Below are 54,666 nucleotides of genomic sequence, written 5' to 3'. Positions count from 1 at the left end.
CGAGGTCGGCCTGTCCTTCTCGGGCGTGCCGGAGCGCCTGCTGGTGCCGTTCGACGCCCTGTCGGGCTTCTTCGACCCCTCGGTCCAGTTCGGCCTGAAGTTCGACCTCAGCGAGGCCGGCGAGACCCCCGAGGAGGCGAACGCCGCCCCGGCCAAGCCCGGTCCCCGCGGCGCCGGCTCGGAACCCGGCGAGGTGCGGCCCAAGAGCGCCGGGCTCGCCACGATCGGCGCGAGCGCGCCGAAGGGGCTTCCCGCGCCCGCCGCCCAGGGCGAGAAGGCCGCCGGCAAGGCCGACGACAAGGCCCCCCGCCCCGCCGCCAAGAAGGAGGGCGAGGAGGGCAGTGCCGAGGTCGTGAGCCTGGACGCGTTCCGCAAGAAGAGCTGAGACCGCCCCTGGCCGACTCGACGGCCGGGGCGTTCGGGCGGTGGACGACACGGTCGCGCAGCCGACACTGTCGGCGCGCGCGCGGAAACCATCGCGCCGAGCGCTTCGACGCGGGCGAGACGCTCACCGCGTCGTTCTTCACCGCCACGGCGAGTCCGACACGCGGGACGGCCTGCATCGCGCCGCTGGTTCAGCACCCGACGGATGTGCTGACGAGCAGCGGATGAGCTTGCCCGCTGTCAGCCCCCTCCTCCTCCTGATCGGCCAGATCGCGCTTCGTCAGTTCCTGCGGGCGGAGGACACGCGACATGCCACGGCCTCCGCTCTCCAGATCCCGGCCATGGCGGTGGCCATGTTGGCGCCGGGCCTCGGAAGCTCGCTCGTCGCCGCGCGGATCTACGACCGTAGCGCGCAGGCTCGAAGCGCGCAGGCTCGAAGCGCGCCGGGCCCTAGCCCCGCGCCGTCGCCTCCATGAGCAGGCCGTGCTCCGGCCGGAGCGTCACCCGGTGGAGCGGCGTGACCGGCGGGTGATCGGCCGGCAGCCGGAAGCGCACCGCCCGGACCACGTGCGCCAGCAGGATCACCGCCTCCTGGATCGAGAAGCTCTGGCCGATGCAGACCCGCGGCCCCGCCCCGAACGGCAGGTAGGCGAAGCGCGGGATCGCGTCCCGATTCCCCGGCAGGAACCGCTCCGGCACGAAGGCCTCCGGGTCCTCCCAGAGCAGCCGGTGGCGGTGGAGCACCCAGGGCGCCACCATCACCAGCGAGCCCCGCGGCACCTTGATCCGGCCGAGCCGGTCGTCCCGGATCGCCTGCCGGCTGAGGAACGGGACCGGCGGGAACAGCCGCATCGCCTCCTCCATCACCGCCCGGGTGAAGGGCAGGCGCTCGACGGCGAAGTCCCCCGGGCCGGCGGCGTCGATTTCGGCCTCGACCCGCGCCTGCGCGGCGGGATCCTGCGACAGGCAGTAGAGCGCCCAGGTCAGGGAATTGGCCGTGGTCTCGTGGCCGGCGGCGATGAAGGTGACGATGTTGGCCTTCACGGCGAGGTCCGTGAGCCCGTTGCCGGTCTCGGGATCCTGCGCGGCGAGCAGCAGCGTCAGCAGGTCCCGGGGCGCCTCGCCCCGCGCCATCAGCGCCTTGCGCCGGGCGATGAGTTCGTCGACCACCTCGGCGAAGAAGCGGCCCGCCGGGCGCGCCCGCAGGCGGCCGATCCGCGGCACGAAGTCGGGCACGCCGAACACGTCGAGGGGGTCGATCGGCCCGACGGCCTCGAGGAAGCGCGTGATGGCGCGGCCCAGCGCGTCGGGATCGCTCGGCAGCCCCTGCGTGAAGATCGTCCGCTCCAGCACGTCGAGGGTGACCCGGGTCATCTCCAGGGCGACGTCGACCGGCTTGCCGTCGCGGCGGACGAGGCGGCGGCCGAGCCGCGCCCCGGCGGCGTTCATCGCGTCGGAGAAGCCCTGGACCGTGCGGGCGTTGAAGATCGGCGCGAGCGTCCGGCGCTGGAGCCGCCACTCGTCGCCCTCGGCGCTCAGCAGGCCGTTGCCGAGCCCCGGGGCCAGGACCCGGCGCTGCAGGTCGTCCTTGCGGTAGCCGTCGGCGTTCTCGATCAGCAGGTGGCGGATCAGCGCCGGGTCGCTCACCAGGGTGATCCGGCCCATCGCGCCCTCGGCCGCCACGACCGGCAGCTTGAAATGCGCGTCCATCCAGGTGGTGATCGGATTCTTCCGCGCCGCCCGCAGGAATTCGAACAGGCCGAGCGGCTCCTTCAGCGGAGGCGGCACGGCCGGGCGGAACCGGGTGGCGGGCTCGGGCAGGTCGATCGTGGCGCTCATCGGCTCCCAGTTCGGCTTCACGTCGGGCGGGAACAGAGCCCCGCCCTTGTTGGCGCGCCGGGAAAACCGGCATCGCGATTCACCCGCACCTCATTTAAGTAGGCACCGCACTGCACCAGACGTAGAGGCCACGATGTCGCCCACCGAGACCGCCACCCGCACCGAGTCCGACACCTTCGGTCCGATCGAGGTCCCGGCGCATCGCTACTGGGGCGCGCAGACGCAGCGCTCGATCCAGAACTTCAAGATCGGCACCGACCGGATGCCGGCGCCGCTCGTCCACGCCCTCGGTGTGGTGAAGCAGGCCGCCGCCCTGGTGAACAAGGATCTCGGCGCCCTCGACCCGAAGCTCGCCGACGCCATCGCGGCCTCGGCCGCCGAGGTCGTGGAGGGCCGCTACGACGACGAGTTCCCGCTCGTCATCTATCAGACCGGCTCGGGCACCCAGTCGAACATGAACGCCAACGAGGTGATCGCGAGCCTCGCCAACGAGCGGCTCGGCGGCCAGCGCGGCGGCAAGTCGCCGGTCCACCCGAACGACCATTGCAACCGCGGCCAGTCCTCGAACGACACCTTCCCCACCGCCATGCACATCGCGGTGGCCCGCGAGATCCAGGGGCGCCTGCTGCCGGCGCTCTCCCACCTGCACGGGGCGCTCGACGCCAAGGCCAAGGAATTCGAGTCGATCGTCAAGATCGGCCGCACCCATCTGCAGGATGCGACCCCGGTCTCCCTCGGCCAGGAATTCTCCGGCTACGTCGCGCAGGTCGCGCTCGGCGGCTCGCGGGTCGCCGCGACCCTGCCGGGCGTGCTGGCCCTCGCCCAAGGCGGGACCGCGGTCGGCACCGGCCTCAACGCCCACCCGGAATTCGCCGAGCGCTTCGCCGCCAAGGTCGCCGAGCTGACCGGCCTGCCCTTCACCTCGGCCGAGAACAAGTTCGAGGCGCTCGCCACCCACGACGCCCTCGTCTTCACGCAGGGCGCCCTGTCGGCGCTCGCCGCCGGCCTGTTCAAGATCGCCCAGGACATCCGCTTCCTCGGCTCGGGGCCGCGCTCCGGCCTCGGCGAGCTGTCGCTGCCCGAGAACGAGCCCGGCTCCTCGATCATGCCCGGCAAGGTCAACCCGACCCAGTGCGAGGCCCTGACGATGGTCTGCGCCCAGGTGATCGGCAACGGCACCACGGTGAGCTTCGCCGGCTCCCAGGGCAATTTCGAGCTCAACGTGTTCAAGCCGGTGATCGCCAACGCGGTGCTGCAGTCGGTGCGGCTGCTCGCCGACGCGGCGGTGAGCTTCACCGACAATTGCGTCGTCGGCATCAAGGCCAACGAGGACAAGATCGCCGACCTGATGAGCCGCTCGCTCATGCTGGTGACCGCCCTCGCGCCCTCGATCGGCTACGACAAGGCCGCCGAGATCGCCAAGACCGCGCACAAGAACGGCACCACCCTCAAGGAGGAGGCCCTGCGCCTCGGCTACGTCACCGAGGAGGAGTTCGCGCGCGTGGTCCGGCCGGAGACCATGCTGGCGCCGAGCGCCGACTGATTCTTCCGAGACTCGCCGGCGCGGTCCGCCCGCGCCGGCCGCGGGACACCGGGAGGCGGTCCATGGCCGAGATCATCAACCTGCGTCAGGTCCGCAAGGCGAAGGCCCGGGCCGAGGCCGACACGAAGGCCGAGTCCAACCGGATCGCCTTCGGGCAGCCCAAGAAGGCGAAGACGCTCCAGCAGCGCCGCAAGGCCCTGGAGACCGAGCGCCACGAGGGCCACCGCCTCGAGCGGGGCGCCTCCGAGCCCGATACCGCGGAATGATCCTGTCGCTCCCCGGCCGGCGTCGTCGCGCGCGGGGCGGAGCGATCCCGTCTCGCGGGGCTGAGAGGCGTCGCGCCGTCCTGGACCGCCTCGTTCCGCGCGCGGGGACGGGACGCGCGGCCGATCCCGCATGAGCGCCGGCATCACCAAGCGCTCCGTGATGATCGCCGGCCACCGCACCAGCGTGTCGCTGGAGGACCCGTTCTGGGCGGCCCTGCGGGCGATCGCGGAGGCGCGGGGCCAGTCGGTCCAGGCCCTCATCGGGCACATCGACGCCGGCCGCGACGGGCAGAACCTGTCCTCGGCGATCCGCGTGTTCGTGCTGGAGGCCGTCCGCGCGATGCCGGAAACGTGAGCGCCGCGCGCCCTGGCCGCTCCTCCGATCCTGGATAGGTTGTGACGAGCGCGTGGCAAATCCACGCAGGAAGGAGACCTCATGGCCAACCGAGAGCCGCTGCTCAAGCCCGTCCCGATCGCGGAGCTGCGCCCGACGCAGATGACGGTGGGCTATCGGGAAGTGGCGGAGAAGCGGCGGCGCTGGCGGGAGTACGACGGCGAGAAGAAGAAGGAATTCCTCGGCGCCCACATGATCCCGACCCTGCTGGGTCCGAAGAAGCGCCACTACATCATCGACCACCACCACCTGTCCCGCGCCCTGCACGAGGAGGGCGTCGAGAGCGTGCTCGTCACCGTGGTGGCCGACCTGCACTACCTCGACAAGGATGCGTTCTGGACGGTCTGCGACCACAAGTCCTGGACCCATCCCTACGACGCCGACGGCGTGCGCCGGCACTTCGGCGACATCCCGAAATCGGTCGACGCCCTGGTGGACGACCCCTACCGCAGCCTCGCCGGCGAGCTGCGCCGGGCCGGCGGCTTCGCGAAGGACACGACGCCGTTCAGCGAGTTCCTCTGGGCCGACTTCCTGCGGCGGAACATCAAGGAGAAGCGGATCGAGAACGACTTCTCCTCCGCCCTGGAGCGGGCGATGTCGCTCGCCAAATCCAAGGACGCCGACTACCTGCCCGGCTGGTGCGGGCCGGTGACCCGCCATGTCCGCTGAGTTCCGCTCCGAGCAGGCGACGCCCGGCGTCGCCTAGATCCCCCAGTAGGGCGCCGCGTCGTAGTAGCGGTGGATCTGCTCCTCCCAGGCGCCGTCCGCGGCCGGATCGGTGCCCTCGGGGGTGCGGGCCGGGGCGGCGCGCAGCTGCTCCTCGGTGATGTCGACCACGTAGGCGTCCTGCTGCGGCTCGAACCGGAGCACCGACCAGGGCAGCGTGTAGAAATCCTCGCCGAGGCCCAGGAACCCGCCGAAGCTCATCACCGCGTAGGCGACCCGGCCGGAGACCTTGTCGAGCATCAGCCGCTCGATCCGGCCGACCCGGGTCCCGTCGGACCGGCGGACATCCGTCCCGATGACCCGATCGCTGGCGATCAGGCGGCGGGGTGCCCTGTCGGCGGGATTCGCCGTGCCGGGCTGACCGCTCGCCGTGCCCGTCCCCGTGCCCGTCCCCGTGCCCGTCCCCGTGACCGCCATCGTCGCCTCCCGACCGTTTCCGCGCGGCGCGCGCCGTCTGCCCGAAAAACGCCCCGCCCCTGGGCCACGTTCCGGCGGGCGCCCGCGCCCGCCCTCTCCAGCCGGACGAACAGCCCCCGCATGCCGATGCCGCGTTTCGCCCAGAGCCTCGCGCTCGCCGCCCTGCTCCTGCCCGCCGCCGCGCAGGCCCAGGATCGCGGCAGCATCAACCCGAAGCCGCTGCCGCCCCTGGAGCATCCGGACGCGCCCTCGACGCCCGCCAAGGCCCTGTTCGGGCGCGTCACCAGGCCGGCCGGAGGGCCGGCCCACATCTACGGCTTCTACGCCAAGGGCTGCTTCTCCGGCGGCGAGGCGCTGCCGATGGACGGGCCGAACTGGCAGGTCATGCGCCCGTCCCGCAACCGGATGTGGGGCACCCCCTACCTCATCGACTTCATCGAGCGGCTGTCGCAGAAGGCCGCCCGGGTCGGCTGGCCCGGCCTGCTCGTGGGCGACATGGCCCAGCCCCGGGGCGGCCCGATGATCACCGGCCACGCCTCGCACCAGATCGGCATCGACGCCGACGTCTGGCTGACGCCGATGCCCGACCACCGCATGAGCCGGGCGGAGCGCGAGGAGACCTCGGCGACCGACATGGTCCGCCGCGACCGCCTCGACATCGATCCCGAAGTCTGGACGCCGACGCACCTGCAGCTGATCAAGATCACCGCCGAGCAGCCGGAGGTGGAGCGCATCTTCGTCAACGCGGCGATCAAGAAGGCCCTCTGCCGCGACGCCGCGGGCAGCCGCTGGATGTCCAAGGTGCGCCCGATGTACGGGCACAATTACCACTACCATATCCGGCTCGCCTGCCCGGCCGGCCAGGAGGATTGCCAGCCGCAGGGCGCGCCGCCGCCGGGCGACGGCTGCGACGACCTCAGCTACTGGTTCTCGGACGCGGTGCTCCACCCGAAGCCCCCGAAGACGCCGCCGAAGCCCAAGCCCGCCATGACCATGGCGGCGCTGCCCGCCGCCTGCCGGGCGGTGCTGAAGGCGCCGTAGGCCGGCACTCCGGGGCGGTCGCCGCTCAGGGCGCGGCGGCCTCCGCGTAGGGCGTGCCGGCCAGCGCCGCCCGCAGGCCCGCCGTCCCCCGGTCGATGACTGCCAGGAAGGCGGCATTCGCCGCCTCCGTCCGCCGCGTCGCCCCGAACGTCCGGTGCGCCCGGAGGAAGGCCACGCTCCAGGTCGCCAGGAGCAGGCCAGCCGCCAGATCGGCGTCGGGATCCTCCGGCCCGCGCCCGACGGACTCGGCGAGCGCGACCCGCAGCACGGCCGCGAGTTCGTCCCGGATCGCCCGGGCCCGGGCCTTGAGCGTCTCGCTCTCCGCCGCCGTCGCCACGAAGGCGCCGCTGCGCGCGGAGAAGTCCACGACCGGGTTCCGGCCCGTCACCAGCCGGTGCGCCAGCTGGCGGAGCGTCTCGACCGGCGCGACCCGGGGATCGCGCTGCCGTAGGGTCTCGCGCAGGAGGTCGCGGCCCTCCTCGTCGCGGTCGTAGAACATGTCCTCCTTGCGGGGGAAATGGTTGAACACGGTCATCCGGCCGACATCGGCCGCCGCCGCGATCTCGTCCACCGTCACGGCGTCGAAGCCGCGCTCCAGGAACAGCCGCGTGGCGGCGTCCGAGATGGCCTGCCGCGTGGCGAGGCGCTTGCGGGACCGGCGGTCGGGGGACGTTGACATGCGCCGCCACATACCACATCGATTTATGGACTGAGTATATAAATGGATTGAGTCCATGGATCGGGCGATCGACGTCGTCGTGGCCGGAGCTGGGCCGGTCGGGCTCCTCACCGCCATCGAGCTGACCCTCGGGGGCGCGCGCGTCCGGGTGCTGGAGCGCCTCACCGCGCCGAGCACCACCCTCAAGGCGCTCGGGGTCGGCCCCCTGGGCGTCGAGGCGCTGCAGCGGCGGGGCATGGGCGCGGCGATCGAGGCCGCGGAGGCGCGGAGCCTGGCGGCGATGGACCGGGTGCCGGGGCAGGCCGGCGGCGGCCTGCGCGGCGCGAAGTTCAGCGGCCATTTCGGCTTCCTGTTCATCCGCCGCGACCCGCAGGCGGAGCCGGACCGGCGCATGCGCGCGGTCGATCAGCAGGGCCTCGAAGCCATGCTGATCGACCGCGCCGCGGCGCTCGGGGTCGACCTGCGCCGCGGCTGCACGCTCACGGGCTTCACGGAGGCGGCCGACGGTGTCGAGGTCACCTGGACCGCGCCCGCGGGCGACGGGCGGGTCCGCTGCGCCTATCTCGTCGGCTGCGACGGCGGCCGCAGCGCGGTCCGCAAGATGGCCGGCTTCGCGTTTCCCGGCACGCCGCCGACGCTCACCATGTACCAGGCGATCGCCGATCTCGACGATCCCGCCGGCGCGCTGCCGGTCGGCTGGCACCGCGGGCCGGGGGGCGTCTTCGGCCACGGGCCGTTCCCGCGCCGGCTGTTCATGCTGGATTTCAGCGGCCCGCCGGCCGACCGGCAGGCGCCCGTCACGCGCGACGAGATCGAGACCGTGCTGCGCCGGGTCAGCGGCACGGATATCCGCGTCGCGGGAGTCGAGGCCGCGAACCGGTGGGCCGACAACACGCGCCTCGTCGACACCTACCGCCGGGGCCGCGTGCTGCTGGCCGGCGACGCGGCGCATGTCCACGCGCCCTTCGGCGGCCAGGGCCTGAGCCTCGGCCTGGGCGACGCCGCCAATCTCGGCTGGAAGCTCGCCGCCGTGCTGCGCGGGGAGATGCCCGAGAGCCTGCTCGACACCTACACGGCCGAGCGGCGCCCGGTGGCCGAGGCCGTCACGGCCAACACCCGCGCCCAGGCGGCGATCCTGCGGCCCGATCCGCAATCGGGCGCGCTGCGCGACCTGATGGCGCGGCTCCTGGAGAGCGACGAGGTCAGCCGGATCCTCGGCAGCCTGATGCGCGGCCTGAGCGCCCGGTACGATCTCGGCTCGGCCGAGGACGCGGTCGGCCGGATGGCCGGCGACGGGCCGCTCGGCCCCGGCGGCGCGACGCTCTACGGGGCGATGCAGGACGGACGGGGCCTTCTCGTCGACGGCAGCGCCGACGGCGCGGCCTCCCGGATGGTCGCCGCGGCCACGGGGCGGGTGACCTGCGTCGCGGTCCCGGAGAGGCCCTCGATGCTGGTCCGTCCCGACGGCTGCATCGCCTGGACGGGCGCGGCGCACGCCCTCGACGGCCTGCGGGAGGCGGTGGGCCGCTGGTTCGGCCCGTCGCCGGGTGCGCCGCTCGGCGCGCCGGCCCCGATGTGCTAACGGCCCCGGATGCCCCGCTGGCTCTTCATCCTCCTCGCGACCGCCCTCGCGCTCTCGGTCCTCGGCAGCGTGCTGATCGTGCTGCGCAGCCCGAACAGCACGCCGCCCCTGCGGGGCAGCGCCGCCGGCGCCCCGGTGCCGGGCCCGCAGACGCGGCCCGACAGCCGGAGCCCGTGAGGTTCAGGCGGCGACGCCGGCTCCCACCGGGCAGCTGACGCCGGTGCCGCCCAGGCCGCAATAGCCGGCCGGGTTCTTCGCCAGGTACTGCTGGTGGTAGGCCTCCGCGAAGTAGAACTGCTCCAGCGGCCGGATCTCCGTGGTGACGTCGGGAAAGCCGCGCGCCCGGAGCGCCTCCGCGTAGGCGGCGCGCACGGACCGGGCCGCGGCGTCCTGGTCGGGGCCGACGGTGTAGATGCCCGAGCGGTACTGCGTGCCGACATCGTTGCCCTGGCGCATCCCCTGCGTCGGGTCGTGACTCTCGAAGAAGGTCCGCACCACCGCCTCCAGGGGCAGAACCGCCGGATCGAAGGCGACCAGCACCACCTCGTTGTGGCCGGTCCGGCCGGTGCAGACCTCCTCGTAGGTCGGGTTCGGGGTGTAGCCGCCGGCGTAGCCGACGGCCGTCACGAACACCCCCTCGGGCAGCTGCCAGAATCGACGCTCGGCGCCCCAGAAGCAGCCGAGCCCGAGCACGATCGTCCCGGTGCCCGGCGGATAGGGACCCTTGAGCGGGTTGCCGTTGACGACATGCGTCTCGGCGGTCGGGATCGGGGTCGGGCGTCCGGGCAGGGCGTCGGCCGGGGCCGGCATCGCGGGACGCTTGCGAAACAGGAACATCGGCTCGCCTTCCGGTCTCGGGCTCCGGCCCGATATGGAACGGCCGGGACCGCCGGGAAAGCGTTCGGCGCTCCGGCCGCCCTAAATCGAGCCGCGAGACTGGATCTCGCGGGCAAATTCCGGCTTGTTGCCCGGAGAGATACTGGTCGGATGGCCGCCCTGCGCGGCGTTATGAGGGGCTGATCCGGATGGAGACGGGCGGGACCGCCACGAGCCACGTGCCGGACGAGCTGAAGGCGGAGTCGCACCGGGGCGACCCCTTCGCGGCCGCCGTGCGGGCGACCCGGATGCCGATGATCATCACCGATCCGGCCCAGCACGACAATCCGATCGTCTTCGTGAACGACGCGTTCCTGAAGCTGACCGGCTACACCCGGATGGAGGTGGTCGGCCGCAACTGCCGCTTTCTGCAGGGGCCCGACACCGAGGCGGCGGCCGTGGACCGCCTCCGCGCGGCCATCCGGCGGGAGGAGGATATCCGGGTCGACCTCCTCAACTACCGCAAGGACGGCTCGACCTTCCAGAACGCCCTCTATGTCGGGCCGGTGCGGGACGAGGCGGGCCGGGTGGTCTACTTCTTCGCCTCGCAGCTCGACGTCAGCGAGCACTACGCGCTGACCGCCGAGATCGAGCGGCTGAAGGCCGCCCTGGCCGAGGCCGAGGCCAAGCTCGCGGCCCGCTAGGCCGCCCGGAGGATCAGGGCTTCGTCAGGAACCCGATCGGCTCGCGGCCCGGCTGGCCGAGCCAGAGCAGGACCGCGCCGAGCCCGAGGCCGATCAGGGAGGCCGGCGCCAGGGTGAGCGGCAGGCCCAGGATGTGCCAGAGCCAGGGCGCCGCCCCCTCCACGCTGCCCTGCAGGGCGCTGGCCTTGTCCTTGAACAGGATGGCGATCACGTCGGAGAGCGGCGTCACCCGCAGCCCGTTGTTGGCGATGGAGCGGGCGCCGTCGTAGACCAGCGCGACGAAGCCGCCGGCCATCAGCAGGAAGCCCAGGACGCGGGCCAGGAAGCGGAACATCGCGGGGCCTTCTGAGCCTTGCCTTACGGGCCGTGGGGGCCGGAGCGGCGCGCCCGCCCCGGGAGTATGGGGCCGCGCCGCAAGGTGCAAGCGCCCGGGGCGAGCGTCGATCCGCGCGGTTGCCGGGCCGTCGGGCCCGTGCCACAGGGTCGCCCGGCGGCGGCGGGCCGTGCGGGAACGGTCGACCTTGGACGCGCGCGCGACGAATCTCGGCCTCGTGATCTTCGATTGCGACGGCGTCCTGGTGGACAGCGAGCCGCTGAGCCTCGCCTGCCTGACGGCCGGGCTCAACCGGATCGGCGCGGACATCGACTTCGCCACCGTGCGGGCGCGCTTCACCGGCACCGCGATGCCCTCGATCATGGCGCACGTCGCCCGCGATTACGGCGTCACCGCCCCCGACGGCTTCGTCGAGGCGGTGAAGGCCGAGACCCTGGCGCTGTTCGACGCGGACCTGCGGGCGATGCGCGGCGTCGCCGAGGCGGTCGCCGCCGTGGGCCTGCCGGTCTGCGTCGCGTCGAGCAGCGACCCGGTTCGGCTGCGCCACTCCCTGACGCTGACCGGGCTCCTGCCCCTGTTCGGCGACCACGTCTTCTCCTCGGCGCAGGTGGCGCGGGGCAAGCCCTTCCCAGACCTGTTCCTGTTCGCCGCCGAGCGGATGGGCGTCGCCCCGGCGGCCTGCCTCGTGATCGAGGACAGCGTCCCCGGGGTCACGGCGGCCCGGAGTGCCGGCATGCGGGTCGCCGGCTTCACCGGCGGCGGCCACTGGGGACATGACCCGGCGGGCGCCGGGCTCGCGGAGGCCGGCGCGGCCCGGATCTTCTCCGACTTCTCCGACCTCGCCGCGGTGATCGCCGCGGCCTGAACGATCCGCCTCCCGGACGCGCGCCCGGAGCCGGCTTCCTGCCAGGCGGGCTCCGAAAATCGGAAGTCCGTTCCGTTGACGGTGCGCGGCGCCGCGCCCATTTTCAGGGGTGCCGGTCCGGCCGAGCCCCTTCGGGCGCTCGACGGGGCCGGCCGCGGTCATTTGAGAAGCGTAGCTTGCTCCGCGTGATCAAACGCTAAAGCACTGCGCCGGCCCCGCGCCGCGCGGTCCTTCAGTCTGGAGGACGTCCGATGGTCACTCGCACATCGTCCCTTCGATCCCTGCCCCCGATCGCCCCCTGCTGCTCCGCCGCCCGCCGGCGCTGTCGACGCTGAGCCCCGTCGAATCTCCGCAGCAGCCAACGCGATCCGGAACGGCGAGAAGCCGGCCCAGGGAGTTCCCAATCCGATGCACAGTCTCGCAGAGTACAAGCCCGAGAACCGTCCCGACCTCGCAGACCCGGTCCTCGGCCCGACCGAGCCCGCCCGGGTGATCGAGATCGGTGAGGTCACCGCCGGGATCGCCGTCCCGGAGGGGCGCGGCGTCCGGTTCTTCTCGTCCGCGCGCGATTTCGACGGGCTCGACGGCGCCGTGTTCCGCACGGCCGAGCAGGCGACACGCGCGGCCCGCGCGCGCATGAGCGCCCGGACGCGATCACCCGCCCGGGCGCACCGGCCCGCGCTGCGGCGGGCCTGACCCGCCCGCTACTTGCTGCACTCGTCGCGGGTGCGCTTCATGGCCTCCGCGAACCCGCCGAGCGCGTACTCGTCGCTCGTCGGGTTCCCGCGCAGCGAGGTGGTCTTGATGATCAGCTTCGGGTTGCGGGCGCTCATCTCGGAGACGACCCGCGCCTCCTCGGCGGGATTCTGCAGCCAGGCATTGCCGTCCTTCACCACGAGGCCGTAGCGGCTGGCGCCGAGGTTGAGGCTCGGGTCGGTCGGCGCGGCCGCGGAGCCGGGCTTGATCTGGGAGGCCGCGGGCTTCGACGGGAAGCCCAGCATCACCGCCACCTCGTTCTGGATGTTCTCGCCCCTGCGCACGCTCACGAACAGGTAGGCGGTGTCGCGCTTCAGGGTCTTGGGCGAGCGCGTCTGCGGCTGCGCGATCGCGTAGCAGAGCTTGTTGCGGCCGTCGCCGTTCACGAACACGTTCCAGTCGCCGAAGATCGCCACCGGCGTGGCCTGCTGCATCCCGGGCGGGGTCGCCGTCTTCTTCTCGGCGCGCTTGCTCCGCTCGCGGCCGTGCCGCCGCCCGCGCCGCGTCGGGGCCGCGTCGCCGCCCCCCGCGTCCTGGGCCGCCGCGTCCTGGGCGTGGGCCGCCGTCGCGACCAGGCAGGTCCCGCCGAGAACGCCCCCAACGAGGCCGGTAACCAGCCCGGAGGCGAGCAGGGCGAGAGCTCCGACCGGGAGCGAGCGGGGGACGCGGACCATCTTCACTTCCTGACGACGGGCGGCTCCGTCAGGAGCCGGACCGGGGTTCGGGATTAGTGAAGCTTGCGTAAAACGTCGGCAAGATGGCGAGGCGGGATCCGTCGACAATCAGACGGCGCGCGCTTCCGTCGCCCGGGCCGCGATGACGCCGGCCGGAACCGGCAGCGGCTCGGCCGCCGGGCCGGCGGGCACCGCGATCGCGTTCGGCTGGGCCGGCGCGGCGCGCTTGCGGGGCGGATCGTTGTAGGGGGTGTTGTAGCCCTTGCGCACGGCGGCCCAGTAGGCCTCGCGCGTCAGGCCCGAACCGGTCAGAGCGGCGTCGATCATCGCCGTGGCGTGCGCCGCGAAATCCGGCACATCCTCCGTGTTCAGCCAACTCTCGACAGGCATCCTGCGAACTCCGATCCAGACGGCGAAGCTTGTAGCTGAGCGGACTTAGCCAGACGGTGAACGCGCGGGCCGGTCGAGGGTTGCAATGCACAATTTTGAAGGGCCCTGTGGATGAGCGGGCGCCGCGATGCGGGCGGAGCGGCCCGCCTCACGCCCGGTGAACGACGCGGGTGAAGCCCTCCGCCGGGGCCGGCGGCACGAAGTAGCGGCTGAACAGGTCGAACTCCGCGTCCGTCACCGTGAAGGGATGGGCACCCGCGGGGTTCCGGAGGCGGAGGCGGGCCTGGCAGACCGCGTCGGGCACGTCGGGACGTGGAGCCGATGGGCGACGCCGGCCGCCTCGAACAGGGTCCGCATCCGGGCCCGGCTGGCGACGGTGTTGGCCGGGAAGTCCAGCACGACCGAGAGGCCGAGGCGCAGCAGCGCCACGAGCCGGGTTCCGAATTCGGCCGCGCCTCGCGGCCCCTGCGCCGTGAACCGGCAGGGTCATGGTCCCACCCTGCCATCCGCCGGGCGCCGCCGCCAAGGGCACCGGTCACCGAGGGCGCCGGTCGCCGAGGGCGCGGCTCAGCCCAGCCGCTCGATCCAGGCCTGCGCCTGGCGCCGGACGTTGTCGGGCGCGGTGCCGCCGTAGCTGGTGCGGCTCGCCACCGAGTTCTCGACCCCCAGCACCGCGTAGACCGCCTCGGTGATCCGCGGCTCCGCCTCCTGCATCTCGGGCAGCGACAGCGCCTCGAGCCCGACCCCCTTGGCCGAGGCGACGCCGACGAGGCGACCGGTGACGTGGTGCGCCTGCCGGAACGGCAGGCCGAGCTCGCGCACCAGCCAGTCGGCGAGGTCGGTGGCGGTGGCGTAGCCGGAGCCGGCGGCCCGGGCGAGCACCTCGGCGTTGGGCTCGAGGTCCTTCACCATGCCGGTCATGGCGGCGAGGCACAGGGACAGGGCCTGGAGGGCGTCGAACGTGCCCTCCTTGTCCTCCTGCATGTCCTTCGAATAGGCGAGCGGCAGGCCCTTCATGACGATGAGCAGGCCGGTGAGCGCGCCGATGATCCGGCCGCTCTTGGCCCGCACCAGCTCGGCGGCGTCGGGATTGCGCTTCTGCGGCATGATCGACGAGCCGGTGGTGAACCCGTCGGACAGCCGCACGAAGTTGAACTGGGCCGAGGTCCAGACCACCAGCTCCTCGGCGAAGCGCGACAGGTGCACGGCGCAGATCGAGGCCGCCGCCAGCGCCTCCAGGGCGAAGTCGCGGTCGGCGACCGAATCGAGCGAGTTGGCGGTCGGCCGGTCGAAGCCGAGGGCCGCTGCGGTGGCGTGCCGGTCGATCGGGAAGGAGGTGCCGGCCAGCGCCGCGGCGCCGAGCGGCGATTCGTTGAGCCGCGCCCGGGCGTCGCGGAACCGGCCGCGGTCGCGGGCCAGCATCTCGACATAGGCGAGGCAATGGTGGCCGAAGGTCACCGGCTGGGCCGATTGCAGATGGGTGAAGCCCGGCATCACCGTGTCGGCATGCTTCAGCGCCTTGTCGGCGAGTGCCCGCTGCAGGTCGGCGGCCTGCTGGTCGAGGGAATCGAGGGTGTCGCGCACCCAGAGCTTCATGTCGGTGGCGACCTGGTCGTTGCGCGAGCGCGCCGTGTGCAGGCGGCCGGCGGCCGGGCCGACGATCTCGGTCAGCCGGCTCTCCACCGACATGTGAATGTCCTCGAGCTCGCGCTTGAACGCGAAGGTCCCGGCCTCGATCTCGTCGCGCACGGACTTGAGCCCGGCCTCGATTGCGGCCACATCCTCCGCCGGCAGGATGCCGGCTTTGCCCAGCATCGCCACATGCGCCAGCGAGCCGCGGATGTCCTGGGGCGCGAGGCGCTTGTCGAATCCGATGGAGGCGTTGATCTCCTCCATGATCTCCGCCGGGCCGCTCGCGAAGCGGCCGCCCCACATCCGGTTGCTCATGTCGATCCTTCCGCGCCCTGAACGCCCCGGCAGGCAAAGCTGATGCCCGGCCGCACACCCATCCTGGCCGGCGCGGGCGTCGCCGCGCTCGCCGTCCTCGGGCTCGCCCTATACGGGAGCGGTCTCCTGCCCGGCAACACGGGCGGCGCCCTCCAGCCCTGCGCCGCCGCCAAGCCGGCTTTGGCCCGGGTCGATGCGGCGTCCAAGGGCGAGGTCGCCGCCATGCAGGCGCTGCCCCAGGCCCGGCCCGCCCCCGAAATCCGGTTCAAGGGCCCGGACGGCGCCGAGACCGGCCTCGCCGACCTCAAGGGCCGGCTGCTCCTCGTCAATCTCTGGGCGACGTGGTGCGCGCCCTGCAAGGCCGAGATGCCCGCCCTCGACCGGCTCCAGGCGCAGCTCGGCGGACCCGACTTCCAGGTCGTCGCCATCAACGTCGACACGCGCAACCTCGAGAAGCCGCCGGAATGGCTGAAGCAGGCGGGCATCCACGACCTCGCCTACTACGCCGATCCCGGCGGCCGCGTGCTGCCGATCCTCCAGCGCGACACGCAGTCGCCCGGCCTGCCGACCACGATGCTGGTCGACGCGCAGGGCTGCACGATCGGGGTGATGAAGGGGCCGGCCGCGTGGTCGAGCCCGGACGGGCTGGCGCTGATCCGCGCGGCCCTGGGGCGGACGTCGTAGGGCTTCGAGCGGGACTTCGGCCAGTCGCTTGCGCGTCCCCGCGATGCGCGGCAAGGCCTGCCGCGATGACGTCGCCCACCCCCGACAGCCCCCCGCCGCGGCGCGGCCCGCGCCCCCTCTCGATCATCCGCACGCTGCTCGCCGGCGAGGCGGCGGGCGGGCTGATCCTGATGGCGGCGGCGGCCCTGGCGCTGGTGGTCGCCAACGGCCCGCTGGCCGGGACCTACGCGCACGCCCTCCACGCCGAACTCGGCCCGTTGAGCGTCCAGCACTGGATCAACGACGGCCTGATGGCCGGCTTCTTCCTGCTGGTCGGGCTGGAGATCAAGCGCGAGGCGCTGGACGGGCGGCTGCGCACCTGGCCCGACCGGGTCCTGCCCGGCTTCGCGGCGCTCGGCGGCATGGCGGTTCCGGCCGCGTTCTACGCGCTCGCCAACCTCGGCGCCGGCACCCTGCGGGGCTGGGCTATTCCCGCGGCCACCGACATCGCCTTCGCGCTGGGCGTCCTGGCGCTCCTCGGGTCGCGGGTGCCGGTCTCCCTCAAGATCTTCCTCAGCGCGGTCGCCATCGTCGACGACCTCGGCGCCGTCGTGGTGATCGCGCTGTTCTACAGCTCCGGCCTCGACCTCGCCGCGCTGGGGCTCGCCGCCCTGGTGCTGGCCGGCCTCTACGGCCTCAACCGGGCGGGGATCGGGTGGCTTCCGGCCTACGGGCTCCTCGGCCTCGTGCTCTGGGTCCTCGTGCTGCGCTCCGGGATCCACGCGACGATCGCGGGCGTGCTGCTCGCGCTCACCGTCCCGATCCGGGTCAGCCCGGGCCGGCCGGAGGACGCGCACTCGCCCCTGCACCGGCTGGAGCACGCCCTCGCGCCCTGGATCACCTACGGGGTGGTGCCGGTCTTCGGCTTCGCCAATGCGGGCGTGGACCTCTCCGGCCTCACCCCCGAGGCCCTGCTCCAGCCGGTGACGCTCGGCATCGCGGCGGGCCTGTTCCTGGGCAAGCAGGCCGGCGTGTTCGCGAGCCTGCGGCTGGCGGTGGCGCTGGGATGGGCCAAGCGCCCGGCCGGGGCCGGCTGGGGCCAGGTCTACGGGGTCGCGGTGCTGTGCGGCATCGGCTTCACCATGAGCCTGTTCATCGGCGGCCTCGCCTTCCCGGACCCGCAGCACGAGACCGCCGTGAAGCTCGGCGTGCTCGCGGGCTCGGCCCTGTCGGGACTCGCCGGCGCGGCGATCCTTCTCGTCACGAAGCGCCGCGCCACCCCGCACTAGCGGGCGGCTGTCGGCACCTCTCACACGTGCCGGGCTCCGTCCGGCGCGAAAATGCGCTAGGCCGCGTCGACATGCGCTTCTATCTCGGCCTCGCCACCACCTTCCACGACCCGGCCGTCGCCCTGGTCGGGCCCGACGGCACCCTGCTCTTCGCCGAGGCGGCGGAGCGCGCCCTGCAGTACAAGCGCGCGCCGAACTGCGAGCCGGACCCCCCGGCCGTGATGGCGGCGCTGCTGAAGGCGCACGTCCCGCCGGGCTCCGAGCTCGTCGTCGCCTCCACCTGGGGCCCGCAATTCACCGACTTCCTGCGGGGCCAGGCCGGCGCCGGGGCCTTCGACCTCATGGCGCTCTCGGCCCACACCACGGCGCTCAACCGCTCCTACGTGCCCGAGCAGGCCGAGCGGGTGTTCATCGCCGACCTCCACGGCGCGCAGGAGCGGGCCGGCCACGGCACACTGCTGGCCCTGAACCAGGAGGCGCGGATCACCGGCGCGGCGCCCCGGGCGACCGTCGCCGGGCAGCGGCGCTACCCGCACCACCTGTGCCACGCCGCCTACGGCCTGTGGGGCAGCCCGTTCGAGACGGCCACCGCCCTGGTGGTCGACGGCATGGGCGAGACCGGCGCGGCGGCGATCTACCGCCTGGAGGGCGGCCGGATCACGGAGCTGCGCCGCCACCGCGGGCGCGGCTCGCTGGGCTTTCTGTACGGGCTGATCACCGACCTCGCCGGCTTCGACCAGGTGAAGGGCGAGGAGTGGAAGATCATGGGGCTCGCCCCCTACGGCCGTCCCGACCCGGACCTCGCCGCCCTGCTCGGCCGGCTCTGCACGGTCGAGGGCCACCGCCTGCGCTACGCCGACGCGGAGACGATCCGGGCGGTCGCCGCGGAGATCCGCGCCCGCCGCCCCGCGGATGCCCTGGAGGCGGGCTGGGCCGACCTCGCCCGCTGCGGCCAGGACCTGTTCGCGACGCTGATGGACGCGCTGGTGGCGGAGGCCCGCGCGCTGGCGCCGTCCGAGAACCTCGTGATCGCGGGCGGCTGCGGGCTCAACTCCTCCTACAACGGCCGGGTGCTCGGCCGGTCCGGCTTCACCCGGCTGCACGTGCCCTCGGCCCCGGCGGACGACGGCAACGCGGTCGGCGCGGCGTGGCTCGCCTACGCGGAGGACCATCCGGACTGGGCCGGGCCGCCGCCGGCGCAGCGCCCGCTCTCCCCCTATCTGGGCTCCCGGGTCCCGACCGGCGCGATGGAGCGGCTCGCCGAGCAGGAGCCGCGGGCCAAGCGCGTCGGCCACGCGGAGGCGACGCGCGCGGCGGCGCGGATCCTGGCCGAGGGCGGCCTCGTCGGCTGGGTGCAGGGCCGCGCGGAGTTCGGGCCCCGGGCGCTCGGCAACCGGTCGATCCTGGCCGATCCGCGGCCGGAGGGCGCCAAGGACGCGCTCAACGCCAAGGTGAAGTACCGGGAGGCGTTCCGGCCGTTCGCGCCGTCGATCCTGGCGGAGGCCGGGCCGGACTGGTTCGAGGATTACGCCGACAGCCCCTACATGGAGCGCACCCTGGTCTGGCGCGCGGCGGTCCGCGGCCGCGTCCCGGCGGTGGTCCACGCGGACGGCACCGGCCGGCTCCAGAGCGTCACGGCGGAGCGGAATCCGGCCTACGCGGCCCTGATCGGCGCCTTCGCGGAGATCACCGGCGTGCCGATCCTGCTCAACACGAGCTTCAACGTGATGGGCAAGCCGATCCTCCACGGCGCGGAGGACGCGATCCTGATGTTCTACACCACCGGCCTCGACGCCCTCGTGGTCGAGGATTGGCTGGTCGTGAAATGAGACGCGCCGCGCCCCCGGGGGACGCGGCGCCGATTCGATACCCGCGGTAGCGACTTACTCGCAGACCTCGACGCGGCGGTAGGTGAACTCGCCGTCGCCGAGCCACTCCTTGCGGCGCTCGTAGTGGCAGATCGGGCCGCGGCGCTCGCGCACCACGATGGTCTCGGGCTCCTCGACCACGACGCGGCGCGGGCGGTACTCCGGCGGCGGCGGCGGGGGCGGCGGGTTCGCGCCGTTGACGAGGGCGCTACCGACCATGCCGCCGACGACGCCGGCCGCGAGGCCGCCGACGATGGCACCGGTCTGGTCGCGGGCGGCGGCCGGGGCGACCGCCCCGAGCACCAGGGTCGCCGCGAGGGCTGCGGCCCCAGCGCGGATCGTCGTGAAGGAACCGTTCAAGGACACGCGAAACATCTCCCGTTCGTGTTGAGGATGATCCAACACCGGGAGGATTAAGAATCCGCGAAGTGGGCCAATTGAATTGTGTGCCGGATAAGGCGGCCCGCGGTCGCTCCAGCCTGAGGCGGGACGCTGCCGTGGCGACGTCCCGACGCCGGCCGCGTCTCGGATCGGGGACGCTCAGCGGACAGCCCGTCAGAGCAGCCCGTCGAGGGACCCGACCACGACCGTGGGCGCGAGGTCGGCATACTCGTCGGGCAGCCCCTTGCGGTTGACCCAGGCGGTCCGGAAGCCGAAGGCCCCTGCCCCCGCCACGTCCCAGCGGTTCGACGAGCAGAACAGCACGTCGCCCTGCCCCACCGCCAGCCGGGTCAGGGCGATCCGGTAGGCGTCGGGATGGGTCTTGAACACCTGCGCGTCGTCCACCGAGAGGACCGCGTCGAGGTGGTCGGCGAGCCCGGCCGAGGCGACCGCCCGGTCGACCATGGCGGCGTTGCCGTTGGTGAGGACGGCGGTGCGGATGCCGCGCTTGCGCAGGGCCGCCAGCACGCCCGGGACCTCCGGGTAGGCCTCGAGGTCGCGGTAGGCGTCGAGGAGCCGCTCGCGCAGGCCGGGATCGACGTTCGGGTGGATCGCCAGGGCATAGTCGAGGGCCCGCACGGTGAGGTCCCAGAAGGCGGCGTACTGGCCCATCAGCGACAGAGTCCAGCTGTACTCGAGCTGCTTGTTGCGCCAGACCTCGGAGAGGTGGGCGGCGTCCGGCCCCACCGCCTCGGCGTAGCGCTGGACCGCGGCATTCACGTCGAACAGCGTGCCGTAGGCGTCGAACACCGCGGCCTTCACGCCCGCGAGGGGTTTTGCTGCGTCGGTCATGGCGTTCCTCACTGGGTGCTCTCGCCCGATCTGGGGCCGGACCCGCGCGGCGGCGAGTCCGGCCGGGTCATTCAGGCCCGGCGCAGGCGCAGGCCGAACAGGTGCAGCAGGCCCGCCAGCAGGCCGCCGTAGACTAGGGCACCGGCGAGCCCCAGCACCGCCAGGACGACGAGGTCGCGCCCGTGCGGGAGGGCCGGCACCAGCGCCTGGACGAGCCCCTGGCCGTAGACGGCGACCGCCGCCAGCCCGAGGCAGGCCAGCGCCACCCCGGCGACGGTGAGGCCGAGCGCGCGCCCCGGCGCCGTCCAGTCCCGGCGCTTGGCCAGGACGAGCAACAGCAGCAGGTTCACCCACTGGGCGACCGCGGTGGCGAGCGCGAGGCCGGTCACGCCGTAGGGGCCGGTGAGCCACAGCTTCAGGGCGACGTTGACGCCGATCGCGGTCAGCGAGGCCCAGAGCGGCGTCTTGGTGTCCTGGCGGGCGTAGAAGCTCGCCACGGCGCTGCGCACCAGCACGACCGCCGGCAGGGCGAAGCCGTAGGCCGCCAGCACCGAGGCCGCCCGCGCCGTGTCCTCGGCGCTGAAGGCGCCGCGCTGGAACAGCGCCGCCATGATCAGGCCCGGGATGGTCAGGAACGCGACGGCGAACGGCGCCGAGAGGGCCAGGGAGAAGCCCGCGGCCCGGTTCTGCGCCGCGTGGGCGCCCGCCACGTCGCCGGCCGCGATCCGGCGGCTCATCTCCGGCAGCAGCACCGTGCCGGCCGCGATGGCGATGACCCCGAAGGGCAGCTGGTAGAGCCGGTCGGCGTAGTAGAGCGCCGAGACCGCCCCGGTCGGCAGCCAGCTCGCGATGATCGTGTCGGCGAAGGCCGCGATCTGGAAGCCGGCCGAGCCGACCACCGCCGGCCCGAGCACGACGAAGAAGCGCTTGAGCGCGGGATCGAGGCGCGGCACCGCGAGGTCCGGCATCACGCGGACCCGGCGGCAGCCCCACCACAGCAGGCCGAACTGGAGCACGCCCGAGACCGCGACGCCCCAGGCGGCGGCGTAGGCCGCGTTCGGGAACAGGAAACTCACGCTCAAGGCCGCCAGCATGGCGAGGTTGAGCAGGACCGGAGCGCCCGCCGCCACGGCGAAGTGCCGGTGGGCGTTCAGGATGCCCGACAGCAGCGTCACCAGCGTCATGAACAGCAGGTACGGGAAGGTGATGCGGGTCAGCGCCACGGCGAGCTGGAAGCGCTCGCCATCCTCCGCGAAGCCCGGCGCCAGGGCGTGGACCACCCAGGGCATGGCCGGCAGGGCGAGGTTGAGCAGCACGAGCTGCACGATCAGCATCAGGGTGAAGACCCGGTCGGCGAAGCGGTGCGCCGCCCCGGGCTCGCCGGCCTCCGCGAGCCCGGCATAGGCCGGCACGAAGGCGGTGTTGAACGCGCCCTCGCCGAAGATCGCGCGGAAATGGTTCGGGAGCCGGAAGGCGACCACGAAGGCGTCGGCCAGGGGCCCGGCGCCCATGACGGCGGCCATCACCACGTCGCGGGCGAAGCCGGTGACGCGCGAGACCAGGGTCCAGCCGCCGACGGACAGGATGGAGCGGATCATCGGGCGGGGCGCTCGCCCACCCCCTCGCCCCTCAGCGGGGGCGGGCGGGAGCACGGTCGAAGCGTCGCGCGTGTCGATCGAAAGGAAATGGCCGGACCCTTCCGCACCGGGTCATCCGGCGTCGGGCGCATCAAGAGCCGGTTTCGTGCGCCACCTCAAGGGTGCCGCGGACACAGGGACCGCGGCACCGGCGATACGCCTCAGCGGGTCGCCTCGGCGTACATCTTCTCCACGTGCTCCCAGTTCACGAGGTTCTCGATGAACGCCTTCAGGTAGTCGGGCCGGCGGTTGCGGTAGTCGATGTAGTAGGAGTGCTCCCACACGTCGACGCCGAGGATCGGCTGAGCGCCGTGGACCAGCGGGTTCTCGCCGTTCGGGGTCTTCATGATCGCGAGCTTGCCGTCCTTGACGGCGAGCCACGCCCAGCCCGAGCCGAACTGGCCGACGCCCGCCTGGATGAAGTCCGCCTTGAACTTCTCGGCGCCGCCGAGATCCTCGTCGATCTTCTTGGCGAGGGCGCCGGGGATCGCGCCGCCGCCGTTCGGCTTCATCCACTGCCAGAAGTGGATGTGGTTGTAGTGCTGGCCGGCGTTGTTGAAGAGCGGCTGATTCGTGTTGTAGGCGGCCTTGACGATCTCCTCGACGCTCTTGCCCTGGAGATCCGTGCCCTCAAGCAGCTTGTTGCCCGTGTCGACATAGGCCTTGTGGTGCTTGTCGTGGTGGAACTCGAGGGTCTCCTTCGACATGTACGGCCCCAGCGCGTCGTAGGCGTAGGGCAGTTCCGGCAGGGTGAAGGTCATCGCGTCTATCTCCGCTTAGCAGGGGGCGGCCTCGTCCCCGGCGGGGGCTCCCGAGTCGAGAGCCCGCTAGGTAAGTCGGTGGCCGCGGGACGGCAACGCCGTTCCGCCACGGCGGCGCGGGAAGTTCCGCCGACCCGCTGATCCGGGCGCGGATCCGCGGGTCGGCCGTCCCGGGCATAGCCGGCGCAGATCCGGACTATTCCGGTTTCCCGGACATCTCGGCCCCGAGTTTTGCAATATGACGGCTAGGCCTTACTGTGCGGCACGCCTTGAGCGCCGGCCGTCAGCCGGCCCGTGTCAGAGAGTAACATGATCGCTGCGCTGTTCGCGCTCGCCGCCGCCATGATCATCGGGGGCTGCGCCGCCGTGATCCAGGGCTTCCCGTACGTGCGTCTGGAGAGCGGACTCGCGATGGTGATCGCGGGCTCGGTCGCGGCCTCGTCGGGCGCGGTGCTGCTCGGCCTCGGCGTCGTGGCGCTCGGTTTCCGGCGGGTGGAGCGGGCGTTCGGGCGCGCCCCGGCGGCCGGCGAGCGGCCGGCCCCCGCCGCGGCGCCGGCCCCGGCCCCCGTCGACGAGGCCCGGACCCGGCTGCCGCCGGTCCTGCCGGCGGCGCCCGCCTTCATCGTGCCCTCGGTGGTCGAGCCGTCCTTCGATCCCGAGCGGCCCCGGATCGAGCCGAGCCTGGAACTCCGCCCGGACGAGGCCCGCGCCCCCTTCCCGGAACTCGGCGCGGTCGAGTCCCCGAAGCCGGCCCCGGCCGAGCCGGCGCCCGTGGCCCCGCCCGTCCGCGTTCCGGAGGCGGATCGCCGGCCCGAGCCGGACGCGCCGACCGAGCGCGCGATCGCGCCCGAGGACGACCTGTTCGCCGCCCCCGAGCCGCCTCCGCCCCCGCTGGAGGAGCCCGGGAAGGCCGCCGCGGAGGAGCCGCCGGCCCTGCGCCCGAGCCTCGACACGCCCCCCGAGCCCGAGCCGGCCCCGCAGGCCGCCCCGCGCACCGTGGTGGGGCGCTACGCCTCGGGCGGCAACACCTACGTGATGTTCGAGGACGGCTCGATCGAGGCGGAGACGCCGCAGGGCCGCTTCACCTTCGCGTCCCTCGACGAGCTGAAGGCCTTCGTGGACGGCGGCGGCGAGTCCGGGGCCCGCGGCGCGGCCTGAACCCGCCCTGAGGGCGGCCGCGGCCTCACACCAGCGGGTTGAGGCTGTCGTTGCGCGGCGGGATCGGGGCCCGCATGGTCAGGGAGAAGCCCCCGGGGGCGTAGTCGGTGGTCACCTCGGCCTGGACCTGGGTGATCAGGACGCGCTGCAGCAGGCGCGAGCCGAAGCCCTGGCGGCTCGGCGGCGCGACCGGAGGGCCGCCGGTCTCGCGCCATGAGAACCGCAGGATCCCGGCCGGCCCCCCGGGCTCCAGGGACCATTCCACCGCCACCCGGCCGGTGCGGTTCGACAGGGCCCCGTACTTCGCCGCGTTGGTGGTGAGTTCGTGGATCGCCATGCCGATCGGCACCGCGATCTCGGACGGCAGGTCGATCGCCGGCCCGTCGAGGCTGATGCGGCCCTCGGCGCCGCCGTCCGGCGCCACCTCCGCGTAGGGCTTCAGCTCGTTGCGCAGGAGGTTGGCCAGCGACGCCGTCTGCCACGTGTCCTCGGTGAGGACCGAGTGCGTGTGCGCCAGGGATTTGATGCGCCCGACGAACGCCTCGTAGAAGCTCTCGATGCTCGACGCCGTCCGCGCGGTGGAGCCCACGATGGCCTGGACCGTGGCCAGCGTGTTCTTCACCCGGTGGTGGAGCTCGCGGATCAGCAGGCTCTGGCGCTCCTCCGCGACCCGGCGGTCGGTCACGTCCGCGACGACGCCGATCAGGCGGCGGGGCAGGCGGCCGGGGGCGTCGCGCTCGAACCGGCCGGCCATGTCGATCGTGCGCCACACGCCGTCGGACTTGCGGCGGATCCGGCCGCTGATGTGCAGATCCCCGTCCTCCCGCAGCGCCTGGGAGATCGCCCGGCGGACGGCGGGGCGGTCGTCGGGGTGGAGGATGTCGTTGAGGAACTCGTTCTTGCCGATCGTGCCGTCCTCGGGCGCGTGCCCGAAGATCTCGTACATGTGCTCGTTCTCCCAGATCGCCTGGTCCTCGAGCATGTGCCACTCGAAGATGCCGAGCCGGGCGACCGTGGTGGCGACCCGCAGGCGCTGGTCGCGGGACAGGATCTCGTCCCGGGCCTCGACCCGCGTGGTGATGTCCTGGAGGATGCCGACCATACCGGCCGGCGTGCCGTCGGGGCCCGGCACGGCCTGCCCCCGGACCCGCAGGATCACGGTCCGTCCGGCCACCGTGGTGGCCGTGTCGAACTGATAGGGCTCGTCGGTCCCGTCCGCCTCGGCGATCAGCGCGCGCAGGCGCGCGAGTTCCGCCTGCGACAGGCCCGTCTTCAATTCCTCCCACGAGACGGACCGGCCCGGCGGCCGCCCGAGGATGCGGGCGGCGCGGCGCGACAGGGTGAGGAGGCCGGTCGCGCGGTCCCAGCGCCATTCCCCGAGCCCGGCGGCCGCCAGGGCCTCGCGGTTCGCCTCGGAATGGGCCGCCGCGTCCACGTCGACCGCCTCGACCACCAGGGTCCGGCCCGCGCGCCGGACCCGCACGTCGAGGGGTGCCCCGTCCGCCCGGCGCCAGACCTGGAGACCGTCCCGGAGGCCGTCGGGCCCCTCGTTCAGGAGTTCGGCGGCCGCCCGCCCGGACAGCGTGCCCGGCGGCCAGCCGACGAGATCGTGCAGGGCGCGGTTGGCGGCGACGATCCCCGCCCCGTCCGCCGACAGCACGGCGAGGCCGATCGCGGCCTCGTCGAAGCCGGCGCGAAACGGGTCCTCCGCCGCCGGGTCCTGCCCCACCCTCTCATTCACTCGGAAGAATCCTCGAACGTGCCGTGGCACGCTCCCGCCGGAGATGGCCCCCTCCCGCCACGATCCGGGACCGCGGCGAGCCCTGAGGATGGCGCCCGAGCGTGACCGTGGCAAGGCGTTCCGCTCCGCCTGCGGCGACCGGGCACCCGCGCGACCCGCCCGCGCGGGCCGTCACCGGGGGCGGCGGACGAATTCCAGGTAGGTCGGCCGGCGGCCCGCTTCCAGCGCCTTGGCCTCGTAGCGCGTGCCGGGCCAGCCCGGGAAAGGCCGCGTCCAGTCCCGCGCGTCCCGCGCCGTCCAGGCGAGGACCGGGCACCGCGCGGCCCGGACCAGCGTCCAGCCGGCATAGTCGTCGATGTCGCTGGCGAAGCGGAACAGGCCCCCGTCCTTCAGGACCCGGCCGATCTCGGCGAGGGAGGCGTCGGAGACGAACCGGCGCTTGCGCTGCCGCCGCTTGGGCCAGGGATCGGGATAGAGCAGGTAGACCCGGTCGAGGCAGGCATCCGGCAGGCGCGCCAGCAGGGCGGTCACGTCCTCGTCGCGGATGCGGACGTTGCGCAGCCCCTGCGCCTCGACGGCCGCCAGCAGCTTGACCACGCCGTTGACGAAGGGCTCGGCACCGATGATGCCGATATCCGGCCGCGCGGCCGCCTGGGCGGCGAGGTGCTCGCCGCCGCCGAAGCCGATCTCCAGCCAGAGCGCCTCGGGCGGCGCCGGCATGGCCGGGAACAGCGCGCGCGGATCGAGGATCGCCTCGCCCGGCGGCAGGTCGACCCGCAGGGCCGGCAGCAATTCGGCGAGCCGGCGCTCCTGCTGCCCGCGCAGGCGCTTGCCCTTGCGCCGCCCGAAGAAGGCGCGCTCCGGCTCCTCGGCCGGGTGCTCGGGGCGTCCAGGGGTGTCGGTGTCCACCGGCTCAGTCTACCTCGGAGATGCGACGCGGCCCGCGTCCCGGCGGGCCACGCGGAGCGTCGGCGGGACGCCAACCGGGACACCGCGCCCGACGTGCCGCGACCTGATGCGCACGCGCGGCACCCGCGCGCGGGCGCCATCGCGTCGGACGCGCCGCGGCGCCCAGCGCCGGATGCCGGATCGCGGGCGCCGCTGGTTTCCGGAACGGAACCGGGCGGCGCTCAGCGCACCGCCCGCCCCGCGTTCACGTCGCCCCGGCGCGCCGCCGATCTCCGGCCAGCGCGTCGGCCCGGGGCCGCGCGGAGGCCGCCCTCAGGCCAGCGCCGACTTCAGCTTGCCGGCGAGGTCGGTGCGCTCCCACGAGAAGCCGCCGTCGGCCTCGGGGGCGCGGCCGAAATGGCCGTAGGCCGAGGTGCGCGCGTAGATCGGCTTGTTCAGGCTGAGCGCCGTACGGATGCCGCGGGGCGACAGGTCCATGGCGTCCATCAGCACGGCCTCGAGCTTGGCCTCGTCGACCGTGCCGGTGCCGTGCAGGTCCACGTAGATCGAGAGTGGCTTCGAGACGCCGATCGCGTAGGCGAGCTGGATCGTGGCGCGGCTGGCGAGGCCCGCGGCCACCACGTTCTTGGCGAGGTAGCGCGCCGCGTAGGCCGCCGAGCGGTCGACCTTCGTCGGGTCCTTGCCGGAGAACGCGCCGCCGCCGTGCGGGGCCGCGCCGCCGTAGGTGTCGACGATGATCTTGCGGCCGGTGAGGCCGGCATCGCCGTCCGGGCCGCCGATCACGAACTTGCCGGTCGGGTTCACGTGCCAGACCGTGCCCTCGTTGACCCAGCCCTGCGGCAGCGCCTTCAGGATGTAGGGCTCGACGATGGCGCGCACGTCCGCGGAGTCGAGGGACTCGTCGAGGTGCTGGGTCGACAGCACGATCTGGGTGACCTCGACCGGGCGGCCGTTCTCGTAGCGGACCGTGACCTGGCTCTTGGCGTCGGGGCCGAGCTTGGCGGCGTCGCCCTGCCTCGCCTTGCGGGCGTCGGCGAGGTCCTTGAGGATCTTGTGGGCGTAGAAGATCGGCGCCGGCATCAGCTCGGGCGTCTCGTCGGCGGCGTAGCCGAACATGATGCCCTGGTCGCCCGCGCCCTCGTCCTTGTTGCCGGCCGCGTCCACGCCCTGGGCGATGTCGGCCGACTGGGCGTGCAGGTGGATCGCGACGTCGTTGTTCTTCCAGTGGAAGCCCGACTGCTCGTAGCCGATGTCCTTCACGGCCTCGCGGGTCAGGGCCTCGAGGTCCTTGAAGGTCACCGAATCGGGTCCGCGCACCTCGCCGGCGATGACGATGCGGTTGGTCGTGGCGAGCGTCTCGACGCCGAGCCGCGCCTCCGGCATCGCCGCGAGGTAGGCGTCGACCACGGTGTCCGAGATCCTGTCGCAGACCTTGTCGGGGTGTCCCTCGGACACGGACTCGCTGGTGAACAGGTAGTTGGAACGCGGCATCGGACGGCCTCGGCTGCAGAGGTACGCCGTCGCGATCGCGGCGTTTGACCCTTCATGGGGCCGGGGTTCTCGCACCCGACCGGGAGGCGGTCAAGATGGAGGAACGAACGGATCCGCTATAACGGACGAAGCGACCGGAAGAACGATCGAACCGGCCCGCGGGGATCGCCGCCGGCTCAGCCGCCGAGCTTGCTCTCGAGCGCCCGGATCGCGTCGGCCACGTCGCGGCGCGCCTCCTCGGAGAAGTTCTCGGTGATGTGGCGGCCCACGACTTCCGCCAACCCCTTCAACCCGGCTTCCGACAGGGTGGACTGCTCGCGCTCGCTGAAGCCCGGGGCGATGAAGTCATCGTTCCGGGGCATTCCTTTGAAGAAGTAATCCATCGGCACGCCGGTCATCCGCGAGAAGATATCGAGATGGACGGCGCTGATCCGGTTGGTACCCTTCTCGTATTTCTGGAGCTGAGCTGCAGACATACCGAAGCTCTGCGCGACGCGGCGCTGTGTGAGCGATGCCTTCCGGCGCTGCTCGGCGATGCGTTGCCCGACATAGACGTCGCGCTGATCGGTCTTCTGGCCCGCCATGAAGTGCTCGTCCACCCCCCGCCATGAATCCTGGCGGCAAAGCTTAGCGCGGCCCTCGGTACTTGTCACCGGCAGGCGCCCGACGTGGTGGACGATTTGCTCACGGCTCTGCAACCGCGAGATCTGCGAGATGAGACAACTTGGTGTCCCCGGCAGGGCTCGAACCTGCGACCCCAGGTTTCATACCACTTCGGCTTTCGCCGCCGCGTCCCGAAGGTCCGCGTTCGTGGCCTGGACTATCCCTTCACCGTGGGCCGGATTGCATCCGACCGTTAGGTGCCGCCCGTCTAGTCTCTACACCTTCCCGCAGAACGCCGGGGCGCCGCGCGGGCTTGGCTCGGGATCGGCAGAGCATCGGACGGCGGCGCGTCGATGCCGGAAGCTTTCCCCGACTTTGAGCGGATCCGCCGCGCGGTTTCCCGGCGCGACGCCCAATTGAAGCTTCTAGGAAACCTGTGCTCTGTCCAGCTGAGCTACGGAGACGACCGCGCGCTCCATAGCATTCTCGCCGGCCGAGGCCAACCGCGCCCGGTGGAGAGGCGCGGTGTCGGGGCCTGCGATCTCGGGGGAATCGATGCGCGGGAGCGCGGCGGTCATGCGGGCAGCCTCGCTGGCGGCCCTGATGGCGGCGTCGCTCGCCGCGGTGCCGATTCGTCCGGCACGCGCCGCGCCGGGGGCCGGCCCGTCCGACTGCGCGACCGGGCCGGCGCGCGACGAGGTCGTGGCCGGGATCGGGCCCCGGGGCGAGATCCGCCTGGTCTCGGGCCTCCGCGCGGTGTTGGACTCGCTGCGCTGGCCGGACGCGCCGGAGGCCGAAGCCGCGGCGCTGGCCTGGCTCGAGCCCCGGCGGGGCGCCCGCGTCACGGTGGTTCCCCGCGGGCAGCCCGACCGGTGGGATCGCGTGCGGGCCGATCTCCTGGCCGCGGAGGACGACGCGGACCTGGCGGGCGGCCTCATCGCGGCCGGGCTCGCCTACGCGGACGCGAACGAGGCCGATTCGCTCTGCCGGCCCGGCCTGCGCCTCGTGGAGGCGGCCGCCCGGGCGCGCGGGCTCGGTCTCTGGAGCGTCGCGCTCCCGGCGGCGCGGGACGGTCCGGCGCTCCGGGCGCGGGCCGGGCGCTTCGTCGTCGCGGAGGGCCGGATCCGCCACGTCGGCGAGCGCGGCGCGCGCACCTATCTCGATTTCGCGGCCCGCGGCACGGACGGCCTCACGGTGACGGTATCGAAACGCACTTGGCGAATGATGCGCGCCCGTGGTTTGAGTGCGGCCTCGCTCGAAGGCCGGCGCGTGCGGGTGCGCGGCCTCCTGGAGGTCCGGCGCGGCCCGACCCTGGAGGTCGCCCTCGACGGGCTCGAGACGCTCGGGGAGACGGACCGGCCGGAGGCCGATTCGGACGGGGAACGGGGATTGCGGCGCTGATCGCGATGGGCGGGATCACGGGGCACATCATCGCGGGGCGGACCCGCGCGGCGGGCCGGCGCGCCCTCGGCGCGGCGGCGCTGGGCGGCCTCGCCCTGCTGCTCGGCGCCTGCGTCGCCGACCAGACCGAGGCGACCGTGCGGCCGGCCGTGGTGCGGGTGCCCGCGGAGGCGCCGCGCACCACCGGCCGCGAGCGCGCCGCGGATGCCGACCACCTCAAGCTCGTGGCCTCCTTCGGGGGCGAGGCCCGGGCCCCCAACGTCACGCGGATGCTGACCGAGGTGACCGACCGCCTCGTGAAGGCGAGCGACCGGCCCGACCAGGCCTACACGGTGACGCTCCTCGACTCGCCGGTGGTCAACGCCTTCGCGCTGCCGAACGGGCGGCTCTACGTCACCCGCGGCCTCGTGGCCCTGGCGAGCGACACCTCCGAGGTGGCGGCCGTGCTGGCCCACGAGATGGCCCACGTGACCCTCAACCACGCCACCGCCCGCAGCGAGCTCGAGCTGCGCTCGGCGCTCGTCAGCCGCGTCGTGGCCGACGTGCTGAACGACCCCGATACCGGCGCGCAGCTGCAGAGCCAGTCGCGCTTCGCGCTCGCCCGGTTCTCCCGCGAGCAGGAGCTGGAGGCCGACGCCACCGGCGTGCGCACCCTCGCCAAGGCCGGCTACGATCCGTTCGCGGCCGGGCGCTTCCTCGCCGCGCTCAACCGCTCGACGGGGCTGAAGTCCGGCAGCGCCGGCGCGCCCGACATGCTGGCGACCCACCCGGGCACGGCCGAGCGCATCAATCAGGTCACCCGGGCGGCCCGCCGCATCGGCGCGCCGGGCATCGGCACCGACGACCGCGCCGCCTACCTCGCGGCGGTGGACGGGCTCGCCTACGGCGACAACCCGCGCGACGGCGCGGTGCGCGGGCACCGCTTCATCCATCCCGGCCTCGGCATCGCCTTCGAGGTGCCGGAGGGCTTCACCCTGGAGAACACCCGCTCGGCGGTGCTCGGGACCACCCAGGACGGCGGCCGGCGCCTGCTGTTCGATCAGATCGAGGCGAAGGACGGCCAGCCCCTCGAGGCGGTGCTTAAGGCGAGCTGGAACGACGCCTTCGACCCGGCCGGCTTCGAGACCCGGGACGTCGCCGGCCACCCGGCGGCCTTCGCGCTGTCGCGGGGGAAGGAGTGGACCTTCCGCCTCGCGGCCATCCGGATCGGGGACTCGACCTACCGGATGATCATGGCCGCCAAGGGCGCCACCGACCCCGACCCGGCCTTCCGCCGCTGGACCGCGACCCTGGTCGCGGTCGCGCCCGACGAGGCGGTCCTGCGCCCCCTGCGGCTGCAGGTGGTCCAGGCCGCCTCGACCAGCGCCGAGGACCTCGCCCGCCGCATGGCGGTGCCCGACCGGGCGCTCGACCGGTTCCTCGTCCTCAACGGGCTGGAGCGGGGCGCCGCGCTGGTGCCGGGACGCGGCTACAAGATCGTCGTGGAATAGCCGCCCTGCGCGCCCGCGCCTTGTGCCGGCGCGGGGCCCGGACATCCTGCCCGCGTCGTTCAGGGAGAGCGCGGTGATTCGATTCTTCTACAATCTCAGCCCCAACCCCATGAAGGTCGCCCTCTGCCTCGAGGAGATGGGGCTGCCCTACGAGCCGGTGCCGGTCGATACCCGCAAGGGCGAGCAGTTCGATCCGGCCTACACGGCCGTCAATCCGAACGGGAAGGTGCCGGCGATCGTCGACGGCGACGTGACCGTGTTCGATTCGAACGCGATCCTGATGTACCTGGCGGGCAAGACCGGCCGGTTCCTGCCGGAGGGCGAGCCCGTCCGCGGCGAGATGCTGTCCTGGCTGATGTTCGTGGCGACCGGCATCGGGCCGTTCTCCGGCCAGTGCGTGCATTTCCGCCACTTCGCGCAGGACGGGGGTGCCTACGCCACCGAGCGCTACACCTTCGAGGCGCGCCGGCACTGGGGCATCCTCGACCAGCGCCTCGCCGACCGCACCTACGTGCTGGGCGACACCTACACGATCGTCGACATGGCGGTCTGGGGCTGGGCCCGGATGGTGCCCTTCATCCTCGGCGAGGGCGCCTTCGGGGACCTGCCCAACGTCAAGCGCCACCTCGACGCGCTCAACGCGCGGCCGGCCGCCCAGGCCGCCGAGGCGCTGAAGGGCCGCCACGCCTTCAAGGCGGAGATGGACGCCGAGGCGCGGAGCTTCATGTTCCGCGCCGTGCAGGGCGCCGCCTGACACCGCCGCGGACCGGTCCCGCGCCTCAGGGCGCGGGGGCGGTCACCGTGAGCATCGGCAGGGTGACGGAGAGCGTTCCGGCCGGTGCATGTCCGGTGCCGAGCCCGGTGCCGAGTGTCAGGCAGGCGCCGAGCCCGAGACAGAGGGCGAGACCGAGAAGCGAGGTCTCGAAGCCGCGATAAACCCATTCCATGACGGTCCCCTTTCGCGAGGCAACCGCATGATGCGCGCATCGCGTTAAGGGATCGGTGCGCCAGCGCGCATGATCTCACAGTCCGGAGGCGACGAGGGCCGCGCCCGCCGCGATCAGCGCGACCCCGGCCCAGGCGGCGAGGCTGAGGGTCTCGCCGAGCAGGGTGGCGCCGAGGATCGCCACCAGCACGACGCTGAGCTTGTCGAGCGGCGCGACGCGGGCGGCGTCGCCCAGCGACAGGGCGCGGAAGTAGCAGAGCCACGACGCCCCGGTGGCGAGCCCCGACAGGATGAGGAAGGCGAGGCTCCGGCCGGTGACCTGCGCGAGGCCGCCCGCCTGCCCGGAGACGACCACGATCGCGCCCGCGAAGACCAGGATGACCGCGGTGCGCACGAAGGTCGCGACGTCCGACGGCACGCCCGCGACCCCGACCTTGGCGAGGATCGCGGTCAGCGCCGCGAAGCCGGCGGCGGCGAGCGCCCAGAAGCGCCAGGATTCCAGCAGGGGGCTCACCGCGATCCCGTGTCGGTTCTCAGGGCAGCGCGCGGGCGCATCACCGTCCTCGCGCGCGGAGCGATTCAGCGCGGCGGAGCGCCCGCGTCCGACTCCTTGCCGAACCGTCAATGTTTCCTGTGAAACATTCGCCGCTCACAGGAGCTTGTCGACGGTGATCGGCAGGTCGCGCACCCGCCTGCCGGTGGCGTGGAAGACCGCGTTGGCGATCGCCGCCGCGGTGCCGACGATGCCGATCTCGCCGAGCCCCTTCACGCCCAGCGGGTTCGCCTTGTCCTCCTCCTCCACGAAGATCACGTCGATGTCGTAGATGTCGGCGTGGACGGGCACGTGGTACTCGCCGAGATTGTGGTTCATGAACCGGCCGATGCGGTGGTCGAGCATCGACTCCTCCTCGAGCGCCGAGCCGATCCCCATCACCACGCCGCCGAGGATCTGGCTGCGCGCCGTCTTCGGGTTCAGCACCTTGCCGGCCGCGATCGCCGAGACGATGCGGGTGACCCGGACCTGGCCCAGCTCCTCGTCGACCTTCACCTCGGCGAAGATCGCCGAGTGGGTGTAGGCTTCGTATTTCTGATTGAAGTCCTTGTCGGGCCCGGCCTCCTCGACGGCCTCGACCTTGTCGACGCCGGCCGCCTGCAGGACATCCACCAGCGCGACGCTGCGGCCCGGGTCGCCCGCGACCGCGATGCGGCCGTCCGCGAACACGGCCCGGTCGAAGTCGACGTTGGCGAGCGGCGAGTTCTCCATGGCGCGGGCGAGCTTGAACACCTGGGCGCCGACGTTGCGGCAGGCCTTCATCACGGCGGTGCCCGAGGAGGCGGCGGTCCACGAGCCGCCGGCGACCGGGGCCTCCGGCAGGCGGGTGTCGCCGAGCTTGGTCGTCACCGCGTCCATCGGCAGGCCGAGCGTGTCGGCCGCGATCTGCGTCAGGATCGTGTAGGTGCCGGTGCCGATGTCGCCGGTGGAGTTGCCGACGGTCAGGCGGCCGTCCGGCGTCAGGGTCGCGATGGCGCTCGACTGCATCATCATCGATTCCCAGATGCCGGTGGCCACGCCCCAGCCGACGAGTTCCCGGCCGTCGCGCATGGAGCGGGGCTCGGGGCTGCGCCTCGCCCAGCCAAACCGCTCGGCGCCCTGCCGGAAGCAGCTCTTCAGCTCCTTCGAGCCGAACGGCTTGCCCTCGGCGGTGGCGTCGGACTCGGCGTAGTTCTTCAGCCGCAGGTCGATCGGGTCGAGCCCGGTCGCGTAGGCGAGCTCGTCCATCGCGGTCTCGATCGCGAAGACGCCGGTCACCGCGCCGGGCGCGCGCATGTCGCCGGGCGTCGGCGTGTCGAGCTTCACCAGCCGGTAGCCGAGGGCGACGTTGTCGCACCGGTAGAGGACGCCCGACCAGTTGACGACGACCTCCTGGTAATCCTCGTACTGCGAGGTGCCCTGGACCGCGTCGTGGCGGAGGGCCGTCAGCGTCCCGTCCGGCTCGGCACCGAGCGCGATCGTCTGCAGCGCCTCGGACCGGTAGGTGAAGCTCCACAACTGGTCGCGGGTGAGGGTCACGCGCACGGAGCGCTTCAGCTCCTGGGCGGCCAGCATCGCCAGGAACAGCTGGTACTGCGGGCGCAGGCCCGAGCCGAAGCCGCCGCCGAGATAGGGGTTGAGCACCCGCACCTGATCGGGCTTCAGGCCGAAGACGTTGGTGAGGTACTGGTGGCTGTTCGAGACGCCCTGGATCTTGTCGTAGACCGTGTAGGTGCCGTCCTGCTCGACCACCACGGTGGAGGCGTGCGGCTCCATCGGGTTGTGGTGCTCGTCGGCGAGGCTGTAGGCGCCCTGCACGCGGACCGGCGCGCTGCCGAACGCCGTGTCGGCGTCGCCCCAGGGCTCCGGCGGCGGCTTGATGCCCGTGCGCTTGTAGGGCGGGTCGTAGGCGGTGCCGCGCAGGGCCTCCAGGTCGGTCCCGGGCTCCTCCATCGCGTAGCTCACGCGGACGAGGGACGCGGCGTAGCGCGCCGTCTCGAAATCCTCCGCCACCACCAGGGCGACCGGCTGACCGCTGAACACGATCAGGTCGTCGTAGAGGGCGCGGAACGGCGAGCCGGGGGGCGCCACCTGGTCCTGGAAGTTCTTGTCCCGCCACGCGGTGCGCGGCCGGTTCTCGTGGGTGAGCACCGTGAGGACGCCCGGCACCGCCTCGGCCTCGGCGGAGTCGATGCCGGTGATCCGGCCCTTGGCGATCGAACTCGACACCACGAAGCCGTAGGCGAGGTCGGGCGCGGCGAACTCGCCCGCGTACTTGGCGAGGCCGGTGACCTTGGCGGGCCCGTCGATGCGGCTGCGCGGGCTGCCGACGAAGGTGTCGCGGCCGGTGGAGCTGAAGGTCTGGGGGCTGGAGGTGTGGGTCATGGCGGGACCTACTGGATGCGCTTGTCGCTGAGCGACTGGGGCGTGCCGGCGGCGGCCTGCTCGAGGCCGCGCACAATGGCCCGCCGGGCGAGATCGATCTTGAAGCCGTTCTCCGACTGGGGCTTGGCCTCCGCGACGATCAGGTCGGCCGCGGCCTGGAAGCTCTCGCGGGTCGCGGGCTTGCCCTCCAGCAGGGCCTCGGCCTCGCGGTTGCGCCAGGGCTTGTGGGCGACGCCGCCGAGCGCCAGCCGGGCGGTCTTCACCCGGTCGCCGTCGAGCTCCAGGGCCGCCGCCACCGAGACCAGCGCGAAGGCGTAGGACAGCCGGTCGCGCAGCTTCAGGTAGGTGTAGTGCTGCGGGAAGCGGCTCTCCGGCAGGTCGACCGACACGATGATCTCGCCGGGGGCGAGGTTCGTGTCCGTCTCAGGAGAGGCCCCCGGCAGGCGGTGGAACTCGGAGAACGGGATCGCCCGGTCGCCCTGCGGCCCGCTCACCCGCACGGTGGCCTCCAGGGCGGCCAGCGCGATGCACATGTCGGAGGGGTGGGTGGCGATGCAGTGCTCGCTCGTCCCGAAGATCGCGTGGATGCGGTTCATCCCGCCGATCGCCGGGCAGCCGGAGCCCGGCGCGCGCTTGTTGCAGGGCGTGGCCACGTCGTAGAAATAGTAGCAGCGGGTCCGCTGAAGCAGGTTGCCGCCCGTGGAGGCGGCGTTGCGCAGCTGCGCCGAGGCGCCGGCCAGGATGGCGTTGCGCAGGAGCGGGTAGCGGGCCGCGACCTGATCGTCGTACGCCACCTTGGCGTTGGTCACGAGCGCCCCGATCCGGAGACCGTCCCCGTGCGCCTCGATCCGGTCGAGGGGCAGCTGGGTGATGTCGATCAGCCGGCCCGGCTTCTCGACCTCGTACTTCATCAGGTCGATCAGGTTGGTGCCGCCGGCGATGAAGCGCGCGCCGGCCCCGAAGGCCTGCACCGCCTCCGCCACCGTGCCGGCGCGGACGTAGTCGAAGCGGTTCATCGGGCGCCTCCCTGCATGACGTCCTCGATGGCGTCGACGATGTTGGTGTAGGCGCCGCAGCGGCAGATGTTGCCGCTCATCGCCTCGCGGATCTCGTCCCTTGTGCGGGCGTGGCCCTCGTTCATCAGGCCGACCGACGAGCAGAGCTGGCCCGGGGTGCAGTAGCCGCACTGGAAGGCGTCGTGCTCGATGAACGCCTCCTGGATCGGGTGAAGGGCGTTGCTGCCCGCCCGGTCGCCGAGGGCGGCGAGACCCTCGACCGTCGTGATCTCGGCGCCGTCCTTCATCACCGCCAGCGTCAGGCAGGAATTCACCCGGGTGCCGTTCACCAGCACCGTGCAGGCGCCGCACTGGCCGTGGTCGCAGCCCTTCTTGGTGCCGGTGAGGTCGAGCCGCTCGCGCAGCAGGTCGAGGAGGGTGGTCCACGGCGCGACCCGGAGTTCGCGCCGCTGCCCGTTGATCGTCAGCGTGATGCCGATCGGCGTGTCCGCCGACACCGGCGGCTGGGTCTCGAGTCGCATGATGTCGTCCACGGGCTGGGCCGGCCGGAGCCGGGCGGGAACGGATCGGCCGAAGCGGCAGCCGAGAGAGACGGGCGGGCGTCGGCCTGAGCTTTCGGTCGATAACCATTCCAATCTGCGCCTGTTCCGGCGCGCGCGCTCTCAACCCGTGAGCGATGGCGGCGCGCCGGCGGCCAGAAGTCCGTCCGCCGCACCGTCCGACGTTGCCGCCGCGGCCCCGCCTCGGCTAACCCTCGTGCGCGCGGAATTCCCGCAGAGTTCTCGCAGAGTCCACGCCGTACCCCGGAGCCCCCCGATGGCCGCGCTCGACGCGATCCTCAACGACATCGACACGGACCTGGAGAACGCCCTGGAGCGGCTGTTCGCCTTCCTGCGGATCCCGTCGATCTCCACCGATCCCGCCTATGCCGGCCCGTGCCGCGAGGCCGCCGCCTGGCTCGCCCAGGACCTGACCGCGCTCGGCTTCGAGACCTCCGTGGAGGAGACCTCGCTCCATCCGGTCGTGCTGGCGCACAAGCCGAAGCCCGGGGCGCCCCACGTCCTGTTCTACGGCCATTACGACGTGCAGCCCGTCGACCCGCTCGATCTCTGGACGACGCCGCCCTTCGAGCCGCGCATCGCCGAGGACGGCCGGGGCGGCAAGACGATCGTCGGGCGCGGCGCCTCCGACGACAAGGGTCAGGTGATGACCTTCGTGGAGGCCTGCCGGGCCACCATCGCCATGACCGGCGAGCTGCCCTGCGGCGTCACGATATTGATCGAGGGCGCCGAGGAGAGCGGCTCGCAGGGACTTCCCGAGTGGGTCGCGGCCAACCGCGAGAGACTCGGCTGCGACGTGGTCCTCGTCTGCGACACCGGCATGTGGGACCGGAAGACCCCGGCCATCACCTCGTCGCTGCGCGGGCTCGCCTATTTCGAGGTGAAGGTCACCTGCGCCGACCGCGACCTGCATTCGGGCTTCTTCGGCGGCGCCGCCCGCAACCCGATCCACGTGCTGGCCAAGATCATCGCCGACCTGCACGACGCGGACGGGCGCGTGACCATCCCGGGCTTCTACGAGGGCGTGCACGAGCGCCCGCCCGAGGTCCTGGAGCAGTGGCGCGGCCTCGGCCTGACGCCGGAGACGCTGCTCGGGCCGATCGGCCTCAAGGAGCCCGCGGGCGAGCGCGGCCGGATGCCGATCGAGCTGGTGCAGTCGCGCCCCTCCTGCGACGCCAACGGCATCGTCGGCGGCTATACCGGCGAGGGCACCAAGACGGTGATCGCCTCCACCGCCTCCGCCAAGGTCTCGTTCCGCCTCGTGGACGACCAGGACCCGAAGCGGCTCGCCGAGAGCTTCGAGGCCTTCGTGCGCGCGCGGGTGCCGGCGGACTGCCAGGTCGAGGTCATCACCTACAAGGGCTCGCGGGCGATCAGCCTGCCCTTCGACATGCCGCAGCTCGGGGCCGCCAAGGCGGCGCTGCAGGACGAGTGGGGGGTGCCCGCGGTCACCGTCGGCGCGGGCGGCTCGATCCCGATCGTCGGCGACTTCAAGCGGATCCTGGGGCGCGACACCCTGCTGATCGGCTTCGGGCTCGACGACGACCGGATCCACTCGCCCAACGAGAAGTACGACCTGACGAGCTTCCACAAGGGCACGCGCTCCTGGGCGCGGATCCTCGCGGCCCTGGGCCAGGGCTGAGCCCGGCGGAGGGCCGATCTCAGCGGGCGGGCGCCGCCCGCATCTTCCCGTCGATCCAGGCCCAGAGCGCCCGGACCTCCTCGGCGGCCTGGCTGCCGGGGGCGAATTCCGTGACGCCGAGCCCGGTCGCCAGGGCGTCCTGGTGGTCGACCCGGTGGATGATCCCGGGCTCGGCCAGGACGCCCAGGGCGCGGAGCTGCGCCGCGTAGGCGCTGGTGCGCGGCGAGGGCGGCGGCGGGCACTGGTTCAGCACCAGGGCCAGCCGCTCCCGCAGGCCGAGGCCGACGAGCGCCTGGAGCGTCGGCCGGGCGGCCACGATGTCGAGCCGCGAGGGGCGCACCGGCATCAGGACGAAATCGGCGTCCTTCAGCGCGGGCGCGAGGCCGGAGGCGCTGCCGGCGGTGTCGAGGACGGCGAGCGTCGTGCCCTGCTCGGCGAGGATGCCGAGGATCTCCGAGAGCTGGCCCATCTCCCAGGGCTGGACCCGGTCGACCGCGACGGCGTCGCTCCCGCTCCTGCCGTCATTCTTGCGCAGGGCTCCCCATCCGGCCAGCGAGCCCTGCGGGTCGAGATCGAGCGCCGTCACCTGCTCGCCCGCCTCCGCGGCGGCGACGGCCAGGGAGGCCGCCAGGGTGGTCTTGCCCGTCCCACCCTTCTGCACGGCCAGGGCGAGGACCCGCAGCGGCCCGGCGGCGGGCCGGGGCGCGGTCTCCGGCGCCGGTTCGGATCCTCCGGGATCCATGCGTGTCCCACCTCTCCACATCGCCTGCCCGGGCCGCGGCCCGCGCGGCGCCGAATCGAACGCCCGGCCCGACCGTGCTTAGCGTGCCGCCGCGGGCCGGGGCCAGCGTCGCGCCCCGGCACCTGTGGACCGCCCGCAGGCGGCTCCCGATCGCCGGGCGCGCGGGTCTGCGCCGGGCTTCCGTCCAGATGCGGCGTCGGGGGATCGGGCACCGGGCCCGCGCGTTGGGCCGGCACCCCCACGGGTTGAGCGGCGCGCCAAGGCCCTCGCCCCGACAAGCTCCGCGACAGGATCCCCATGCGCCTCGATCGCCGCCGCCTGCTCGGAACGGGTCTCGCGGCCCTCGCCGCCCCCGCGGCGCGCGCCGCGGCGCCGTCGCCCCCGACGAGCCGGCCGGTGGGGACGCTGGAGCTCGCCGTCGCGGCGGACGCGCCCTCGACCCCCACGGGGCTCGCCATCGCCCGGGGCGGCCGGATCTTCGTGATGATGCCGCGCTTCACCGGCGCCGAGCCGATCACCCTCGGCGAGGTGCTGCCCGACGGGTCGGTGAAGCCCTACCCGGACGCGGCGACCAACCGCCCGGATCCGGGGGCGCCGCAGGCGTCGCTGTTCCACGTCCCCAACGGCGTCTTCGACCGCCACGACACCCTCTGGGTGCTCGATGCCGGTCTGCCGGAGGGCAAGGGCCGGCCGGTGCCGGGCGGCGCGAAGATCCTGGCGATCGATATCGGCCGGAACAGCATCCGCCGGACGATCCCCCTCGACGCGGGCGTGGTTCCGGATTCCTCCCTGAACGACCTGCGGGTCGACGTGCGCGACGGCCGCGCGCTGGCCTACGTCACCGACCAGGGCCAGGCCGGCGCGGGCGCGATCCTGGCGGTCGACCTCGACAGCGGGCGGGTGGTGCGGCGCCTCGCGGACCATGCCAGCACGCGATCCGAGGAGGGCCTGGTCAAGTTCGTGGAGCGCCGCCCCGTGATGGAGCGGAAGGGCGACGCGCCCGAGAAGAGCCCGAAGGGCGGCGCCAACGGCATCGCGATCAGCCCGGACGGCGGCCGCCTCTACTACGCGCCGCTGATGAGCCGGCGGCTCTACGCGGTCGAGACCGCGGCCCTGCGCGACCCGGACGTCCCGGACGCGGCCGTGGCCGCCGCGGTCCGGGATCTCGGCGAGAAGGGCATGACCGGGGGACTGACCACCGATTCCGAGGACCGGGTCTATCTCAGCCTGCAGGAGCACAACGCGGTCGGCCGGCGCCTGCCGGACGGCACCGTGGAGGTGCTGGCCGCCGACGACCGGCTGGTCTGGGCCGACACCTTCTGGATCACCCCGGACCGTTGGCTCTATATCTCGGCGGCCCAGGTCAACCGGCGGCCGGAATTCAACCGCGGCCGGGACCTGCAGCAGCCGCCCTACGCGATCCTGCGCATGCGCATCGACGCGGACCCAGTCCTGTAGCGGATCATGACGGACCTCTCGCACGACCCGGACTTCTTCGCCCTGCTCACCGGCAGCTACGCGCGGCGACTCGGCGAGTCCCTGGTGCCGGCGGGAGCCGACGCGGACTGGCTCTACGCGGAGGCCCCCTTCGCGGTGCTCGCCCATGACGGCGGCGCGGATCCGCGCTTCGTCTACGCCAACCGGACCGCGCAGGCCTGCTTCGGCTACGCGTGGGACGAACTCGTCGGCCTGCCCTCGCGGCTCTCGGCCGAGGCTCCCGAGCGGGCCGAGCGGCAGCGGCTCCTCGACGCGGTCACCCGGGACGGCTTCAGCCGCGGCTATCGCGGCCTGCGGATCGCCAAGGACGGACGGCGCTTCTGGATCGACCAGGCGGTGGTCTGGCAGCTCGACCGCGACGGCGCGACGGTGGGCCAGGCCGCGACCTTCGCGCAGTGGCGCGACGCGTGAGGGCCGGGCCGCGCCGGGGCCCGTGAGCCCCGCGGCGGCCCATGCCCGCCGTTGCGGGTGGCCGTCCGGTCAGCCGTCCTCCTCGATGCTCACCTGGGCGATCTGCACGGCGCCGCCGTTCCAGTGGGCCGCCACGACGTGGCCCAGCGCGACCGCGAGGACGCAGAGCACCACCGAGGCGCATACGTTCACCATGGCGCGGACCACCGCGCCGTTCCGCATGAGGTCGAGGGTCTGGAGGCTGAACGACGAGAAGGTCGTGTAGCCGCCGCAGAGCCCGATCATCACGAACAGGCGCACGTTCTCGGAGACCGGGAATCGCCCCTGCGCCAGGGTCAGCGTGCCGAACAGGCCGATGATGAACGAGCCGGTCACGTTGATGAGGATCGTGCCCCAGGGCAGGTCGCGGCTGATGGGCAGCGACAGCACCGAGACGACGTAGCGGGCCAGCGTGCCGAGGGCCCCGCCGATCATGACCAGGATGCAGGTGGTGAAGGACATGCGCGCTCCAGTTCGTCGGGCGGGCATGAGAAACCCGCCGTCGCGGCGGGTGCTTGCAAGACGCACTCCCACCGCCGGTTTCGCGGTAGGAGTCATCAGCCCTGACGGGCGGTTTCGGGGAACTCCATCCCCATCGGGACGGGCCATAGCGCCTGCCCGGGCCGAGCGCAACGGCAGGCCGCGGGCGGCCGCTCAGTGCCGGTCCCTCAGGCGCGCCCCTCCTGCACGGCGTGGCAGGCGACGCCGTCGAGGAGCGCCGGCACCTCGGTCCGGCAGCGGTCGTTGGCCAGCGGGCAGCGCGGGTGGAAGGTGCACCCGGAGGGCGGGTCGATCGGGTTCGGGATCTCGCCCGAGACCGGCACCCGGGCGCGGCCGACATGGGCGAGGTCGGGCACCGCGTCGAGGAGCATCCGCGTGTAGGGATGGCGCGGCGTCGCGAACAGGTCCTTGGCGGAGGCGACCTCCACGAGGCGGCCGAGATACATCACCCCCACCCGGGTCGCCATGTGGCGGACCACGGCGAGGTTGTGGGAGATGAACAGGTAGGTCAGCCCCAGCCGGTCCTGCAGGTCGCGCATCAGGTTGAGGATCTGCGCCTGCACCGAGACGTCGAGCGCGGAGGTCGGCTCGTCGCCCACCAGGAACTCCGCCTGGCTCGCGAGCGCCCGGGCGATCGCCACCCGCTGGCGCTGGCCGCCGGAGAATTCGTGCGGGTATTTTCGCGCGTCGTCCGGGTGGAGCCCGACCAGCCCGAGCAGCTCGCTGACCCGGGCGCGGATCGCCCCCTCGCCGTGGATCAGGTTGAAGGCCCGGATCGGCTCGGCGATGATCTTCCCCACCCGCCAGCGCGGGTTCATGGACGCGTAGGGGTCCTGGAAGATCATCTGGATGCGCGCCCGCAGGCGCCTGCGGGCGGCGGCCTGGCGCGGGTCGGTCATCGAGACGCCGGTGATCGTCACCTCGCCGGCGGAGGGCGGCAGCAGGCCGACCACCATGCGGGCCACCGTGGACTTGCCGGAGCCGGATTCGCCGACGATCGCGAAGGTCTCGCCCTTCTCGATGGCGAAGCCGACCCGGTCGACCGCCGTGAGGAACTTCCGGGGCTCGCGCTCGATCACCCGGTTGAGCCAGGGCTTCGAGACGTCGAACCGGCGGCGCAGGTCGGTGACTTCGACGTAGGCGCTCACGCCGCACGCTCCGCTGCATCGTACAGGTGACAGGCGACCCGGCTCGCGTCGACCGGGATCGGCTCCGGCCGCTCGACGCGGCAGCGGGCAAAGACCTTCGGGCAGCGCGGGTTGAAGGCGCAGCCCTTCGGGATGGCGGTGAGCCGCGGCATCGAGCCGGGGATCTGGCTCAGCCGGTCGGCCTCCTGCGACAGGGTCGGGATCGCTCCCATCAGGCCGACCGCGTAGGGGTGGTGCGGCCTGGCGATCACCGAGGCGACCGGGCCGATCTCGGCCACCCGCCCGGCATACATCACCGCCACCCGGTCGGCGGCCTCGGCGATCACGCCCATGTCGTGGGTCACCAGCATCACCGCGGTGCCGTGCTCGCGGCAGAGGCGCTTGAGCAGGGTGATGATCTGGGCCTGGACCGAGACGTCCAGAGCCGTGGTCGGCTCGTCGGCGATGATCAGCTCCGGCTCGGCGGCGAGGGCGAGCGCGATCACCACCCGCTGGCGCATGCCGCCGGAGAATTCGTGCGGGTAGCCGTCGATCCGCCGCTCCGGCGCCGGGATGCCGACCTCGGCCAGCAGGTCGATGGCGCGGGTGCGGGCGGCCTTGGCCGACAGGTCGGTGTGGGTGCGCAGGGTCTCGACGATCTGGTCGCCCACCCGGAACAGCGGGTCGAGCGAGGTCAGCGGATCCTGGAAGATCATGCCGATGCGCCGGCCCCGCACGCGCCGCATCGCCTCCGGGGAGAGGTTGTCGATGCGCTCGCCGCGCAGGCGGACCTCGCCGCCGGCGATCCGGCCGGGGCGGTCGATCAGCCCGATCACCGCCGAGCCGGTCACCGACTTGCCGGCCCCGGACTCGCCGACGACGCCCAGAATCTCGCCGCGGCCGATGTCGAACGAGACCCGGTCGATGGCGGTGAGCGGCCCGCGGCGGGTGTCGAAGGCGACCGTCAGGTCGCGCACGGAGAGGACGGTGTCGCTCATTGCAGCTTCGGATTGAGCGCGTCGCGCAGCCAATCCCCCAGGAGGTTGATGGCGATGACGAGGCCGGCCAGCGCCAGACCCGGGAAGGCGACGATCCACCACTCGCCGGAGAACAGGAACCGGTTGCCGGTGCGGATCAGGGTGCCGAGCGACGGCATGGTCTCGGGCAGGCCGGTGCCGAGGAACGACAGGGTCGCCTCGGTGATGATTGCCAGCGCGAGGTTGATCGTCGCGATCACGAAGACCGGGCCGGTGACGTTCGGCAGGACGTGGCGGATCATGATCACCGGGGGCGACAGGCCGATCAGCCGGGCCGCCTGGACGTAGTCCTTGCCCTTCTCGACCATCACGGAGGAGCGCACAGTCCGGGCGTATTGCACCCAGAAGGACAGGCCGATCGAGACCACGATCAGCCCGATCAAGGGCCCGACATCCAGCGCGCTGCCGAAGCTCGCCTTGGCGACGCCGTCGACCACCAGGGCGATCAGGATCGCCGGGAAGGTGAGCTGCACGTCGGCAACCCGCATGATCAGCGTGTCGAGGAAGCCGCCCGCGTAGCCGGCGATCAGGCCGAGCGCGATGCCGAGGATCCCGGAGGTCACCACCCCGAGCACGCCGACGATCAGCGACAGGCGCAGGCCGTACAGCACCGCCGAGAGCACGTCCCGGCCCTGGTCGTCGGTGCCGAGATAGTACGGCGCCTGCCCGTCCGCCTGCCAGATCGGCGGCAGGTTGGAGTTGATCAGGTCGAGCTGGGCCGGGTCGTAGGGGTTCTGCGGCGCGATCCACGGCGACGCGAAGGCGAGCCCGACCATCAGCACGGTGGCGACCAGCGCCGCCACAGCGGTTTTCGAGCGCAGAAAGTTCGCCAGCAGGTCGGAATCGCGCCAGCGCGCGAGGCGGGAGGGCTTCGCCTCCGGCAGTGGGACCGGCGGGGCGTCGCCCGCGTCGATGTCACGTCCGCTCATCGGTCGCTCCTCACGCCGCCCGCCCGGCGGGCAGCCGCAGGCGCGGGTCCACCACCGTGTAGAGGATGTCGACCACGAGATTGATGGTCACGAAGATCAGCGCGACGAGCAGCAGGTACGCGGACATGATCGGGATATCGACGTTCTGCACGGCCTGGACGAAGAGCAGGCCCATGCCGGGCCACTGGAACACCGTCTCGGTGATGATCGAGAAGGCGATCACCGAGCCGAGCTGGAGGCCCGCGATGGTGATCACCGGCACCAGGGTGTTCTTCAGGGCGTGCCGCAGGTGGACGGCCCGGGTGGTGAGCCCCCGCGCCCGGGCGAAGCGGATGTAGTCGGTGCGCAGGACCTCCAGCATCTCGGCGCGCACGAGCCGCATGATCAGCGTCATCTGGAACAGGCCGAGCGTCACCGAGGGCAGGATCAGCGCCTTGAGCCCGGAGGCGGTGAGGAAGCCGGTGGTCCACCAGCCGAGCCGGACCGTGTCGCCCCGCCCGTAGGAGGGCAGCCAGCCGAGCGTCACCGAGAACAGGTAGATCAGGAGGATGCCGATCAGGAAGGTCGGCAGGCTGATCCCGATCAGCGAGACCGCCTGGAACAGCCCGGCGAGCCAGGACTCGCGGAAGAGCGCGCAGTACACGCCCATCAGGATCCCCACCACCAGGGCGAAGACCGTGGCGCAGAAGGCGAGCTCCAGCGTCGCCGGCATGCGCTCGGCCAAGAGCTGCGAGACCGGCTGCCGGAACTGGTACGAGATGCCGAACTGGCCCCGCACCACGTTGCCGGCATAGCGGACGAACTGGACCAGGACCGGGTCGTCGAGGCCCAGATCCGTCCGGATCTGGGCCCGCTCGGCCACGGTGGTGTCGGGGCCGACGATCTGGTTCACGGGATCGCCCGCGAACCGGAACATCGCGAAGGCGATGAGCCCGACGACCGCGAGGACCGCGGCCGCCTGGATCACCCGGCGCAGCAGGAAGGCGAGCACGCCGCGCTCCTACTGCGGGTCCTTCGACACCCAGTAGAGCAGGAGCAGGTTGTCGGCGCGCTGGGTCAGGTGGACCTTCTTGGAGACGCCCCAGGCGAGCGCCTGCTGGTGCAGCGGGATGTAGCCCCAATCGGCGTTGAGGACGTCGAAGCCCTCCTTGATCAGGGCGTCGCGCTTGGTCTTGTCGGTCTCGCCCTCGACCTTGTCGGCGATCTCGTCGATCTTCGGATCGCAGTAGCCCGCGAGGTTCCAGCCGCCGCGGCCCGACTTGTCGCCGGGCTTCCGGCAGCCGACGATCTCGTAGAGGATGTTGTGGCTGTCGAGCGAGGACGGGGTCCAGCCGAGCAGGTAGAACGAGGTGTCGTAGTTCGGCGCCAGAACCTTGGCGAAGTACTTGGCCTTCGGCTGGGCGTTGAGGTTCACCTTGACGTTGATGCGGGCCAGCATCGAGACCACCGCCTGGCAGATCGCCTCGTCGTTGACGTAGCGGTCGTTCGGGCAGTCCATGGTGAGCGAGAACCCGTCCGGGTAGCCCGCTTGGGCCATCAGCTCCTTGGCCTTCTTCAGGTCGGTGGCCGGGCGCTTGAACTCGGCGCCGCGGTCGTAGAGGGCCGGGGCGATCATCAGCGCGGAGGGCACCGCCTGCCCGCGCATCACGCGCTTGGCGATCGTGTCCTCGTCGATGGCGAGGTAGAAGGCCTCGCGGACCTTGATGTCCTTGAACGGGTTCTTGCCCTTGACGCTCGAGTCCTTCAGCTCGTCCCGGTCCTGATCCATGCCGAGGAAGATCGTGCGCAACTCAGGCCCGGCCATCACGGTGGCGGTGCCGCTGGCATTGACCCGCTGCTGGTCCTGCAGCGGCACGGGGTCGATCCAGTCGACCTCGCCGGAGAGCAGCGCCGCGACGCGGGTCGCCGGGTTGGCGATGGTGGTCAGCACCGCCTCGTCGAGGTTCGACTCGACCTTGCCCCAGTAGCCGTCGAACTTCTTGAAGACGGTCTTCACGCCGGGCTGGTGCTCGGCGATCACGAACGGGCCGGTGCCGTTCTCGTGGAGCGTCGCGTAGCTCGGGCTGGTGGCGCTGGGCGGCGTCGGCTGGACGACGCCGTTCTTCTCGGACCACGCCTTCGACATGATCACCCAGGTCGGGAACTGGGCGATGGCGATGGGGTTCGGCTTCTTCAGCACCATGTCGACGGTGTAGTCGTCGACCTTCACGAACTCGGCGTCGGCGGGCACGTTGGTCGTGAAGTTCGAGCCCGGCGCGCGGACGCGCTGGGCGGAGAAGATCACGTCGTCGGCGGTGAACGGCGAGCCGTCGTGGAACTTGACGTTCTTGCGCAGGTGGAAGCGCCAGCGGGTCGGCTCGGGCGTCTCCCAGGATTCCGCGAGGGCGGGCGCGAATTTCAGGTTCTTGTCGAGGGTGACGAGGGGCTCGTAGGCCGCCTCCTGCATCCCTTCCGTGAAGCTCTCCTTGAGGGAGTAGGGATCGAGGGATTTCAGGTCACCCTGGAAGGCGAAGCGGAAGACGTTGGCGGCCTGCGCGGGCAGCGCGGCGAACGCGAACGTCGCGACCGCGACCGCGGACACGCCGCGGGCGAGAATCTTCAGGGCTGAACGGGACAAGCGGATCTCCGAGACCGTGAATGCGCCACCGGCCGGCAGCCCCGGCGGTGTCCACCGCGGCGACAGCAAGCTTCGGACCAGCTGTATACAAGACGAAGGCCGAGCCTGTCGCGGCTGCGCGACATGAGTCGCCTTGCAAAGCGCGTTTTCCCCGCTTCATCGCCATGTCCGATCGATGGCTGTGACGCGCCCCGTCTTTGCGAGCGCAGCGAGGCGAGCCAGGGCGGCGCCACGCCTCGCGGCGTCGTGCGACCCTGGGTCACTTCGCTCCGCCCGTGATGACGGAGCGGCCGGCACCCAACGAAGACGTCGACCGGACGCCAGAGCGCGCGGCCGAGGCCGGCCTACTCGGCCGCCACGCGCGCCGGCTCGTGCCGCGTCTCCGCCTCGGCCCGCTCGCCCTCCGCCACCGCCTTGCGCCGGAACAGGCGCATGACGACGACGAAGAACACCGGCACGAAGAACACCGCCAGCACGGTCGCGGTGATCATGCCGCCCATCACGCCGGTGCCGATCGCCTGCTGGCTCTTCGAGGCGGCGCCGGTGGCGATGGCCAGCGGCACCACGCCGAAGATGAAGGCGAGCGAGGTCATCACGATCGGCCGGAACCGGAGCGTCGCGGCCTCGATCGCCGCCCGCACCACGGAGGTGCCGGGCTTCCAGAGGTCGCGGGCGAACTCCACGATCAGGATCGCGTTCTTGGCCGAGAGGCCGATGATCGTGATCAGCCCGATCTTGAAGTACACGTCGTTGGGCATGCCGCGCAGGTACACGGCCGCCACCGCGCCGATGACGCCGAGCGGGATCACCAGCATCACCGAGACCGGGATCGCCCAGCTCTCGTAGAGCGCGGCGAGGCACAGGAACACGATCAGCACCGACAGGGCGAGCAGCAGGCTCGCCTGGCTGCCCGCCTGCTTCTCCTGGTAGGACTGGCCCGTCCAGGCGTAGCCGAAGCCCTTGGGCAGCTGCAGCATCAGCCGCTCCATCTCGGCGATCGCGTCGCCCGACGTGTAGCCGGGGTTCGGCTCGCCGGTGAAGCGCACCGACTGGTAGCCGTTGAAGCCGACGATCTGGCTCGGCCCCATGCTCCATTTCAGCTCCGCGAAGGACGACATCGGCACCATCGTGTTGGTGGCGTTCTTCACCGCGTAGTTGAGGATGTCCGCCGCGTTCATGCGCTGGAGCTGCTCGGCCTGGACGTAGACGCGCTGCATCTTGCCGCGGTTGGGGAAGTCGTTCGGGTAGACCGAGCCGAGGTTGAGCTGGATCGTGTTGTTGATGTCCTCGAACTTCACGCCGAGCGCCGCCGCCTTCTCGCGGTCGATGACCAGCTCCGCCTGCGGGGTCGGCGGCAGGCCCTCGATCTTCACCTTCTGGAGGATCGGGCTCTGCTGCGCGAGCTTCAGGAGCTGCTCCTGGGCCGAGAGCAGGGCCGCGTAGCCGCGGTTCGCCCGGTCCTGCAGGCGGAACGAGAAGCCCGCCGCGTTGCCGAGGTTGTCGACCGGCGGCGGCTCCTGGGCGTCCACCGTGGCGTCGCGGTAGCTGGCGAGCGCCGCGTTGGTGCCGGCCACGAGGGCGGCGGCCGAGTTCTTGGCGTCGCGCTCGGACCAGGGCTTCAGGGTCACGAAGGCCTGGCTGGTGCTCGGGGCCTGGCCGGAGAACGAGAAGCCGTTCAGCATCGTCACGGTGGCGACGCCGGGCTGCGCCAGCAGGTGCTCCTCGACCTTGCGCACCGCCTCCTGGGTGCGGTTGTAGGAGGCGCCCGGGGGCGTCTGGACGTCGACCGTGAAGAAGCCCTGGTCCTCCACCGGCAGGAAGCCCTCCGGCAGGTTGACGAAGGCGTAAGCGGTCCCCGCCACGAGCGCGACGTAGACCAGCATCACCCGACCGGACTTCCGGATGAACGCCGCGGTGCCGCGGCCGTAGCGGGCGGTCTCCCGGTCGACGAACCGGTTGAACATCCCGAACACGCCGCCCTTGGCGTGGCCGTGGCCTTTCTCGATCGGCTTCAGGAAGGTCGCGCAGAGCGCCGGCGTCAGCGACAGGGCGAGCAGCGCCGAGAAGGCGATGGAGGTCACCATCGCGATCGAGAACTGCCGGTAGATGATGCCCACCGAGCCGGGGAAGAACGCCATCGGGATGAACACCGCCACCAGCACCAGGGTGATGCCGATGATCGCGCCGGTGATCTGCCCCATGGCCTTCTTGGTGGCCTCCTTGGGGGGCAGCCCCTCCTCGTTCATGATCCGCTCGACGTTCTCGACCACCACGATGGCGTCGTCGACCAGGATGCCGATGGCCAGCACCATGCCGAACATGGTGAGCACGTTCACCGAGAAGCCCGAGATCCACATCACCGTGACGGTGCCCATGAGGGCGATCGGCACCACGATGGTGGGGATCAGGGTGTAGCGGATGTTCTGCAGGAACAGGAACATCACGAGGAAGACCAGCACCACCGCCTCGACGAGCGTGTGCAGCACCTTCTCGATGGAGGCCTCCACCGCCGGGGTGATGTCGTAGGGGATGTCCCACTTCAGGTCCGGCGGGAAGAACTGGGACAGCTCCACCATCTTGGCGCGGATCGCCTTGGCGGTCTCGAGCGCGTTGCCGTCGGGGGCGAGCGTCACCGAGATGCCGGCGGCGGGGCCGCCGTTGAGGCGGGTCGAGAACTGGTAGGCGTCACCGCCGAGCTCGATCCGGGCGACGTCGCGCAGGCGCACGTTCGAGCCGTCGGGATTGGCCCGCAGCACGATGGCGCCGAACTCCTCGATCGTGCCGAGCTGGCCCTTCACGATGATCGGCACGGTGAGCGCCTGCCGGGTCGGGCTCGGCTGCGCGCCGACCGACCCGGAGGCGACCTGGACGTTCTGGTTGCGGATCGCGTCGGTGACGTCCGAGGCGCTGAGCGAGAGGCCGCGCAGCTTGTCGGGATCGACCCAGACGCGCAGCGACCGCTCGGTGGAGTAGAGCGTCGCGCGCCCGACCCCGGGGATGCGCCGGATCTCGTTGATGACGTTGCGGATCAGGAAGTCGCCGAGGCCGACCTCGTCCATCGACCCGTCGGTGGAGACGAGGGTGATGATGTTGAGGGTCGCGGCCGAGGCCTCCTCCACCAGGATGCCCTGCTGGCGCACTTCCGCGGGCAGGCGCGCCTCGACGCGCTTCAGCCGGTTCTGCACCTCGACCGAGGCGAGCGACGGGTCGGTGCCCGGCTGGAAGGTGGCGGTGATGTTGACCGAGCCGAACGAGTCGGTGGTCGACTCGAAGCTCATGATGTTGGCGGCGCCGTTGAGCTCATCCTCGATGAGCCGGGTCGTGCCGATGTAGAGGCTCTCCACCGAGGCCCCCGGATAGGCCGTGGACAGGGCGATGGAGGGGGGCGCGATCACCGGATACTGCGCCACCGGCAGGTTCGGGATCGCGAGGGCGCCGCCCAGGCAGATGAACAGCGCCACCACCCAGGCGAAGACCGGGCGGTCGATGAAGAAGCGTGCCATGATCGGGCTCTCCCGGACTCAGCGGCGCTGCTGGACGGCGGCGGCCCGCGGGGCGACCTCCGCCTTGTCGCCCGGCACGTCGGGGGCCTCGTCGGTGTCGTGCTTCGGTCCGGTCTCGCCGTGGACCGGGGTCTGGTCGAGGGGCTTCACCTTGGCGCCGACGGTGATCTTCTGGAAGCCGTCGATGATGACGCGCTCGCCGGCCTTCAGCCCGGACCGGATCAGCCAGTTCTGCCCGACCACGGGCCCGACCTCGACGGGCTGGCGCATCACGGTCTCGTCGGCGCGCACGATCCAGACCTCGGCGCGGCCGTCGTCGGTGCGCTGGATCGCCTGCTGCGGCACCGCGATCGCGTCGGAATCGATGCCCTGCTTGATCCGCGCCCGCACGTACATGCCGGGGAACAGCTCGTCGTGCGGGTTCGGGAACTGGACCCGCAGGGTCACCTGGCCGGTGCTCGGATCGGCGGTGACGTCCGAGAACAGCAGCCGACCGGCCAGCGGGTAGAGCGAGCCGTCGTCCATGATCAGGTGGACGTTGGCGGTGTTGTCCTCGAGCCGCGCCAGCTCGCCGCTGGCGAGGTCCCGGCGCAGGCGGTTCAGTTCGCCCACCGACTGGGTGATGTCGACGTAGATCGGGTCGAGCTGCTGGATCGTGGCGAGCGCGCCGGTGGAGCCCGGCTCGATCAGGGTACCCTCGGTGAGCAGCGCCCGGCCGATGCGGCCGGTGATCGGCGCGCGCACGTCGGTCCAGCCGAGGTTGAGCTGCGCCCGGTCGCGGGTCGCCTTGGCGCCGGCCACCTCGGCCTCCGCCTGCTTCTTGGCCGCGAAGGCGGCGTCGTACTGCGCCTGGCTCGCGGTGGCGCGGGAGAGCAGCTGCTCGAGCCGGTCCGCCTGCTGGCGGGCGAGCACCAGGGCGGCCTCCTGGCGGGCGAGGGCCGCCTCGGCGCTGGCGAGCTCGACCTCGTAGGGCGCCGGGTCGATCTTGTAGAGGATGTCGCCCTCCTTGACCTGGCTGCCCTGCTCGAAGAGCCGCTTGACCACGAGCCCGGAGACCCGGGAGCGGACCTCGGCGATGCGCATCGGCGCGACGCGGCCCGGCAGATCGCGCAGGTAGGGGATCGCCTGGGGCTCCACCTTGACGAACCCGACCTCCGGCACCGGCGGGGTCGGCGCGGCGACCTGCTTCGGGTTGCAGGCGGCGACGCCCAGCAGGAGCAGGGCCGCGGGCAGGAGGGCGGTCGCGCGGGCCGAGGCGCGGAACGACGACGGGATTCTGGCGGACAAAGTGCGGGTCACGATTACCGACGCTCCTGAAAGCATGCGTCTGCTGAGGCTGGCGCGGAGCATGGGCCCGCGCATCGTCGAGTCAGATCCCGGGACCGGTCACGGGGCCGGTCAGACGAAGATCAGGACGGGCGCGCCTTCATGCCGGCCGCGAGACCGGGGCGCGCGTCAGGCCCGGCGTGGAGGCCGGTGCGGCGAACCGTCCGGCGCGGAGGCCGGCACGCTGTCGGACCTGTAATCGAACGATGCGGAGACAGTGTGACGCGGGCGCGGCGCGTCGACCGGCGGGCGCGGCAGCCCCAGTTCGGTAGGGATCTCGCTGTCGGCGGCGCAGAGATCGGTGCGGCCGAAGACCGACCGCTTGGCCTCGGGCTGCGCGTCCGGCGCGCCGGACAGGACCGTCAGGCGCGGGCTCGCGACGGCGCAGGCCGGGCCCTCCGCCCGTGCGGTCTCGGCCCGCGCGGGCACAGCCGCCAGCGCGGCCGTCGCGAGGACGAGCAGCGCCAGCGCGGCGAGGCCCCTGGCGAGGCGGTCCGGCAGGTCCGCGACGCGGCGGGCCAGAAGGGCGGCGGATCGGATCACGGATCTGAGATAAGCATGGCTGTCGCCGCGCGCAATCACCCACGGCGTCGCGCCACCCGCCCAGTGTTGCGCGCAGCACACATCTACGCCCGGAAGTGTCCATGCCGGCGACCCGGCCTCAACCTTGCCGTGAAGTCCGGGCCGGCTCGCCCGATGCGCGCAGGGTTCTCGCGCGGGCCCGGGCCATGTCTGCCAAGGTCTGCCAAGGTCCGCAAAGGTCCGCGAGAACCCGCGCCGCCACGAACGGAGGACGGAAGACGATGTCGAGACGGATCGCGCTACTCGGGCTCGCGGGCCTGCTGCTCGGGAGCGCCCCGGCGGCGGCCGCCAACCCGCTGGACAGGGGTCCGATCGCGGACTTCCTCAACATCTTCCGCAGCCAGGCGATCCCGCGCGAGACGGTGGCGTGGACCGGCAAGGAGAAGCCCGGCACCATCGTGGTCTCGACCCGCCAGCGCCGGCTCTACTACGTGCTCGGCGGCGGCGCGGCGGTCCGCTACGGCGTGGGCGTCGGGCGGCAGGGCTTCTCGTGGTCCGGCACCAAGACCGTCACCATGAAGAAGGAATGGCCGGACTGGCGCCCGCCGCAGCAGATGCTGGCCCGCCGCCCCGACCTGCCGCGCTACATGGCCGGCGGCCAGGACAACCCGCTGGGCGCCCGCGCCCTCTATCTCGGCTCCTCGCTCTACCGCATCCACGGGTCGAACGAGCCCGAGACGATGGGCGCGGCGGTCTCCTCCGGCTGCATCCGCATGACCAACAAGGACGTGGTCGACCTCTACGACCGGGTTCGCGTCGGTACCAAGGTCGTCGTGCGCGACTGATCGGGCGGGCGGCGGCGTCGGCCGCCGCTCCGCCGGCCGCCCCGCGGCCGGTCGCTCGGCCTCAGGCGGCGAGCTGCCCGACCGCGTCGCGCGCCGAGGCCAGGGCCTGCGCCTTGTTGTGCTCGCCGGCCGCCAGCCCCTCGGCCAGCACCAGCTCGGGCACGATGCCCATGAAGCCGAACACCGTGCGCAGGTAGTGCTCGGCGTGCTCCGCCGGGACGGAGGCCGTGCCCGGCCCGTAGAAGCCGCCGCGGGCGAGGGCCAGGATCACGCGCTTGCCGCCCATCAGCCCCTCCGGCCCGGCGGCGCCGTAGCGGAAGGTCGTGCCCGGCACGAGCAGGCGGTCGATCCAGGCCTTGAGCTGCGACGGGATCGTGAAATTGTACATCGGCACGCCGATGACGACCGTGTCGGCGGCGACGAACTCCGACAGCATCCGGTCGCTGGCGTCCCGGACGGCCTGTCCGGCCGCGTCGAGGGGGCCGGCCATGGCCGAGACCGGGTGGGCACCCGGCAGGGTCGCGACCGTCAGGTGCGGCGGATTCTCGGCGACGAGATCCCGGTAGGTCACGGCGTCCGGCGCATCCCCGGCGAGGCGCCGGACGATCAGCGCGGACAGCTCCCGCGAGACCGAGCCGGTGCCCAGGATGCTGGCGTCGAGATGGAGGAGTTTCATAGCGTAACCCGGTTCCTCTTTGTGACCGGATCAGGATACGGCCGCGCGTCGACCGCGCAAGAACGCACAGGGTTGATACCGAGGTTACATGGATGTGACTGAGCCGGGTGCCGGGCACGGGCCCGAATGCGAGAAGGTCTCGCGCGTCCAGTCGCGTATCGGCGCCACGTGGAGCCTGCCCGTCATCATGCTCCTGCGCGCGCAGCGCTTCG

The 54,666-nt window shown here is 72.4% G+C and carries 56 protein-coding genes and 1 riboswitch (2 of these 57 cut by a window edge); of the genes, 23 read left to right on the top strand and 33 right to left on the bottom strand.

What is annotated here, in order from left to right; translation table 11 throughout:
- Positions 1-385, top strand: the 3' portion of a protein-coding gene (locus J3A75_RS29585; protein WP_012321442.1) for an SspB family protein. 242 nt of this gene lie to the left of the window's left edge; the window shows 385 of its 627 coding nt (coding positions 243-627); its start codon lies off the left edge, out of view; the stop codon is at positions 383-385.
- A 449-nt stretch (positions 386-834) separates the two neighbouring features.
- Here J3A75_RS29585 and J3A75_RS29580 read toward each other — a convergent pair whose 3' ends face one another.
- Positions 835-2,223, bottom strand: coding sequence for a cytochrome P450 (locus tag J3A75_RS29580; RefSeq protein ID WP_071000171.1), 1,389 nt, complete (start codon positions 2,221-2,223; stop codon positions 835-837).
- Positions 2,224-2,356: 133 nt separating this feature from the next.
- Here J3A75_RS29580 and fumC point away from each other — a divergent pair, with 133 nt between their 5' ends.
- The 4 genes from fumC (at position 2,357) to J3A75_RS29560 (ending at position 5,095) form a co-directional block, all read left to right on the top strand.
- A complete protein-coding gene (gene fumC, locus J3A75_RS29575; protein ID WP_012321440.1) occupies positions 2,357-3,766 on the top strand; it encodes a class II fumarate hydratase in 1,410 nt (469 codons plus the stop codon).
- Between the two features lie 62 nt (positions 3,767-3,828).
- Positions 3,829-4,032 (top strand): DUF4169 family protein, encoded by a 204-nt coding sequence (locus J3A75_RS29570; RefSeq protein ID WP_012321439.1) that lies wholly within the window; start codon positions 3,829-3,831, stop codon positions 4,030-4,032.
- Between the two features lie 130 nt (positions 4,033-4,162).
- Positions 4,163-4,387 carry a ribbon-helix-helix domain-containing protein gene (locus J3A75_RS29565; RefSeq protein ID WP_012321438.1) on the top strand — a complete coding sequence of 75 codons (225 nt, stop codon included), beginning with the start codon at positions 4,163-4,165 and terminating at the stop codon, positions 4,385-4,387.
- Positions 4,388-4,468: 81 nt separating this feature from the next.
- Positions 4,469-5,095 carry a ParB-like protein gene (locus J3A75_RS29560; protein ID WP_012321437.1) on the top strand — a complete coding sequence of 209 codons (627 nt, stop codon included), beginning with the start codon at positions 4,469-4,471 and terminating at the stop codon, positions 5,093-5,095.
- A gap of 33 nt (positions 5,096-5,128) precedes the next feature.
- Here J3A75_RS29560 and J3A75_RS29555 read toward each other — a convergent pair whose 3' ends face one another.
- Positions 5,129-5,569, bottom strand: a complete 441-nt coding sequence (locus tag J3A75_RS29555; protein WP_245364388.1) for a PRC-barrel domain-containing protein — start codon at positions 5,567-5,569, stop codon at positions 5,129-5,131.
- 120 nt (positions 5,570-5,689) lie between these two features.
- On the opposite strand from J3A75_RS29555, the gene mepA reads away from it, so the two are divergent.
- On the top strand, positions 5,690-6,610 hold the full coding sequence (gene mepA, locus J3A75_RS29550; RefSeq protein WP_012321435.1) for a penicillin-insensitive murein endopeptidase: 921 nt from the start codon (positions 5,690-5,692) through the stop codon (positions 6,608-6,610).
- A 25-nt stretch (positions 6,611-6,635) separates the two neighbouring features.
- Here the strand turns inward: mepA and J3A75_RS29545 are convergent, their stop codons facing one another.
- Positions 6,636-7,289, bottom strand: coding sequence for a TetR/AcrR family transcriptional regulator (locus J3A75_RS29545; protein ID WP_024828753.1), 654 nt, complete (start codon positions 7,287-7,289; stop codon positions 6,636-6,638).
- A gap of 55 nt (positions 7,290-7,344) precedes the next feature.
- Here J3A75_RS29545 and J3A75_RS29540 point away from each other — a divergent pair, with 55 nt between their 5' ends.
- A complete protein-coding gene (locus J3A75_RS29540; protein ID WP_071000170.1) occupies positions 7,345-8,871 on the top strand; it encodes an FAD-dependent monooxygenase in 1,527 nt (508 codons plus the stop codon).
- 9 nt (positions 8,872-8,880) lie between these two features.
- Complete coding sequence (locus J3A75_RS29535) at positions 8,881-9,048, top strand: hypothetical protein (RefSeq protein ID WP_164891351.1); 168 nt, start codon at positions 8,881-8,883, stop codon at positions 9,046-9,048.
- Between the two features lie 3 nt (positions 9,049-9,051).
- Here J3A75_RS29535 and msrA read toward each other — a convergent pair whose 3' ends face one another.
- Complete coding sequence (msrA, locus tag J3A75_RS29530) at positions 9,052-9,708, bottom strand: peptide-methionine (S)-S-oxide reductase MsrA (protein WP_024828755.1); 657 nt, start codon at positions 9,706-9,708, stop codon at positions 9,052-9,054.
- Positions 9,709-9,896: 188 nt separating this feature from the next.
- On the opposite strand from msrA, the gene J3A75_RS29525 reads away from it, so the two are divergent.
- A complete protein-coding gene (locus J3A75_RS29525; protein WP_012321430.1) occupies positions 9,897-10,391 on the top strand; it encodes a PAS domain-containing protein in 495 nt (164 codons plus the stop codon).
- A gap of 13 nt (positions 10,392-10,404) precedes the next feature.
- On the opposite strand, the gene J3A75_RS29520 is transcribed toward J3A75_RS29525, so the two are convergent.
- The gene (locus J3A75_RS29520) at positions 10,405-10,725 is read right to left on the bottom strand and encodes a hypothetical protein (protein ID WP_012321429.1); all 321 of its coding nucleotides are present in this window, start codon (positions 10,723-10,725) and stop codon (positions 10,405-10,407) included.
- A 187-nt stretch (positions 10,726-10,912) separates the two neighbouring features.
- Here J3A75_RS29520 and J3A75_RS29515 point away from each other — a divergent pair, with 187 nt between their 5' ends.
- A complete protein-coding gene (locus J3A75_RS29515; RefSeq protein WP_071000169.1) occupies positions 10,913-11,590 on the top strand; it encodes an HAD family hydrolase in 678 nt (225 codons plus the stop codon).
- 408 nt (positions 11,591-11,998) lie between these two features.
- A complete protein-coding gene (locus J3A75_RS29510) occupies positions 11,999-12,286 on the top strand; it encodes a hypothetical protein (RefSeq protein WP_029358695.1) in 288 nt (95 codons plus the stop codon).
- 8 nt (positions 12,287-12,294) lie between these two features.
- Here the strand turns inward: J3A75_RS29510 and J3A75_RS29505 are convergent, their stop codons facing one another.
- The 4 genes from J3A75_RS29505 to argH form a co-directional block, all read right to left on the bottom strand.
- On the bottom strand, positions 12,295-13,020 hold the full coding sequence (locus tag J3A75_RS29505) for a hypothetical protein (RefSeq protein WP_053621371.1): 726 nt from the start codon (positions 13,018-13,020) through the stop codon (positions 12,295-12,297).
- Positions 13,021-13,128: 108 nt separating this feature from the next.
- The gene (locus tag J3A75_RS29500; protein ID WP_024828759.1) at positions 13,129-13,410 is read right to left on the bottom strand and encodes a hypothetical protein; all 282 of its coding nucleotides are present in this window, start codon (positions 13,408-13,410) and stop codon (positions 13,129-13,131) included.
- Positions 13,411-13,644: 234 nt separating this feature from the next.
- A complete protein-coding gene (locus J3A75_RS29495) occupies positions 13,645-13,839 on the bottom strand; it encodes a hypothetical protein (RefSeq protein WP_029358698.1) in 195 nt (64 codons plus the stop codon).
- 138 nt (positions 13,840-13,977) lie between these two features.
- Positions 13,978-15,357 (bottom strand): argininosuccinate lyase, encoded by a 1,380-nt coding sequence (gene argH, locus J3A75_RS29490; RefSeq protein WP_012321423.1) that lies wholly within the window; start codon positions 15,355-15,357, stop codon positions 13,978-13,980.
- A 42-nt stretch (positions 15,358-15,399) separates the two neighbouring features.
- Here argH and tlpA point away from each other — a divergent pair, with 42 nt between their 5' ends.
- The 3 genes from tlpA (at position 15,400) to J3A75_RS29475 (ending at position 19,138) form a co-directional block, all read left to right on the top strand.
- Positions 15,400-16,041: a thiol:disulfide interchange protein TlpA gene (gene tlpA / locus J3A75_RS29485; RefSeq protein WP_012321422.1), complete on the top strand. Its 642-nt coding sequence runs from the start codon at positions 15,400-15,402 to the stop codon at positions 16,039-16,041.
- Between the two features lie 65 nt (positions 16,042-16,106).
- On the top strand, positions 16,107-17,309 hold the full coding sequence (gene nhaA / locus J3A75_RS29480) for a Na+/H+ antiporter NhaA (protein WP_012321421.1): 1,203 nt from the start codon (positions 16,107-16,109) through the stop codon (positions 17,307-17,309).
- A gap of 71 nt (positions 17,310-17,380) precedes the next feature.
- The gene (locus tag J3A75_RS29475; RefSeq protein ID WP_071000168.1) at positions 17,381-19,138 is read left to right on the top strand and encodes a carbamoyltransferase; all 1,758 of its coding nucleotides are present in this window, start codon (positions 17,381-17,383) and stop codon (positions 19,136-19,138) included.
- A 54-nt stretch (positions 19,139-19,192) separates the two neighbouring features.
- On the opposite strand, the gene J3A75_RS29470 is transcribed toward J3A75_RS29475, so the two are convergent.
- From J3A75_RS29470 to J3A75_RS29455, 4 genes are all read right to left on the bottom strand, one after another.
- The gene (locus J3A75_RS29470; protein WP_046154864.1) at positions 19,193-19,552 is read right to left on the bottom strand and encodes a hypothetical protein; all 360 of its coding nucleotides are present in this window, start codon (positions 19,550-19,552) and stop codon (positions 19,193-19,195) included.
- Positions 19,553-19,732: 180 nt separating this feature from the next.
- Positions 19,733-20,410, bottom strand: a complete 678-nt coding sequence (locus tag J3A75_RS29465) for a haloacid dehalogenase type II (protein ID WP_024828761.1) — start codon at positions 20,408-20,410, stop codon at positions 19,733-19,735.
- Positions 20,411-20,481: 71 nt separating this feature from the next.
- Positions 20,482-22,008: a murein biosynthesis integral membrane protein MurJ gene (gene murJ / locus J3A75_RS29460; RefSeq protein ID WP_063110270.1), complete on the bottom strand. Its 1,527-nt coding sequence runs from the start codon at positions 22,006-22,008 to the stop codon at positions 20,482-20,484.
- Positions 22,009-22,208: 200 nt separating this feature from the next.
- Complete coding sequence (locus J3A75_RS29455; protein WP_012321416.1) at positions 22,209-22,808, bottom strand: superoxide dismutase; 600 nt, start codon at positions 22,806-22,808, stop codon at positions 22,209-22,211.
- A 309-nt stretch (positions 22,809-23,117) separates the two neighbouring features.
- Between J3A75_RS29455 and J3A75_RS29450 the strand changes: the two genes are divergently transcribed.
- A complete protein-coding gene (locus tag J3A75_RS29450; protein WP_071000167.1) occupies positions 23,118-23,966 on the top strand; it encodes a hypothetical protein in 849 nt (282 codons plus the stop codon).
- A 25-nt stretch (positions 23,967-23,991) separates the two neighbouring features.
- On the opposite strand, the gene J3A75_RS29445 is transcribed toward J3A75_RS29450, so the two are convergent.
- From J3A75_RS29445 to J3A75_RS29430, 4 genes are all read right to left on the bottom strand, one after another.
- Positions 23,992-25,707, bottom strand: coding sequence for an HWE histidine kinase domain-containing protein (locus J3A75_RS29445; protein WP_012321414.1), 1,716 nt, complete (start codon positions 25,705-25,707; stop codon positions 23,992-23,994).
- A gap of 171 nt (positions 25,708-25,878) precedes the next feature.
- The gene (locus tag J3A75_RS29440; protein WP_024828763.1) at positions 25,879-26,616 is read right to left on the bottom strand and encodes a tRNA (guanine(46)-N(7))-methyltransferase TrmB; all 738 of its coding nucleotides are present in this window, start codon (positions 26,614-26,616) and stop codon (positions 25,879-25,881) included.
- A gap of 312 nt (positions 26,617-26,928) precedes the next feature.
- On the bottom strand, positions 26,929-28,107 hold the full coding sequence (gene metK, locus J3A75_RS29435; protein WP_012321412.1) for a methionine adenosyltransferase: 1,179 nt from the start codon (positions 28,105-28,107) through the stop codon (positions 26,929-26,931).
- A 176-nt stretch (positions 28,108-28,283) separates the two neighbouring features.
- On the bottom strand, positions 28,284-28,691 hold the full coding sequence (locus J3A75_RS29430) for a helix-turn-helix domain-containing protein (protein ID WP_012321411.1): 408 nt from the start codon (positions 28,689-28,691) through the stop codon (positions 28,284-28,286).
- 595 nt (positions 28,692-29,286) lie between these two features.
- On the opposite strand from J3A75_RS29430, the gene J3A75_RS29425 reads away from it, so the two are divergent.
- From J3A75_RS29425 to J3A75_RS29415, 3 genes are all read left to right on the top strand, one after another.
- Complete coding sequence (locus J3A75_RS29425; RefSeq protein WP_083374498.1) at positions 29,287-30,111, top strand: thermonuclease family protein; 825 nt, start codon at positions 29,287-29,289, stop codon at positions 30,109-30,111.
- A gap of 5 nt (positions 30,112-30,116) precedes the next feature.
- Positions 30,117-31,601 (top strand): M48 family metalloprotease, encoded by a 1,485-nt coding sequence (locus J3A75_RS29420; RefSeq protein WP_012321409.1) that lies wholly within the window; start codon positions 30,117-30,119, stop codon positions 31,599-31,601.
- Positions 31,602-31,674: 73 nt separating this feature from the next.
- The gene (locus J3A75_RS29415; RefSeq protein ID WP_012321408.1) at positions 31,675-32,355 is read left to right on the top strand and encodes a glutathione S-transferase family protein; all 681 of its coding nucleotides are present in this window, start codon (positions 31,675-31,677) and stop codon (positions 32,353-32,355) included.
- A gap of 25 nt (positions 32,356-32,380) precedes the next feature.
- Here the strand turns inward: J3A75_RS29415 and J3A75_RS29410 are convergent, their stop codons facing one another.
- From J3A75_RS29410 to J3A75_RS29390, 5 genes are all read right to left on the bottom strand, one after another.
- Positions 32,381-32,548 (bottom strand): hypothetical protein, encoded by a 168-nt coding sequence (locus J3A75_RS29410; protein ID WP_012321407.1) that lies wholly within the window; start codon positions 32,546-32,548, stop codon positions 32,381-32,383.
- A 75-nt stretch (positions 32,549-32,623) separates the two neighbouring features.
- A complete protein-coding gene (locus J3A75_RS29405; protein WP_012321406.1) occupies positions 32,624-33,061 on the bottom strand; it encodes an EamA family transporter in 438 nt (145 codons plus the stop codon).
- A gap of 135 nt (positions 33,062-33,196) precedes the next feature.
- A complete protein-coding gene (locus J3A75_RS29400; RefSeq protein WP_024828765.1) occupies positions 33,197-35,464 on the bottom strand; it encodes a xanthine dehydrogenase family protein molybdopterin-binding subunit in 2,268 nt (755 codons plus the stop codon).
- Between the two features lie 8 nt (positions 35,465-35,472).
- A complete protein-coding gene (locus J3A75_RS29395) occupies positions 35,473-36,480 on the bottom strand; it encodes an FAD binding domain-containing protein (RefSeq protein WP_071000165.1) in 1,008 nt (335 codons plus the stop codon).
- Complete coding sequence (locus tag J3A75_RS29390; protein WP_024828767.1) at positions 36,477-37,001, bottom strand: (2Fe-2S)-binding protein; 525 nt, start codon at positions 36,999-37,001, stop codon at positions 36,477-36,479. Before J3A75_RS29390 ends, J3A75_RS29395 begins: the two co-directional genes overlap by 4 nt.
- A gap of 295 nt (positions 37,002-37,296) precedes the next feature.
- Between J3A75_RS29390 and J3A75_RS29385 the strand changes: the two genes are divergently transcribed.
- A complete protein-coding gene (locus J3A75_RS29385; protein ID WP_029358713.1) occupies positions 37,297-38,682 on the top strand; it encodes a M20/M25/M40 family metallo-hydrolase in 1,386 nt (461 codons plus the stop codon).
- 19 nt (positions 38,683-38,701) lie between these two features.
- Here J3A75_RS29385 and J3A75_RS29380 read toward each other — a convergent pair whose 3' ends face one another.
- Complete coding sequence (locus J3A75_RS29380; RefSeq protein ID WP_071000164.1) at positions 38,702-39,424, bottom strand: ParA family protein; 723 nt, start codon at positions 39,422-39,424, stop codon at positions 38,702-38,704.
- A 297-nt stretch (positions 39,425-39,721) separates the two neighbouring features.
- On the opposite strand from J3A75_RS29380, the gene J3A75_RS29375 reads away from it, so the two are divergent.
- Positions 39,722-40,882, top strand: a complete 1,161-nt coding sequence (locus tag J3A75_RS29375) for an SMP-30/gluconolactonase/LRE family protein (protein WP_083374405.1) — start codon at positions 39,722-39,724, stop codon at positions 40,880-40,882.
- A 6-nt stretch (positions 40,883-40,888) separates the two neighbouring features.
- Positions 40,889-41,332: an MEKHLA domain-containing protein gene (locus J3A75_RS29370; RefSeq protein WP_012321399.1), complete on the top strand. Its 444-nt coding sequence runs from the start codon at positions 40,889-40,891 to the stop codon at positions 41,330-41,332.
- A gap of 69 nt (positions 41,333-41,401) precedes the next feature.
- On the opposite strand, the gene crcB is transcribed toward J3A75_RS29370, so the two are convergent.
- The 9 genes from crcB to J3A75_RS29325 all read right to left on the bottom strand — a co-directional run bounded on the left by crcB (position 41,402) and on the right by J3A75_RS29325 (position 52,954).
- On the bottom strand, positions 41,402-41,833 hold the full coding sequence (gene crcB / locus J3A75_RS29365; RefSeq protein ID WP_012321398.1) for a fluoride efflux transporter CrcB: 432 nt from the start codon (positions 41,831-41,833) through the stop codon (positions 41,402-41,404).
- Positions 41,834-41,912: 79 nt separating this feature from the next.
- A riboswitch (Fluoride riboswitch) is annotated at positions 41,913-41,974 on the bottom strand.
- 65 nt (positions 41,975-42,039) lie between these two features.
- A complete protein-coding gene (locus J3A75_RS29360; RefSeq protein WP_071000163.1) occupies positions 42,040-43,020 on the bottom strand; it encodes an ABC transporter ATP-binding protein in 981 nt (326 codons plus the stop codon).
- Positions 43,017-43,997, bottom strand: coding sequence for an ABC transporter ATP-binding protein (locus tag J3A75_RS29355; RefSeq protein WP_058606270.1), 981 nt, complete (start codon positions 43,995-43,997; stop codon positions 43,017-43,019). Before J3A75_RS29355 ends, J3A75_RS29360 begins: the two co-directional genes overlap by 4 nt.
- Positions 43,994-44,965 (bottom strand): ABC transporter permease, encoded by a 972-nt coding sequence (locus J3A75_RS29350; protein WP_071000162.1) that lies wholly within the window; start codon positions 44,963-44,965, stop codon positions 43,994-43,996. The genes J3A75_RS29355 and J3A75_RS29350 overlap by 4 nt, the downstream gene beginning before the upstream one ends.
- A gap of 10 nt (positions 44,966-44,975) precedes the next feature.
- Complete coding sequence (locus J3A75_RS29345; RefSeq protein WP_029358725.1) at positions 44,976-45,956, bottom strand: ABC transporter permease; 981 nt, start codon at positions 45,954-45,956, stop codon at positions 44,976-44,978.
- A gap of 9 nt (positions 45,957-45,965) precedes the next feature.
- On the bottom strand, positions 45,966-47,582 hold the full coding sequence (locus J3A75_RS29340; RefSeq protein ID WP_012321393.1) for an ABC transporter substrate-binding protein: 1,617 nt from the start codon (positions 47,580-47,582) through the stop codon (positions 45,966-45,968).
- 344 nt (positions 47,583-47,926) lie between these two features.
- Positions 47,927-51,085, bottom strand: a complete 3,159-nt coding sequence (locus tag J3A75_RS29335) for an efflux RND transporter permease subunit (RefSeq protein WP_012321392.1) — start codon at positions 51,083-51,085, stop codon at positions 47,927-47,929.
- A gap of 18 nt (positions 51,086-51,103) precedes the next feature.
- Positions 51,104-52,384: an efflux RND transporter periplasmic adaptor subunit gene (locus J3A75_RS29330; RefSeq protein ID WP_024828774.1), complete on the bottom strand. Its 1,281-nt coding sequence runs from the start codon at positions 52,382-52,384 to the stop codon at positions 51,104-51,106.
- A 156-nt stretch (positions 52,385-52,540) separates the two neighbouring features.
- Positions 52,541-52,954, bottom strand: coding sequence for a hypothetical protein (locus tag J3A75_RS29325; protein WP_058606272.1), 414 nt, complete (start codon positions 52,952-52,954; stop codon positions 52,541-52,543).
- A 260-nt stretch (positions 52,955-53,214) separates the two neighbouring features.
- Between J3A75_RS29325 and J3A75_RS29320 the strand changes: the two genes are divergently transcribed.
- Positions 53,215-53,778 (top strand): L,D-transpeptidase, encoded by a 564-nt coding sequence (locus J3A75_RS29320; RefSeq protein ID WP_012321389.1) that lies wholly within the window; start codon positions 53,215-53,217, stop codon positions 53,776-53,778.
- 61 nt (positions 53,779-53,839) lie between these two features.
- On the opposite strand, the gene J3A75_RS29315 is transcribed toward J3A75_RS29320, so the two are convergent.
- Positions 53,840-54,454 (bottom strand): FMN-dependent NADH-azoreductase, encoded by a 615-nt coding sequence (locus tag J3A75_RS29315; protein ID WP_012321388.1) that lies wholly within the window; start codon positions 54,452-54,454, stop codon positions 53,840-53,842.
- 88 nt (positions 54,455-54,542) lie between these two features.
- On the opposite strand from J3A75_RS29315, the gene J3A75_RS29310 reads away from it, so the two are divergent.
- On the top strand, positions 54,543-54,666 hold the beginning of the coding sequence (locus tag J3A75_RS29310) for a winged helix-turn-helix transcriptional regulator (RefSeq protein ID WP_043074601.1). 248 nt of this gene lie beyond the right edge of the window; the window shows 124 of its 372 coding nt (coding positions 1-124); it begins with the start codon at positions 54,543-54,545; its stop codon lies off the right edge, out of view.

It is taken from the genome of Methylobacterium sp. PvP105 (genome assembly GCF_017876975.1).
Lineage (GTDB): Bacteria > Pseudomonadota > Alphaproteobacteria > Rhizobiales > Beijerinckiaceae > Methylobacterium > Methylobacterium radiotolerans.
The sequence above is the reverse complement of the archived record's forward strand: the minus strand, read 5'-3'. Positions and strand labels throughout refer to the sequence as shown.

Excerpts from the sequence above, each read along its gene's own strand:
- J3A75_RS29540 (WP_071000170.1), top strand. The coding sequence starts at position 7,345 with ATGGATCGGGCGATCGACGTCGTCGTGGCCGGAGCTGGGCCGGTCGGG.
- J3A75_RS29410 (WP_012321407.1), bottom strand. The coding sequence starts at position 32,548 with ATGGAATGGGTTTATCGCGGCTTCGAGACCTCGCTTCTCGGTCTCGCC.
- J3A75_RS29380 (WP_071000164.1), bottom strand. The coding sequence starts at position 39,424 with ATGGATCCCGGAGGATCCGAACCGGCGCCGGAGACCGCGCCCCGGCCC.
- J3A75_RS29355 (WP_058606270.1), bottom strand. The coding sequence starts at position 43,997 with ATGAGCGACACCGTCCTCTCCGTGCGCGACCTGACGGTCGCCTTCGAC.
- J3A75_RS29350 (WP_071000162.1), bottom strand. The coding sequence starts at position 44,965 with ATGAGCGGACGTGACATCGACGCGGGCGACGCCCCGCCGGTCCCACTG.
- argH (WP_012321423.1), bottom strand. The coding sequence starts at position 15,357 with ATGAGCAACCGGATGTGGGGCGGCCGCTTCGCGAGCGGCCCGGCGGAG.
- J3A75_RS29395 (WP_071000165.1), bottom strand. The coding sequence starts at position 36,480 with ATGAACCGCTTCGACTACGTCCGCGCCGGCACGGTGGCGGAGGCGGTG.
- fumC (WP_012321440.1), top strand. The coding sequence starts at position 2,357 with ATGTCGCCCACCGAGACCGCCACCCGCACCGAGTCCGACACCTTCGGT.
- msrA (WP_024828755.1), bottom strand. The coding sequence starts at position 9,708 with ATGTTCCTGTTTCGCAAGCGTCCCGCGATGCCGGCCCCGGCCGACGCC.
- J3A75_RS29560 (WP_012321437.1), top strand. The coding sequence starts at position 4,469 with ATGGCCAACCGAGAGCCGCTGCTCAAGCCCGTCCCGATCGCGGAGCTG.
- J3A75_RS29320 (WP_012321389.1), top strand. The coding sequence starts at position 53,215 with ATGTCGAGACGGATCGCGCTACTCGGGCTCGCGGGCCTGCTGCTCGGG.
- J3A75_RS29535 (WP_164891351.1), top strand. The coding sequence starts at position 8,881 with ATGCCCCGCTGGCTCTTCATCCTCCTCGCGACCGCCCTCGCGCTCTCG.
- J3A75_RS29450 (WP_071000167.1), top strand. The coding sequence starts at position 23,118 with ATGATCGCTGCGCTGTTCGCGCTCGCCGCCGCCATGATCATCGGGGGC.
- J3A75_RS29455 (WP_012321416.1), bottom strand. The coding sequence starts at position 22,808 with ATGACCTTCACCCTGCCGGAACTGCCCTACGCCTACGACGCGCTGGGG.
- J3A75_RS29510 (WP_029358695.1), top strand. The coding sequence starts at position 11,999 with ATGCACAGTCTCGCAGAGTACAAGCCCGAGAACCGTCCCGACCTCGCA.
- J3A75_RS29420 (WP_012321409.1), top strand. The coding sequence starts at position 30,117 with ATGGGCGGGATCACGGGGCACATCATCGCGGGGCGGACCCGCGCGGCG.
- J3A75_RS29500 (WP_024828759.1), bottom strand. The coding sequence starts at position 13,410 with ATGCCTGTCGAGAGTTGGCTGAACACGGAGGATGTGCCGGATTTCGCG.
- J3A75_RS29505 (WP_053621371.1), bottom strand. The coding sequence starts at position 13,020 with ATGGTCCGCGTCCCCCGCTCGCTCCCGGTCGGAGCTCTCGCCCTGCTC.
- J3A75_RS29475 (WP_071000168.1), top strand. The coding sequence starts at position 17,381 with ATGCGCTTCTATCTCGGCCTCGCCACCACCTTCCACGACCCGGCCGTC.
- J3A75_RS29335 (WP_012321392.1), bottom strand. The coding sequence starts at position 51,085 with ATGGCACGCTTCTTCATCGACCGCCCGGTCTTCGCCTGGGTGGTGGCG.
- J3A75_RS29400 (WP_024828765.1), bottom strand. The coding sequence starts at position 35,464 with ATGACCCACACCTCCAGCCCCCAGACCTTCAGCTCCACCGGCCGCGAC.
- J3A75_RS29525 (WP_012321430.1), top strand. The coding sequence starts at position 9,897 with ATGGAGACGGGCGGGACCGCCACGAGCCACGTGCCGGACGAGCTGAAG.
- J3A75_RS29315 (WP_012321388.1), bottom strand. The coding sequence starts at position 54,454 with ATGAAACTCCTCCATCTCGACGCCAGCATCCTGGGCACCGGCTCGGTC.
- J3A75_RS29375 (WP_083374405.1), top strand. The coding sequence starts at position 39,722 with ATGCGCCTCGATCGCCGCCGCCTGCTCGGAACGGGTCTCGCGGCCCTC.
- J3A75_RS29555 (WP_245364388.1), bottom strand. The coding sequence starts at position 5,569 with ATGGCGGTCACGGGGACGGGCACGGGGACGGGCACGGGGACGGGCACG.
- murJ (WP_063110270.1), bottom strand. The coding sequence starts at position 22,008 with ATGATCCGCTCCATCCTGTCCGTCGGCGGCTGGACCCTGGTCTCGCGC.
- J3A75_RS29465 (WP_024828761.1), bottom strand. The coding sequence starts at position 20,410 with ATGACCGACGCAGCAAAACCCCTCGCGGGCGTGAAGGCCGCGGTGTTC.
- J3A75_RS29580 (WP_071000171.1), bottom strand. The coding sequence starts at position 2,223 with ATGAGCGCCACGATCGACCTGCCCGAGCCCGCCACCCGGTTCCGCCCG.
- mepA (WP_012321435.1), top strand. The coding sequence starts at position 5,690 with ATGCCGATGCCGCGTTTCGCCCAGAGCCTCGCGCTCGCCGCCCTGCTC.
- J3A75_RS29545 (WP_024828753.1), bottom strand. The coding sequence starts at position 7,289 with ATGTCAACGTCCCCCGACCGCCGGTCCCGCAAGCGCCTCGCCACGCGG.
- J3A75_RS29370 (WP_012321399.1), top strand. The coding sequence starts at position 40,889 with ATGACGGACCTCTCGCACGACCCGGACTTCTTCGCCCTGCTCACCGGC.
- J3A75_RS29470 (WP_046154864.1), bottom strand. The coding sequence starts at position 19,552 with ATGTTTCGCGTGTCCTTGAACGGTTCCTTCACGACGATCCGCGCTGGG.
- metK (WP_012321412.1), bottom strand. The coding sequence starts at position 28,107 with ATGCCGCGTTCCAACTACCTGTTCACCAGCGAGTCCGTGTCCGAGGGA.
- J3A75_RS29565 (WP_012321438.1), top strand. The coding sequence starts at position 4,163 with ATGAGCGCCGGCATCACCAAGCGCTCCGTGATGATCGCCGGCCACCGC.
- J3A75_RS29385 (WP_029358713.1), top strand. The coding sequence starts at position 37,297 with ATGGCCGCGCTCGACGCGATCCTCAACGACATCGACACGGACCTGGAG.
- tlpA (WP_012321422.1), top strand. The coding sequence starts at position 15,400 with ATGCCCGGCCGCACACCCATCCTGGCCGGCGCGGGCGTCGCCGCGCTC.
- J3A75_RS29425 (WP_083374498.1), top strand. The coding sequence starts at position 29,287 with ATGCGGGCAGCCTCGCTGGCGGCCCTGATGGCGGCGTCGCTCGCCGCG.
- J3A75_RS29570 (WP_012321439.1), top strand. The coding sequence starts at position 3,829 with ATGGCCGAGATCATCAACCTGCGTCAGGTCCGCAAGGCGAAGGCCCGG.
- crcB (WP_012321398.1), bottom strand. The coding sequence starts at position 41,833 with ATGTCCTTCACCACCTGCATCCTGGTCATGATCGGCGGGGCCCTCGGC.
- nhaA (WP_012321421.1), top strand. The coding sequence starts at position 16,107 with ATGACGTCGCCCACCCCCGACAGCCCCCCGCCGCGGCGCGGCCCGCGC.
- J3A75_RS29430 (WP_012321411.1), bottom strand. The coding sequence starts at position 28,691 with ATGGCGGGCCAGAAGACCGATCAGCGCGACGTCTATGTCGGGCAACGC.
- J3A75_RS29520 (WP_012321429.1), bottom strand. The coding sequence starts at position 10,725 with ATGTTCCGCTTCCTGGCCCGCGTCCTGGGCTTCCTGCTGATGGCCGGC.
- J3A75_RS29390 (WP_024828767.1), bottom strand. The coding sequence starts at position 37,001 with ATGCGACTCGAGACCCAGCCGCCGGTGTCGGCGGACACGCCGATCGGC.